50 protein-coding genes (1 of these 50 running past the window's edge) are annotated in these 57,671 nt (G+C 31.6%); 29 read left to right on the top strand and 21 right to left on the bottom strand.

The annotated features are described in order from the left end of the window. Both ftsH and rsfS read right to left on the bottom strand, forming a co-directional pair. Positions 1–1,423 carry the 5' portion of an ATP-dependent zinc metalloprotease FtsH gene (gene ftsH, locus B3J26_RS07165; RefSeq protein ID WP_291073977.1) on the bottom strand. Its footprint begins 590 nt before the window's first position, so 1,423 of the gene's 2,013 nt are visible here — the first part of the coding sequence; the start codon lies at positions 1,421–1,423; its stop codon lies beyond the left edge, outside the window. Positions 1,424–1,446: 23 nt separating this feature from the next. Further along, positions 1,447–1,815 carry a ribosome silencing factor gene (gene rsfS, locus B3J26_RS07160; protein WP_038331822.1) on the bottom strand — a complete coding sequence of 123 codons (369 nt, stop codon included), beginning with the start codon at positions 1,813–1,815 and terminating at the stop codon, positions 1,447–1,449. Between the two features lie 93 nt (positions 1,816–1,908). On the opposite strand from rsfS, the gene B3J26_RS07155 reads away from it, so the two are divergent. The 4 genes from B3J26_RS07155 to B3J26_RS07140 are packed head-to-tail and all read left to right on the top strand — an operon-like array spanning position 1,909 to position 4,037. Continuing rightward, positions 1,909–2,622, top strand: coding sequence for a biotin--[acetyl-CoA-carboxylase] ligase (locus B3J26_RS07155; RefSeq protein ID WP_291073976.1), 714 nt, complete (start codon positions 1,909–1,911; stop codon positions 2,620–2,622). Between the two features lie 27 nt (positions 2,623–2,649). Next, positions 2,650–3,165 (top strand): isopentenyl-diphosphate Delta-isomerase, encoded by a 516-nt coding sequence (gene idi, locus B3J26_RS07150; RefSeq protein ID WP_115001587.1) that lies wholly within the window; start codon positions 2,650–2,652, stop codon positions 3,163–3,165. Between the two features lie 12 nt (positions 3,166–3,177). Then, entirely contained in the window at positions 3,178–3,588 is a 411-nt protein-coding gene (locus B3J26_RS07145) for a 6-pyruvoyl trahydropterin synthase family protein (RefSeq protein WP_125350508.1), read from the top strand. After that, positions 3,585–4,037 (top strand): peroxiredoxin, encoded by a 453-nt coding sequence (locus B3J26_RS07140; protein WP_291073975.1) that lies wholly within the window; start codon positions 3,585–3,587, stop codon positions 4,035–4,037. The genes B3J26_RS07145 and B3J26_RS07140 overlap by 4 nt, the downstream gene beginning before the upstream one ends. On the opposite strand, the gene B3J26_RS07135 is transcribed toward B3J26_RS07140, so the two are convergent. Further along, positions 4,034–4,216, bottom strand: coding sequence for a hypothetical protein (locus tag B3J26_RS07135; RefSeq protein ID WP_221854185.1), 183 nt, complete (start codon positions 4,214–4,216; stop codon positions 4,034–4,036). The two genes, B3J26_RS07140 and B3J26_RS07135, sit on opposite strands and share 4 nt — an antisense overlap. Positions 4,217–4,291: 75 nt before the next feature. Continuing rightward, positions 4,292–4,966 carry a YiiX/YebB-like N1pC/P60 family cysteine hydrolase gene (locus tag B3J26_RS07130; RefSeq protein ID WP_291073973.1) on the bottom strand — a complete coding sequence of 225 codons (675 nt, stop codon included), beginning with the start codon at positions 4,964–4,966 and terminating at the stop codon, positions 4,292–4,294. Between the two features lie 43 nt (positions 4,967–5,009). On the opposite strand from B3J26_RS07130, the gene B3J26_RS07125 reads away from it, so the two are divergent. Together B3J26_RS07125 and gcvT are read left to right on the top strand one after the other, a co-directional pair. After that, positions 5,010–5,372 (top strand): hypothetical protein, encoded by a 363-nt coding sequence (locus B3J26_RS07125; protein ID WP_219033679.1) that lies wholly within the window; start codon positions 5,010–5,012, stop codon positions 5,370–5,372. Between the two features lie 78 nt (positions 5,373–5,450). Then, positions 5,451–6,527 (top strand): glycine cleavage system aminomethyltransferase GcvT, encoded by a 1,077-nt coding sequence (gene gcvT, locus B3J26_RS07120; protein WP_125348617.1) that lies wholly within the window; start codon positions 5,451–5,453, stop codon positions 6,525–6,527. Positions 6,528–6,812: 285 nt separating this feature from the next. Here gcvT and B3J26_RS07115 read toward each other — a convergent pair whose 3' ends face one another. From B3J26_RS07115 to B3J26_RS07080, 8 genes are all read right to left on the bottom strand, one after another. Continuing rightward, a complete protein-coding gene (locus B3J26_RS07115; protein WP_286511418.1) occupies positions 6,813–7,313 on the bottom strand; it encodes a DinB family protein in 501 nt (166 codons plus the stop codon). Between the two features lie 89 nt (positions 7,314–7,402). After that, a complete protein-coding gene (locus B3J26_RS07110; RefSeq protein WP_257467985.1) occupies positions 7,403–7,843 on the bottom strand; it encodes a hypothetical protein in 441 nt (146 codons plus the stop codon). Further along, positions 7,824–9,632, bottom strand: coding sequence for an excinuclease ABC subunit UvrC (gene uvrC, locus B3J26_RS07105; RefSeq protein ID WP_291047110.1), 1,809 nt, complete (start codon positions 9,630–9,632; stop codon positions 7,824–7,826). The genes B3J26_RS07110 and uvrC overlap by 20 nt, the downstream gene beginning before the upstream one ends. Next, entirely contained in the window at positions 9,632–12,742 is a 3,111-nt protein-coding gene (locus B3J26_RS07100; RefSeq protein WP_291073972.1) for a UvrD-helicase domain-containing protein, read from the bottom strand. The genes uvrC and B3J26_RS07100 overlap by 1 nt, the downstream gene beginning before the upstream one ends. 180 nt (positions 12,743–12,922) lie before the next feature. Next, positions 12,923–14,566 (bottom strand): M56 family metallopeptidase, encoded by a 1,644-nt coding sequence (locus tag B3J26_RS07095; RefSeq protein ID WP_291073970.1) that lies wholly within the window; start codon positions 14,564–14,566, stop codon positions 12,923–12,925. Positions 14,567–14,650: 84 nt separating this feature from the next. After that, the gene (locus B3J26_RS07090; RefSeq protein WP_038331851.1) at positions 14,651–15,028 is read right to left on the bottom strand and encodes a BlaI/MecI/CopY family transcriptional regulator; all 378 of its coding nucleotides are present in this window, start codon (positions 15,026–15,028) and stop codon (positions 14,651–14,653) included. 134 nt (positions 15,029–15,162) lie between these two features. After that, positions 15,163–15,780, bottom strand: a complete 618-nt coding sequence (locus B3J26_RS07085) for a porin family protein (RefSeq protein WP_291073969.1) — start codon at positions 15,778–15,780, stop codon at positions 15,163–15,165. A gap of 152 nt (positions 15,781–15,932) precedes the next feature. Beyond that, positions 15,933–17,183: a 3-deoxy-D-manno-octulosonic acid transferase gene (locus tag B3J26_RS07080; RefSeq protein WP_291073967.1), complete on the bottom strand. Its 1,251-nt coding sequence runs from the start codon at positions 17,181–17,183 to the stop codon at positions 15,933–15,935. A 100-nt stretch (positions 17,184–17,283) separates the two neighbouring features. Between B3J26_RS07080 and B3J26_RS07075 the strand changes: the two genes are divergently transcribed. The 3 genes from B3J26_RS07075 to B3J26_RS07065 all read left to right on the top strand — a co-directional run bounded on the left by B3J26_RS07075 (position 17,284) and on the right by B3J26_RS07065 (position 19,917). Continuing rightward, entirely contained in the window at positions 17,284–18,399 is a 1,116-nt protein-coding gene (locus B3J26_RS07075; RefSeq protein WP_291066872.1) for a DegT/DnrJ/EryC1/StrS family aminotransferase, read from the top strand. Between the two features lie 96 nt (positions 18,400–18,495). After that, positions 18,496–19,509 (top strand): UDP-glucose 4-epimerase GalE, encoded by a 1,014-nt coding sequence (galE, locus tag B3J26_RS07070; RefSeq protein ID WP_291073965.1) that lies wholly within the window; start codon positions 18,496–18,498, stop codon positions 19,507–19,509. Positions 19,510–19,512: 3 nt separating this feature from the next. Then, positions 19,513–19,917, top strand: coding sequence for an NUDIX hydrolase (locus B3J26_RS07065; protein ID WP_221854189.1), 405 nt, complete (start codon positions 19,513–19,515; stop codon positions 19,915–19,917). A 54-nt stretch (positions 19,918–19,971) separates the two neighbouring features. On the opposite strand, the gene B3J26_RS07060 is transcribed toward B3J26_RS07065, so the two are convergent. Then, a complete protein-coding gene (locus B3J26_RS07060) occupies positions 19,972–20,424 on the bottom strand; it encodes a copper resistance protein NlpE (protein ID WP_115001559.1) in 453 nt (150 codons plus the stop codon). A gap of 85 nt (positions 20,425–20,509) precedes the next feature. On the opposite strand from B3J26_RS07060, the gene B3J26_RS07055 reads away from it, so the two are divergent. The 6 genes from B3J26_RS07055 (at position 20,510) to B3J26_RS07030 (ending at position 26,176) form a co-directional block, all read left to right on the top strand. Next, complete coding sequence (locus B3J26_RS07055) at positions 20,510–21,016, top strand: methylated-DNA--[protein]-cysteine S-methyltransferase (protein ID WP_115001557.1); 507 nt, start codon at positions 20,510–20,512, stop codon at positions 21,014–21,016. A 39-nt stretch (positions 21,017–21,055) separates the two neighbouring features. Further along, entirely contained in the window at positions 21,056–21,925 is an 870-nt protein-coding gene (gene lipA / locus B3J26_RS07050) for a lipoyl synthase (protein ID WP_280050982.1), read from the top strand. A gap of 79 nt (positions 21,926–22,004) precedes the next feature. Next, positions 22,005–22,763 carry a GLPGLI family protein gene (locus B3J26_RS07045; protein ID WP_291073962.1) on the top strand — a complete coding sequence of 253 codons (759 nt, stop codon included), beginning with the start codon at positions 22,005–22,007 and terminating at the stop codon, positions 22,761–22,763. A gap of 120 nt (positions 22,764–22,883) precedes the next feature. Then, a complete protein-coding gene (locus B3J26_RS07040) occupies positions 22,884–23,528 on the top strand; it encodes a GLPGLI family protein (RefSeq protein ID WP_291073960.1) in 645 nt (214 codons plus the stop codon). 55 nt (positions 23,529–23,583) lie between these two features. Then, positions 23,584–24,843: a CinA family nicotinamide mononucleotide deamidase-related protein gene (locus B3J26_RS07035; protein ID WP_291073958.1), complete on the top strand. Its 1,260-nt coding sequence runs from the start codon at positions 23,584–23,586 to the stop codon at positions 24,841–24,843. Positions 24,844–25,015: 172 nt separating this feature from the next. Continuing rightward, positions 25,016–26,176, top strand: a complete 1,161-nt coding sequence (locus tag B3J26_RS07030; protein WP_125348645.1) for a dicarboxylate/amino acid:cation symporter — start codon at positions 25,016–25,018, stop codon at positions 26,174–26,176. Positions 26,177–26,236: 60 nt separating this feature from the next. On the opposite strand, the gene B3J26_RS07025 is transcribed toward B3J26_RS07030, so the two are convergent. The 3 genes from B3J26_RS07025 to B3J26_RS07015 all read right to left on the bottom strand — a co-directional run bounded on the left by B3J26_RS07025 (position 26,237) and on the right by B3J26_RS07015 (position 29,620). Further along, positions 26,237–27,472: a DEAD/DEAH box helicase gene (locus B3J26_RS07025; RefSeq protein WP_291073956.1), complete on the bottom strand. Its 1,236-nt coding sequence runs from the start codon at positions 27,470–27,472 to the stop codon at positions 26,237–26,239. A gap of 76 nt (positions 27,473–27,548) precedes the next feature. Further along, entirely contained in the window at positions 27,549–28,640 is a 1,092-nt protein-coding gene (locus tag B3J26_RS07020) for an RluA family pseudouridine synthase (protein WP_038331881.1), read from the bottom strand. Between the two features lie 11 nt (positions 28,641–28,651). After that, on the bottom strand, positions 28,652–29,620 hold the full coding sequence (locus B3J26_RS07015) for a PASTA domain-containing protein (protein ID WP_280036867.1): 969 nt from the start codon (positions 29,618–29,620) through the stop codon (positions 28,652–28,654). Between the two features lie 91 nt (positions 29,621–29,711). Between B3J26_RS07015 and B3J26_RS07010 the strand changes: the two genes are divergently transcribed. From B3J26_RS07010 to B3J26_RS07000, 3 genes are all read left to right on the top strand, one after another. Further along, positions 29,712–30,701 carry a D-alanine--D-alanine ligase gene (locus tag B3J26_RS07010; RefSeq protein ID WP_115001541.1) on the top strand — a complete coding sequence of 330 codons (990 nt, stop codon included), beginning with the start codon at positions 29,712–29,714 and terminating at the stop codon, positions 30,699–30,701. Beyond that, on the top strand, positions 30,689–31,150 hold the full coding sequence (coaD, locus tag B3J26_RS07005; RefSeq protein WP_115001540.1) for a pantetheine-phosphate adenylyltransferase: 462 nt from the start codon (positions 30,689–30,691) through the stop codon (positions 31,148–31,150). Before B3J26_RS07010 ends, coaD begins: the two co-directional genes overlap by 13 nt. 108 nt (positions 31,151–31,258) lie before the next feature. Beyond that, on the top strand, positions 31,259–33,457 hold the full coding sequence (locus B3J26_RS07000; RefSeq protein WP_291073953.1) for a M12 family metallo-peptidase: 2,199 nt from the start codon (positions 31,259–31,261) through the stop codon (positions 33,455–33,457). Between the two features lie 55 nt (positions 33,458–33,512). Here B3J26_RS07000 and B3J26_RS06995 read toward each other — a convergent pair whose 3' ends face one another. Then, complete coding sequence (locus B3J26_RS06995) at positions 33,513–34,109, bottom strand: ribonuclease HII (RefSeq protein WP_038331892.1); 597 nt, start codon at positions 34,107–34,109, stop codon at positions 33,513–33,515. Positions 34,110–34,211: 102 nt separating this feature from the next. Between B3J26_RS06995 and B3J26_RS06990 the strand changes: the two genes are divergently transcribed. From B3J26_RS06990 to B3J26_RS06980, 3 genes are all read left to right on the top strand, one after another. Then, on the top strand, positions 34,212–37,394 hold the full coding sequence (locus B3J26_RS06990) for a SusC/RagA family TonB-linked outer membrane protein (RefSeq protein ID WP_291073951.1): 3,183 nt from the start codon (positions 34,212–34,214) through the stop codon (positions 37,392–37,394). A 15-nt stretch (positions 37,395–37,409) separates the two neighbouring features. After that, positions 37,410–39,008, top strand: a complete 1,599-nt coding sequence (locus B3J26_RS06985) for a SusD/RagB family nutrient-binding outer membrane lipoprotein (protein ID WP_291073949.1) — start codon at positions 37,410–37,412, stop codon at positions 39,006–39,008. Between the two features lie 96 nt (positions 39,009–39,104). Further along, positions 39,105–40,490 (top strand): T9SS type B sorting domain-containing protein, encoded by a 1,386-nt coding sequence (locus tag B3J26_RS06980; protein ID WP_291073947.1) that lies wholly within the window; start codon positions 39,105–39,107, stop codon positions 40,488–40,490. 43 nt (positions 40,491–40,533) lie between these two features. Here B3J26_RS06980 and guaB read toward each other — a convergent pair whose 3' ends face one another. After that, on the bottom strand, positions 40,534–41,994 hold the full coding sequence (gene guaB / locus B3J26_RS06975) for an IMP dehydrogenase (RefSeq protein ID WP_286474114.1): 1,461 nt from the start codon (positions 41,992–41,994) through the stop codon (positions 40,534–40,536). 251 nt (positions 41,995–42,245) lie between these two features. Between guaB and B3J26_RS06970 the strand changes: the two genes are divergently transcribed. From B3J26_RS06970 to B3J26_RS06960, 3 genes are all read left to right on the top strand, one after another. Beyond that, the gene (locus B3J26_RS06970) at positions 42,246–45,830 is read left to right on the top strand and encodes a DUF2723 domain-containing protein (RefSeq protein ID WP_291073945.1); all 3,585 of its coding nucleotides are present in this window, start codon (positions 42,246–42,248) and stop codon (positions 45,828–45,830) included. Between the two features lie 189 nt (positions 45,831–46,019). Next, on the top strand, positions 46,020–46,529 hold the full coding sequence (locus B3J26_RS06965) for a hypothetical protein (protein ID WP_180905034.1): 510 nt from the start codon (positions 46,020–46,022) through the stop codon (positions 46,527–46,529). A 204-nt stretch (positions 46,530–46,733) separates the two neighbouring features. Further along, complete coding sequence (locus B3J26_RS06960; protein WP_291073943.1) at positions 46,734–47,396, top strand: porin family protein; 663 nt, start codon at positions 46,734–46,736, stop codon at positions 47,394–47,396. A 76-nt stretch (positions 47,397–47,472) separates the two neighbouring features. Here the strand turns inward: B3J26_RS06960 and B3J26_RS06955 are convergent, their stop codons facing one another. Genes B3J26_RS06955 through B3J26_RS06945 form a run of 3 tightly spaced genes read right to left on the bottom strand, consistent with a single transcriptional unit; the run spans position 47,473 to position 50,918 of the window. Beyond that, positions 47,473–48,684: an FtsX-like permease family protein gene (locus B3J26_RS06955; protein ID WP_291073941.1), complete on the bottom strand. Its 1,212-nt coding sequence runs from the start codon at positions 48,682–48,684 to the stop codon at positions 47,473–47,475. Continuing rightward, on the bottom strand, positions 48,668–49,309 hold the full coding sequence (locus tag B3J26_RS06950; RefSeq protein ID WP_291047101.1) for an ATP-binding cassette domain-containing protein: 642 nt from the start codon (positions 49,307–49,309) through the stop codon (positions 48,668–48,670). The genes B3J26_RS06955 and B3J26_RS06950 overlap by 17 nt, the downstream gene beginning before the upstream one ends. Then, complete coding sequence (locus tag B3J26_RS06945) at positions 49,299–50,918, bottom strand: DUF4836 family protein (RefSeq protein WP_291073939.1); 1,620 nt, start codon at positions 50,916–50,918, stop codon at positions 49,299–49,301. Before B3J26_RS06945 ends, B3J26_RS06950 begins: the two co-directional genes overlap by 11 nt. Positions 50,919–51,131: 213 nt before the next feature. Here B3J26_RS06945 and ileS point away from each other — a divergent pair, with 213 nt between their 5' ends. From ileS to B3J26_RS06920, 5 genes are all read left to right on the top strand, one after another. Continuing rightward, complete coding sequence (gene ileS / locus B3J26_RS06940) at positions 51,132–54,539, top strand: isoleucine--tRNA ligase (protein ID WP_291073937.1); 3,408 nt, start codon at positions 51,132–51,134, stop codon at positions 54,537–54,539. A gap of 4 nt (positions 54,540–54,543) precedes the next feature. Beyond that, entirely contained in the window at positions 54,544–54,930 is a 387-nt protein-coding gene (locus tag B3J26_RS06935) for a TraR/DksA family transcriptional regulator (protein WP_038331914.1), read from the top strand. Positions 54,931–54,939: 9 nt separating this feature from the next. Beyond that, positions 54,940–55,584, top strand: a complete 645-nt coding sequence (locus tag B3J26_RS06930) for a lipoprotein signal peptidase (RefSeq protein WP_038331916.1) — start codon at positions 54,940–54,942, stop codon at positions 55,582–55,584. A gap of 70 nt (positions 55,585–55,654) precedes the next feature. After that, a complete protein-coding gene (locus tag B3J26_RS06925) occupies positions 55,655–55,996 on the top strand; it encodes a hypothetical protein (RefSeq protein WP_280063321.1) in 342 nt (113 codons plus the stop codon). A 438-nt stretch (positions 55,997–56,434) separates the two neighbouring features. Beyond that, positions 56,435–57,671: hypothetical protein (locus B3J26_RS06920; protein ID WP_291073934.1), on the top strand; the 1,237-nt coding region annotated here is incomplete at its 3' end.

The raw sequence follows: 57,671 nt of genomic DNA, 5'->3' as shown, positions 1-57,671 counted from the left end.
GTTCTGTTAACCAACCAATTGTAGCGTGACCAGCTTCGTGATAAGCGATACGTTTTTTCTCAGAAGGTTTAATCACTTTACTTTTCTTCTCTAATCCACCAATAATACGGTCAACAGCATCTAAAAAGTCTTGTTTTTCTACGACTTCTTTGTTTTTACGAGCAGCAACTAAAGCGGCTTCATTACAAACATTGAAAATATCTGCACCAGAGAAACCTGGCGTTTGTTTTGCTAAAAATTCGATTTCAACATCTTCACCTAATTTTAATGGACGTAAGTGAACGGCGAAGATTTCTTTACGTTCGTTTAATTCAGGTAAATCAACATGAATAATACGGTCAAAACGACCTGGACGCATCAATGCTTTATCCAATACATCAGCACGGTTCGTTGCAGCAATCACAATTACGTTAGATTCTGTTCCGAAACCATCCATTTCTGTTAATAATTGGTTTAATGTATTTTCGCGTTCATCATTAGAACCTGTAAAGTTTGATTTTCCACGTGCGCGACCAATGGCATCAATCTCATCAATAAAGATAATTGAAGGAGATTTTTCTTTTGCATTTTTGAATAAGTCACGTACACGAGATGCACCAACCCCCACAAACATTTCTACGAAATCTGATCCTGATAATGAGAAGAAAGGAACTTTTGCTTCTCCAGCAACAGCTTTTGCTAATAAGGTTTTACCTGTACCTGGAGGTCCTACTAATAAGGCTCCTTTTGGGATACGTCCACCTAATTTTGTAAATTTTTCTGGATGTTTCAAGAATTCAACGATTTCTTCGATTTCTTCTTTTGCACCTTCTAAACCTGCAACATCTTTGAAAGTTGTTTTGATATGATCATCACCTTCAAATAATTTCGCTTTCGATTTTCCGACAGAGAAAATTCCTCCGCCACCTCCAGCAGATCCGCCTCCGCCCATTCGTCTGAATAGTAAGAAGTAGATTAATCCGAAGAAAATCAATGAAATGAAAAGATTCATAAACAAACTTCCAAAACCATTTGAAATTTGTGTGTTAAGAACAGCCGTTTTATTTGGACTCTTTTCTACGTTAGCATAAAAATCTTTTTCAAAATTTCCAGCATCAGCAACATTGAAAATAAAGTTTGGAGCACCTGTAGCAAAAGGATTTAAAGTCTCGTTTGATTTTTTAAACTTTTTAAATTCTTCAGTATTGAGAGCTGCGTCCGTTAAATATACACTTACACGTCCTGATTCTTTTTCTAGATTGGCTTCTTTTACGTAACCTTTTTCTACATAAGAAAGGAAAGTCGTACGGTCTATATTTTTAGTAGTTCCGCCGGCACCTCCAATGTTATCAGAAAATAATAGAAAGGCAATCAGCAATAATCCAATAATGGCATATATCCATGTAGGATTAAACCCCGAAGGTTTAAAATTATTTTTTTTCAATTTTTTTTTGGTTTCAGTTATGATTAATATTCCATTTCGATACGCGTCTCTACGGCATCACCCCAAAGACTTTCGATATCGTAATATTCTCTGTATTCTTTTTGGAAAATATGGACAATAACATTAGTGTAGTCCAACAAAACCCATTGATTATTTTGCGTTCCTTCTACATGAAAAGGTCTTTCTGACATTTCTGTTTTTACAGTTCTTTCAATCGAACCTGCTAAAGCACTAACTTGTGTATTCGAGTTTCCGGTACAAATAACGAAGTATTGACAAAATGCATTTTCAATTTCGCGTAAATCTAGAATTGTAATTTCTTCTCCTTTAACATTTGTAATTCCGTCAACAATGCTATCTAGCAAGTCTTTTGTATATTGAGTATCTATCATCTTTTATTTTGTAATTCGCAAATTTAGTGAATCCTTATTAAAGTTTAAACTTTTTAAAATAACTTTAACCACTCTATAAAAATAGTAAAAAAAATGTATTTAATTAGTTTTGATTCTTTGCCTAATACGAATGAGTTCTTGGTGGATTTGTCCAAAAAAGATGCCAATAGTTGGACTGTCATACATGCTAAAAATCAAACAAAAGGAAAAGGTTACGCAGGAAATGAGTGGAAAGTTGTCGCTGGAGAAAATTTAACCTTTAGTTTTTTGCTGAAAACGGATTATAGTTTTCAAGAATTAATTTATTTTAATGAATGGATTTCGAATGTTATTTGTCTATTTTTAAAACAATTTCATCCAAAATCTAACGTAAAATGGCCAAATGATATCATTTTAAATGATAAAAAGGTTTGTGGAATTTTAATCGAAAATCATCGTTCCAATGGAATAATGAATTCTGTAATTGGAATAGGAATTAATGTCAATCAAGCTGATTTTAATCACTTACCAAAAGCAACATCTATTTATAAAGTAACTGACAAAGAATATGACATCGAGGAAATTTTGGCAGATTTAATGCATTATTTCGAAAATGAATATCCAATTTTAGAACAGAAAAATTTCGAACAAATTCATCAAACTTATTTAGATAATCTTTTTAGAAAAGATGAAATCTCACAATTTAAATTAGATGGAGTAGAAGTGGACGGAATTATTAGAGATGTAAATGAAGCGGGAAATTTACTGATCGAAATCAATCAAGCATTGCGAGAATTTAAGCACAAAGAAATCGAACTTCTTTTTTAATCCTACATAAATGGTTATTTTTGTTTTATGGAAGAATTTGTAGTTTTAGTTGATCAGGACGATCAAAAATTAGGATTGATGGAGAAGCAGCAGGCTCATGTAGCTGGTTTGTTGCATCGTGCATTTTCTGTTTTTGTATTCAATTCCAAAGGAGAATTGATGATTCAGCAACGAGCTGCGAGCAAATACCATTCGCCAACGTTGTGGACGAATACATGTTGTAGTCATCCGCGCGATAACGAAACATACGAGCAAGCGGCGCACAGACGTTTGGAAGAGGAAATGGGATTTGATTGTGAATTAGAATATAAATTTAATTTCATCTACAAAGCACATTTAGAAAATGATTTGATTGAGCATGAATTAGACCATGTTTTTATCGGAACATTTGATGACGAACCAAAGCTAAATCCTGATGAAGTGATGGCTTATCGTTGGGTAGAATTGGATGATTTGAAAAAAGATATGGAAAAAAATCCTCAGAATTATACAGCTTGGTTCAAAATAATTTTTGAACATTACGTTTCGTATATCGAAGAATAAAAATTTATACAGATGAAAGTTACTGTCAACAGAAAAGCACATTTTAATGCTGCGCACCGATTGTTTAACAAGAATTGGAGCGACGAACAAAATTTTGAAGTTTTCGGAAAATGTTCTTATCCAAACTATCACGGGCATAATTACGAAATTATTGTGGCGGTGAAAGGCGAAGTTGATCCAGAAACTGGTTTTGTGATGAATTTGGACGAATTACGAAAAATTATTGCGATTGAAGTTGAAGATTATTTGGATCATAAAAATCTGAATGTTGATATTGAAGAATTTAAAACTATCAATCCAACTGCCGAAAATATTGTGATTTTGATTTGGAATAAAATTAGAGCAAAATTAGCGACCGATTTAGAATTGAAAGTAACCTTATACGAAACTCCACGTAATTTTGTAGAATACGCAGGCGAATGAAATTAGGCGATCACATTCCAACCTTTTCGTTGGAGGATAACAAAGGAAATTGGTTTAATTCGGACGAATTTTTATTCAAAAAATATTTTGTTTTATTCTTTTATCCGATGGATTTTACGCCAATGTGTACAAAAGAAGTATGTCAATTTCGTGATGTAAATGCAGATTTCAATGCTTTAGACGCTGTGATTGTCGGAATAAATGGACAATCAACTTCTTCTCACGAGAAGTTTTATACAAAACATCAATTAAACTTTCCGTTGCTTTCTGATAAAGGAGCAAAGTTGTCGAAGTTGTTGGGAATCAAAAAGAAATTTGGCTTAATCACACCGCGAGAAACTTTTGTATTCAATAAACAAGGAAAATTAATTAAACACATTGTTTCAAATGTAGCCGAAACGCACATTGAAGAAGCAATGCAAGCAATAAAAAAAGACCAAGGAAATTAGTTTTCTTGGTCTTTTTGTTTGTATAATAATTTTCTTATGACAACTCGATAAATAAAAAAGATAACCGTTCCAATTGCCGAATAAACCAACATTGTTTGCACATCGCTTTTATCGAACAAATATTTTAGTCCAAATAACACGAAAAAGAAAATGATACTATAAATGATATTTTGTTTCATGTGGTAAAAGTAGGAATTAATTTATTTGTTATAAAGATTCTATGAATCATTCTGAATTTGTTTCAGAGTTTCATTTTAAAACTTCACCTCACCAACCTTAATTAATTTCTTAGAAGTTGCCAATTGATTTGGATTTGTTCCTGGTTCGTCTTGCGGAACTTCTTTTCCTTTTTTACGATAGAAATCTATCCAAAAATCATCAATAATTCCAGTTTCTTTGTTTTTGAAATTCATCGGAATCAGCTCAAAAACTTTATCATTACGAAAAGCTCTTTCCACAAAATCTGAACAATATAATTCGTCATCATTCAAAATGTATAACCAATTATAAGGTTTTCCGAGCATTGTTTTAGCTTTTTCAATTGCATGAGGAATTGTATATTGATATTCATTTTTGAGACGATAAATGACAATTTTATTATTCTTTTCGGTTTGAGAAATGTAAAAATGATGAATTTCCTCTCGTTGCGATCCGCCCATTGGAGCAGCATGTAGAACAAAAATAGAATCATCAGTTTTTTCGATTAAACCAACATGATCAAAATTGGTTTCGTCATTTATTTTTGTCACTCTATTTATCGCGCCCGAAAGTTCTTCTGTTTGCGCACCAACAAAAATCAAATCTCCATTTTGGATATTTTGTAATGAAATTGAATGTTTTTCTTTTAATATTTTTGCTTTTGTACAACTATTCATTGTCAATGTAAATAGAAGTAAAAAGATAGGAAATAAAACGAATATTTTTTTCATTCGGAATGAATTATTACTTTTAATCTACGAATTAACCAAAAAGATGGATTTTAAAAAAATTTTGACCATATCAATTGTCGTTTTATTGATTTTAGTTGGTGCTGCAATTATTATTGGAAGCAACAAAGATCGACGCGTTTTCTTTATTGAGAGCTTTAATAAACCAATTGAAAATGTTATTAATTCTCGTTTGGATACAGATTATTCGTACGAAATTGTAAAAGTAAAAGGTAAAACAAACGATACCATTTTGATTATTCCTTGCGAAGGTTGTCAACCATTGAAATTATCAGGAAAAATAAACGAAAAGTTTATGAACAAATTTGGTAAAGGAAAATCGGTTATGCGTTTCGAGCCGTATAAAGCGACGGAAGGGAATTTAAAAATTATTCATAAAATTAGATAATCTTCTATTAAAGAAATTTTCCTAACAATTAATTCCTTATTTTTGGGAGAATTATAAACTTATCAAAGCAAACAAACAATGAAAGTAACTGCATTAAACCAAAAGCACAAAGATTTAGGTGCGAAAATGGTTCCTTTTGCTGGATATGAAATGCCAGTGCAATACGCAGGTGTTAACCAAGAACACTTTGCTGTTCGAGAAAAAGTTGGTGTTTTTGACGTTTCTCACATGGGACAATTTTTTGTAAAAGGAGAAAAAGCAACAGACTTATTACAACACTTATTGACGAATGATGTAACGAAAGTTGCCATTGGTCAAGCTCAATATAATGCAATGCCAAACGAAAAAGGAGGAATTGTAGATGATTTAATCATTTATAAAATTTCTGATGATGAATGGATGGCAGTTGTAAATGCATCTAATATCGATAAAGATTGGGAATGGATGAACAAACACAATACGTTTGGTGCAGAGTTAACAAATAAATCTGATGAGATGTCTTTGTTAGCAATTCAAGGTCCAAAAGCAATTGAAGCAATGCAGTCGTTGACAGATGTTAATTTAGCTGAAATTCCGTTTTATCATTTCGCAATTGGTACGTTTGCAGGTATGGAAAATGTGATTATTTCTGCAACTGGTTACACTGGTTCAGGAGGTTTCGAGATTTATTTCGCGAATGAGCAAGCAAACGAAATGTGGGACAAAGTAATGGAAGCTGGAAAATCTTTCGATATTGAGCCTTGCGGTTTAGCTTCTCGTGACACATTGCGTTTAGAGAAAGGATACTGCTTATACGGAAATGATATCAATGATGATACAACTCCATTAGAAGCTGGTCTTGGTTGGGTAACGAAATTGGACACAAATTTTATTTCATCTGATATTTTAAAAGCTCAAAAAGAAGCTGGAGTTGAGAAGAAATTAGTTGGTTTCAAAATGATCGAAAGAGGAATTCCTCGCCACGATTATAAAGTTGTAGATGACAACGAGAATACAATCGGTATTGTAACTTCAGGAACGCAATCTCCAATGTTGAAACAAGGAATTGGTTTAGCATATGTTCATACAGATTTTGCTAAAGTTGGAACAACAATCAGAATTCAGATTCGTGATAAAAATGTATTAGCAGAAGTTGTAAAAACTCCTTTTGTTTAAAACAATATAAAGTCAATATACAAAAAAGCTTTCGAGAATTTCGAAAGCTTTTTTTATGAATTCATATTAATTGATACTTTTATAGATGTCTTTTTTAGATAAAATTAATAAAATAGATTATTAACTACGAATATTATAAAATTGTTAATATTTCTTAAAAAAAACATAACTTAGATTTGCTTAAATATGATATATGTTATATTTTTGAGATAACAATATTACTGATCAGTAATACAATTAACACTAATTATGATTTTAAGACCTCTTATTTAAGAGGTCTTTTTTTTATTGAAACTTTTGAGAATCAGCACTTGGTCCATAACTCGAAGGTAAATCTATTCCCAATAAACGATAAAATACCCCTAATTGAGCACGATGATGCGTGATTTGATTTAATGCATGACGAATTGCTTCATATTTTGTAAAATCTGCGAAGACTGTATCACCAGCAACAATTTTCCAATTATTATTCAATTCTTCATCCGTTGCGTTTTTCAAGGCATTCTCACCCGCTTCATAATCTTCGTCTAATTTCTTTTGTAAATCTTGCACAGAAGTAAAACTTGTCGGTTTATAATCTCCTGTAGCAAAATCTAATTTATCTGTAGTTAATATTAATGCTGGCCACGCAAATATTTCGACGATATGATTCGTCAACATTGTAATGTCCATACTTTTTTCGTGAGGTTTGTATGTCGTTTTATCCTCAGGAAATCTTGCAATAAATTCTTTGGTAATTTTATACTCGTTTTGCAATTCTTTTGCTAATAATTCTACTATTTTCATGTTGTTTTGATTTGTAGTTAAAAGGTACAAATTTTTGAAATAATTCATAAAAAAAACTGCTTTACTAAATTGTAAAGCAGTTTATATTTTTAAATATCGTCTGTGTATAAATCAATAATTGGACGAGGTTTTTTTCGCTTGATTTGAGTCAGCCAATAGACAAAAATTCCTATTCCATTTCCAAAAATAATAATCGTAATCCAGACCAAGCGATCATCACTTTTTATCAAATTTGGATTCTTTAAAGCGTGTACAATAAAGTATACAAAAGAAATCACGCCAGTGAAAAAACTCATCAATACCAAGAAGATAAAAATGATAAGATTTCCTAATAACGCACTCAATAACGATTTAGAACTTCCTAAATGTCCTAGCTGCGCATCGAGCGTGCTAAACATCGAATAAAAAATTCCAAAATAACTTAACAAGCCAAGTATAAATAAAGTGATAGGAACAATTGCCAAAGTAGCTTGTAACTTTGGATTGTTCAAAAGAGACGTTAAATCTCTGTCAATTAGTAGATTTTTCATCATTCGAAAAATAATCTTTTATTTTTTTTGCTTTAGATTTTCCTATACAATCGGTTAATTCTAACAAAGATGCATTTTTTATTCGTTCGACCGATTTAAATTTTGTTAATAATTCTTTAATTGTTTGCGGACCGACACCTTCTATTTCTTCTAAAACCGAATTATAAGCGTTTTTACTTCGTCGATTTCGGTGACGCGTAATTCCAAATCGATGCGATTCATCTCGCACATGTTGAAGCACTTTCAAGGTTTCAGAATTTTTGTCCAAATATAACGGATAAGGATCATCTGGATAATAAATTTCTTCCAAACGCTTTGCAATTCCAATCACGGAAACTTTTCCGCGTAACCCTAAACGATCAATCGATTTTAGAGCAGAACTTAATTGCCCTTTTCCACCATCAATCAAAATTAATTGAGGCAAAGATTCTCCTTCAGCCAAAACTCTTGAATATCGTCTTTCAATCACTTCTTCCATTGTTGCAAAATCATTAGGTCCTTCAACCGTTTTGACATTGAAAATGCGATAATCTTTCTTACTTGGTTTTCCATTTTTGAACACTACACAAGCCGAAACTGGATTCGTTCCTTGAATGTTAGAGTTATCAAAACCTTCGATATGTCGAGGTTCTACAGGCAAACGCAAATCAACTTTCATCTGATTCATGATACGATTTGTATGACGATCAGGATCGACGATTTTAGTTTGTTTGAGCTGTTCTAAACGATAAATCCGTGTGTTTTTTAACGATAAATCGACAATATGTTTTTTATCGCCAATTTTTGGAACTGTAATTTTTCTGAACGGAATTTCTAAACTCAATTCGAACGGGACATAAATTTCTTTCGAAGTTAAATTAAATCGATCTGAAAAATCAATAATTGCACGTTCCAATAAATCTTCGTCTGTTTCATCCAATTTCTTTTTCCATTCTTCTGTATGCGACTGTATAATTGCACCGTGATAAATTTTCATGAAATTGACATAGGCATATTCTTCGTCCGACGTAATCGAAAAAACATCAACATTGGTAATCGTAGGCGAAACAATTGTAGAACGAGATTGATAATTCTGCAACGCTTCAATTTTTTCTTTAATCATTTGCGCTTTTTCAAACTTCAAATCCGATGCATATTTTGTCATTTGATTGACCAAATATTGTTTTGCTTCATTAAATTCTCCTTTGATAATATTACGAATTGCCGAAATTTGCTCGTTGTATTCTTCTTCGGTTTGATAAGCTTCACAAGGTCCAAGACAATTACCAATATGATATTCCAAACAAACTTTAAATTTGTGATTTTCAATATTTTTCTCGCTCAAATCATACGAACATGTTCTTAGTTGATACAATTCTTTGATCAAACCTAACAAAACTTTCATCGCTTTTCCGTTAGAATATGGTCCAAAATATTCCGAACCATCTTTGATTACATTGCGAGTCGAAAAAATTCGTGGAAATCGTTCATTTTTGATGCAAATCCAAGGATAGGTTTTGTCATCTCTTAACAGGATATTATATCGTGGTTGATGCTCTTTAATCAAATTATTTTCCAACAACAACGCGTCATATTCAGAATTTACGTTGATTGTTTCGATGTTATCAATATTACTCACCAAAACACGCAAACGTTTCGAATCGTGTTGTTTATTGAAATACGAATTCACGCGACGTTTCAAGTTTTTCGCTTTACCAATGTATAACAAATCTCCTCTTTTGTTATAATACTGATAAACACCAGGCGTTTCGGGTAAACTCGCTAATTTTAACTTTACATTTTCATTCATCAAAATACCTCTACAACATTTATTTTTTGCTGCTCATCATCAATATAAATCAAGATTTTAGTCTGAATATTATAACCTAAATTTCTAAAAAAATCGGCATATCTATTCACTTGAAAATGATGATCTAAATCGGGTTGACCAGTTTTATAATCGATAATCGAACAATTATTTTCTGCATCAATTACCACACGATCAGCTCTGAAAATTTGTCCATTTTCATCAATAAAATCGCGTTCATTCAAAACCGTTAAACCTTCAGCAAAATATGGAACTAATTTAGCATCTTGTAATAAATTTTGCAAGGTTTTTTGCAGATGTTCTACATTTTCGACTGAAATTGTACCACGTTGTTTTTCACTTTCAATGATTTTTGGCAAATCATTTTGTGTGACAATTTGTGATAAAATGTTATGAACTGTATTTCCAAATTCGGTGAATTTCAACTTTTCTTGTGCTTTTTCCGAATTCGTATTAATCACTAAACGCGTATTCCAATCCGAAGAATAAATTTTTAACTCAGCTGAAGAATTTTCTATGATTTTTGGAGTTGAAATTCGTTCAGGAGAACCTTTTAAAATAACTTCATCCTCTGAAAAACCTTTACTGAAAACAAATTCGTGTAAATAATTTGCAATATTTTTAGATTTCGAAGACTCTTTTGGTTTTAGTGCAATCATATACAATTGCTCTTTTGCGCGCGTTGTTGCAACATAAAGCGTATTAATTTCATCCAATTGAACCAAATTTTCTTCTTCATCAATCTTCGATTTTATCACTTCATTTTTGATTGATTTCAATTCATTATTAATTCCAACATAAAATGTTTCAAACGGATTTTCCTCATCTTTTTGTAATGGAATCCAAATTTTAGAATTCTTACTTTGCCAATCTAAAAACGGCAAAATCACAACTGGAAATTCCAATCCTTTTGATTTGTGAATCGTCATAATCTGAATCGCATCGACACCTTTTGGCGTTTTGATACTCGCTTTATCTTTGATTGTCGACCAAAACTCAAGAAATGAATTCAGATCAGATTCATTTTTTGATGAATATTCTAAAATAACATCCAAAAAACTTAAAATATAAGCGGGCGAACGTTCTTGTAAATGTAAAGTTCGAATCGCTTTTTCTGTAAAATCATACAACGAAAGGTTTTGATCTTGAATAAAATCTAAATCAATTCCAAGTGATTTGGTTAATTTTAAAAACTTTGGCAAATCACCTTTTAATGCTTTTTCGACAGTAATTGTTAAATCATTCGTTTTGAATAATTCTAATTCATAAGCCACCATCAAAAAACGAATTTTCGATTGTTCATCTTGTGGATTTGAGGTGATTTTGAATAAATATTCAATCAATTGAATTTCGAAAGAATTCTTTAACAACAAAGCTTCATTAGAAATCACAATCAAATTATTTTCGGTCAAATATTTCGCTAACAAAATCCCTTGCGCATTACTACGAACCAAAATCGCAATATCATTTAATGAGAAACCATTTGCTCGACAATCTTCAATTGTTTTTAAAACTAATTCTAAATTTTGTTCTTTAAATAAATCTTTCGAACGACCTTCTTGTTCAATGAAATTTATTTTGACAAAACCATCTTTTTGATGATTAGTCAATTGTTTATTTCCGATTTCGTACAAATATTGAAAACTCGGCAAATTGAGTTGTGGCACGATAAACGAATACAATTCATTGTTAAATTGAATAATATTTTCGTGGCTACGCCAGTTTTTTTCTAACTCTTCAACTTTAATATTTTCTTCCTCTTTTCGATCAATTAAATCAATCATTTGCGCAGGATTTCCACCTCGCCAACGATAAATAGACTGTTTTGCATCACCAACCAACATAATTGTGTCAGATTGCGCGCGTGCATTTTCGACCAACGGATTCAGATTATTCCATTGTAAGGTCGATGTATCCTGAAATTCATCAATAAAATAATGATTGTAGCGCGAACCAATTCGTTCGTAAATAAAATTGGCAGGTTGTTGTTGCAGATTTTTACTGATAATGGTGTTGAATTCATTAATCAACAAAACATTCGAATCTTTTTTGATCGAATCCAATGATTTTTCAACCTCATTAATCAACGAAATCGAGGATATATTTTTTTGAATTGAGGTTAATAAAAGTAAGTGATCGTTAATGTTCGCAGCTTTTTCGAACAAATCTTTCACTTGAGGAAAAATAGATTCAGCAATTGCATCTTTCACTTTCGAAAGATAACCTTCTTCCAAAATATCTTTTGTATTCGCATCGGTTGGTAAAATCAAACCAAAACCATCAAAGTTTTTTAATTTCTGGAAAAAAGCAGCAATTCCACGACTTTTTCCTGGTAATTCATTAACCGAAATTCCGTTATTTGCAAGTAATTCGAAAAACTCATTTCCAATTGTAATCAAGCCATCTTTCAAAGTTTTTATATCATCAAAAATAACTTTTCGATAACGAATAAATTCGTCTAACGAAATGTTTTTTAATTTTTCTAAATCTTGTAAATGGCGATCATTAGAAATGTCCGAAGTGTCTGAAGAAAGCGTTTTTCGAATATCCCACGATTTATTTTCGTCCATATTATCCAACGCAATTTTGATCATTGTTTGCGTTAGTTTTTCGTCTTCCCCAATTTTTGAATACAACAAATCAACGGATTCATTAATGATTTCATTTGTATTCATTTCGACATCAAAATTCATTGATAAACCCAAATCTTGCGTAAAAGATTTCATCAATCGAAGATTAAATTTATCAATCGTAGAAATCGAAAATTTAGAATAATTATGAAGAATTGCAATCAGAATATTGTATGCTTTTGTCTTAATGATTTCAGGCTTCAAATTCAGTTCCGAAGCTAATTCGAGAATATAATGATCTTCTTTTGGATTAGGATTTTTGGCAATTTCTTCTAAATTTTCGATGATACGTTCCTTCATTTCACCCGCCGCTTTATTCGTAAACGTAATAGCTAAAATGTGTTCGAAATGATAATCGCTTTCATTCGTCAATAACAACGAAAGAAATTCCTTTACCAAAGTGTAAGTTTTACCTGCTCCAGCGGAAGCATTGTAAATTTTGAAATCGCCTGCTTGTAACAAATTCTGAATTTTTAGGAAAGTTAAACAATCTTCTCAAAAATAGAAAATCAGAATGCCAAAACATGACGTACTAAAAAAGGAAACCCAAACGAGTTTCCTTTTTTTGAATATGTTATATATACTATGAAATTTTGATTATTTCTTAATTTCTTTTTTTAGCTGTTTTTGCCTTTTCTCAATCTATTTTAGCATTTTCTTAGTGTTTTTTTCTTGTAATTCAAGTTCTTTCTTTTTTTCTTCAAGATGTTTACTCATTTCTTTAGGATCTTCAGAATAGAATGTTTTTACAGTAAATGAACCTAATTTTTGTATTTCGGGATTTTTAGTATCAGTTTTTATAGCTGTAATATCATAACCTCTTGCTTGTGCTTCTTTTAATTGTTTTTCTATTTCCGCTTTATCAACTCCTTTATTTTTTGAAAAACTTAGACTATAACCATTATCAATTTCTTTTGATTTTAATTGATTTTCTAAATAAACCTTATCAATTTCAGAACTAATAATTTTATGCTCAACACCATTTTTATCTGTATAAATAGAATAACCATTTTTCAACGTAATATTATTTTTTAATGTTGGCATTTTAGCTGTTTTTACTTTTTTATCAATATTCGGAATGTCTTTTTCTGAATTAAAAATTTTGATGATACTTGAATCTTTTTTGATAATTTCTATCAAACCTTCATTACTTTTTACAAAAACTTTTTCTATTTCTTTGGGATCAATTTTTTGCAAAACTTTTCCATCCGTTCCGTATAAAATCGTCGGAACCAACTCTTTTTTCAAGACAATATCTTTTATTTTGATAGAATCATTCAGAATGATATCTCCTGCGTCATTCAAGATAATTTTGTTTTGCGGATTACTTTTCAGAATCGTTTTTAGCTCATCTTTGGTAATCACTTTTTCTATTGGTGTAGCCGTTTTGACTTGATCTGTTTTGAGAAGCGAATCTCTTAAAGTAGTTGCTTGTCCAAGAAGAATTTCGGCCTGCGATTGAACAGGTTTTTCCAAAACTTGTTCTACTTTTTGAGCTTTTTTCTCAACTTCTTGTGCGAAAGATTTTTGAGAAAATAATACAAATGCACTCAATATAAAAGGTAATGATGCAAACGAAAGAATCTTTACTTTTCGTTTCGATGTATTTTTTGTCATCATAAGTAGGCGTTTTTTAGTTAGAATAAAATTGAAATTACTCGCCATCATAGATGGATTTTGCGTTGCAATACAATCTAAAATTTGATGTTGATAAGTTTTTAAATCTGAGTTTCTTTTCAAAACATATTCATCTGCCAAAAACTCGTGATTTAGTTTGATTGATTTTTTATAGAAATAAATAAACGGATTGAACCAAAAAAGAATTTGAAAAATCTCTATCAACAAAATGTCCAAACTATGTTTCTGAATACAATGCGCTTTTTCGTGATCAATTAAGTTTTGATGCAAACTTTTCAGTTGCTTTTTCGGAATAAAAATATATTTCCAAAAACTATACGGCTGATTCGAATCTAAATCAAGAATATACGTAATTTCTTGATCTTTGATTTTTTCTTCCGTCTTAATTTTGAACATTAATTCGTACAAATTGTAGATAAATCTTACAAGAAAAATTACACCAACCAAAATGTAAATAACATTCAAAATATCACCAAAATTGATTCCTCTTTCTTGTTGCAACAATTCAGGATTTTGCATCAGAAAAGCCAATAATTCGGGCGAAATATTTGTTTCTGTCGCTGTGATAGGCAAATCAATTTTGTACAAAGGCGCGATTAACGAAAATATCAACGAAAACAACAGATAAAATCGATTGATTTTATACATGCTTTCACGTTCCAAAAAAAGTTTATAAAAGGAATATAAAAATCCGGAACAAAGAATAAATTTTATAAAAAACGCAACCATAGATTATTTCTTTTTACGGTCTATTTCATTATCGATAATGTCACGTAATTTTTCTAATTCTTCGACCGACATATTGTTCGATTTTGCAAAAAATGAAGCAAATTGTGTTGCCGAATTATTAAAGAAGTTGGAAATCATTCCTTTTACTTCTTTCGAAAAATAATCATCTTTTTTCACCAAAGCATAGTATCGACGCGAGTTTCCCATTTGTTCGTAATCGATATAACCTTTGTCGTGCATCCTTTTTAATAAGGTAGAAATTGTAGTATTCGCAGGTTTTGGATCGTCATAAGAATCGATAATATCTTTCGCAAAAACTTGTTTTCCACTCCAAATAACTTCCATCACTTCCTCTTCTCTTCTTGATAATTTAACTTTCATATCTACAACTGTATTTTGATTACTACAAATATAGAATTTAATTTGACATAGCAAATTTATTTTGCAATTATTTAACGATAAAGCACAAAAAAAAGGAGCAAAAGCTCCTTTCAATATTTTTGATTTGAAATGAATTACATTTCAGCTAATTTATACGCTACACCAACGCTAAAGTAAGTATTTGTCAATTTAAAGTTATTATCAATTCCTGTTGGATAATAATCATTAATGTTTGATAATCCTTTTGTAAAACGAGCATTAATTTCTAATTCATCAGTAATTTTGTATGCAGCTCCGAAGTTTAAACCAAAATCAAATGTTTTGAAATTGTCTGTAGCTTTTATTTTAGTATCTGTTTTTCCTTCTTCAGTTTTCATTTTAGCAGAAACTAAAAATCCTAATTGTGGACCAAATTCAACATTTAATCCATCCATAATTTCATAACGTCCCATTAAAGGAATATTAATATTATGCGTAATTAATTTAGCTTTTGAGTTATCATTTGTTTTCAATCCAGCTCCTTGCTTAGAATACAATAACTCTGGTTGAAAACTAATTTGATCCGTTATTTTATAGTTTGCATAACCTCCCACATAAAAATCAGTTCTGAATTTAGTTTGATTTTCATATAATTGTCTTGAATCACCAGATAAAGTCGGGAAGTTAAGACCACCTTTTACTCCTAAATCAATTTGCGCGTTTGCTGCACTTAATCCACCGAAAAGTGCTATTCCTAAAATAAGTTTCTTCATTTTTTTATTACTTAAGTCTGAGTTATATATTTAATTCAAAAGTAAAGTTTTATTCATACAAAAGATTGATTTACATCTTTAAAAATCAATAATGCTTTTTTGACTCACAATTTCTATGCCTTTTTTGTTAAAAATTGATAAAATTTTAAGATTTACAAAATATCATCTAAATATTCTAAAATAATTTTAGTTGCATTTGGCGAATTCTGAACAAAATCTCCAGCTTTTTTTCCACTTTCTTTTCGGAAATTTTCATCGTTCATCAAACAATTCATAATTGTATCAAATTCATTTTGATTAGCAATAGAAAATCCTCCTCCAATTTCTATTAAATCCACAGCTTCCTGAAATTTCTTGTACTTTGGACCAAAAACTACAGGATTTCCAAATGTCACGGCTTCCAAAGTATTATGAATTCCAGCGCCAAAGCCTCCACCAATATAGGTAATATCTGCATAAGAATAAACTTTTGATAAAATACCAATTGTATTGAGAATAAATATTTTCGAATCGATTAACTCTTGCTTGGATGTTTTTTCTAAATCAGAAAATTTAACAGCTTTTTGGTTGATTTTATTCAGAAAAGAATTGATTTCAGCATCATTCAAATTATGTGGTGCAAAAACAATTTTCCAATCATTATTTAATTTTTGATTGATTAAATTCACAAATAATTCTTCATCTTTTGGCCAAGAACTTCCAACCACAATTAATTTCGAATTTTGTTTAAAATCATTCATAAAATCCAATTGATTATCTTGATGAATGATCTGTTTGACACGATCAGATCGGGTATCGCCCGCAATTGTATTTTGAGTGATTTGAATAGAATCTAATAAATCTTTTGACTTTTGATTTTGAACAAAGAAATGATTGATTAAACTTAATTTTTTCGCAAACCAATTTTTTCCATTTTTCTTGAAAAAGTTTTGACTTTCTCTAAAAATAGACGAAACTACAATTGTCGGAATGTTTTGCTGATGTAATTCGGTAATCAAATTGAACCAATATTCGTATTTCACCAAAATCAAAATTTCTGGATGAAGTACTTTTATCAACTTTTCTGCATTCGATTTTGTATCCAAAGGCAAATAAAAAATAACATCTGCACCTTGATAATTCTTTCTAATTTCATAACCAGAAGGCGAGAAAAATGAAACAGCAATTTTATGTGTTGGATAGTTTTCTTTCAATGCTTCGATAACAGGTCGACCTTGCTCAAACTCGCCTAAAGATGAACAATGTACCCACAAAACTTTATCGGTTTCTGAAATTTTAGAAGCTATTTTTTCTTCCCAATTTTTTCTTCCATCTACCCAAAGTTTTGCTTTTTCGTTAAAATTCGAAGCCAATTTTAGCGCCATTCCGTACGCCTTAATTGATGTGTTATAAAATCCTTGCACAATGTTGCAAAGTTAAAAATTTAGAATGAGCTTTTTTTGTACATTTGTTGTAATAATAACGACTTTTTAAAGTTGTAGATTTTGAAAGATTCATTAAGTTATGAAAAAAATACAAATGGTTGACTTACAAAGTCAATATCAAAAAATAAAAGGAGACGTTGATGCAGCAATTTTGAATGTTTTGGATTCGGCTGCTTTTATTAATGGACCAGAAGTAAAACAATTCGAAACTGAATTGCAAGATTACTTAAATGTAAAACACGTAATTCCTTGTGGAAACGGAACTGATGCGTTGCAAATTGCTTTGATGGCGCTAGGTTTAGAGCCAGGTGACGAGGTGATTACGGCAGATTTTACATTTGCTGCAACAGTAGAAGTTGTTGATTTATTGAAATTAAATTCAATTTTAGTTGACGTTGATTATGATACTTTTACAATTGATACAGAAAAATTGAAAGCGGCAATTACGCCAAAAACTAAAGCAATTATTCCAGTTCATTTATTTGGTCAATGTGCGAATATGGACGAGATTATGGCAATTGCAAAAGAACATAATTTATATGTTGTAGAAGATACTGCGCAAGCTATTGGAGCGGATTACAAAGGTCGAAAAGCTGGAACAATTGGTCATATTGGTTGTACATCTTTCTTCCCTTCAAAAAACTTAGGTTGTTATGGTGATGGTGGAGCAATTTTTACAAATGATGATGATATTGCGCATCGTTTACGTGGAATTGTAAATCACGGAATGTACAAACGTTACTACCACGATGAAGTTGGTGTTAACTCTCGTTTAGATTCTGTTCAAGCAGCAGTTTTACGTCGTAAATTACCTTTCTTAAATGATTATAACGCTGCTCGTAACAAAGCTGCGGCTTATTATACAGAAGCTTTTAAAGATATTGATGCATTATTAACGCCAGTAAAAGGAGCAGATACAACTCACGTATTCCATCAATATACGTTACGTGTAACAAATGGTAAACGTAATGAATTACAAGCTTTCTTGACTGAAAAAGAAATTCCTGCGATGATTTATTATCCTGTTCCATTACGCAAACAAAAAGCGTATGATAACGGACATTATAATGATGCAGATTTCCCAAATACAAACAAATTGGTAGAAGAAGTAATGTCTTTACCAATGCACACAGAGTTAGATGAGGAGCAATTGGCTTACATAACTTCTGCTGTTCGCGAATTTTTTGGAAAATAATTTATCCTAAAAATAATACGAAAAAGCTTCTGATTAGTTTCAGAAGCTTTTTTATTTTCCTAAATTTGATTTCACTATAAAAACTAAATATTAAAAATGAGTAAAATATTAGTAACTGGAGGTTTGGGTTACATTGGTTCGCACACAGTTGTAGCTTTACAAAATGCAGGTTATGAAGTTGTGATTATAGACGACTTATCGAACACAGAAATTAGCGTGTTGGATAAAATTACTTCTATTACTAGAACAAAACCAACTTATTTCGAGATTGATTTAAAAGATCAAGAAAAAGTAAACGAATTTTTCAAAACAAATAAAATAGATGGAATTATCAACTTCGCAGCGCATAAAGCAGTTGGAGAATCTGTTGAAAAACCGTTGATGTATTATCGAAATAATCTTTTAGGTTTAATTAATCTTTTGGATGCAATGAAAGATTTTGATGCTAATAATATTATTTTCAGTTCGTCTTGTACAGTTTACGGACAAGCGGATAAAATGCCTATTGATGAGCAAACTCCACTGAAAAAACCTGAATCTCCTTATGGAAAAACGAAACAAATGGGAGAGGAAATTTTAGAAGATTTCTCAGCAGCCTTTGATAAAAATGTGATTTGTTTACGTTATTTCAATCCAGTAGGTGCGCATCCAACTGCTAAAATTGGAGAATTACCAAAAGGAATTCCAAATAATCTAATTCCTTATGTTACACAAACTGCAGCTGGAATCAGAGAAGCGTTATCGGTTTGGGGAGATGATTATCCAACGCGTGACGGAACGGCAATTCGTGATTATATTGATGTAAATGATTTGGCTGATGCACACGTAAAAGCAGTAACTCGTTTAATCGAAAATAAAAATAAAGCAAAGCTAGAATTCTTTAATCTTGGAACGGGAACAGGATCTACGGTTTTAGAAGTTGTTCACGCATTTGAAGATGCCAATGATTTGAAATTGAAATACGAAATCAAAGAGCGTCGCGCAGGAGATATTATCGAAGCTTATGCAAATAACTCTTTAGCAGAAAAAGAATTAGGGTGGAAACCTGAAACAAAATTATCAGAAAGTATGCGTACTGCCTGGGAATGGCAAAAAAGTTTAGAAAAATAAAAGATGATTCAATTACCAACAGCGGGTTTATTAGTTATTAAAAATAATAAACTGCTTTTGACATTTAGCAAAAATAAAAAAGCGTGGTATTTACCAGGTGGAAAAATTGATAAAGGTGAAAATTCTGAAACAGCTTTGGTAAGAGAAATAAAAGAAGAATTGAGTTTGGATTTGGTAAGAGAAGAGCTCAATTTTTATTGTCATATTACAGCTGAAGCATATGGAGAACAGGATCTTTTGATGGAACAAGATTGTTTTTTGTACGATTTGAACGAAGAAATAAAACCAACAAATGAAATTGAAGCTTACAACTATTTTACTTTTGAAGAATATTTACAAGAAGAAATTCAAGTAATTGGTGTAATTAAAGTTTTTGAAAAATTAACAAAAGATCATTTATTGAACTAAAATAATTTCAAAAATAGAAGGCAATCCGTAATCGAGATTGCCTTTTATTTTTTATTATTTAGTCTTTTTCAAGATGTATTTATCTTTCAAATTTCCTGTAATTTCTTTTCCTTGTTGATCCAAAACTTTCAATCTATTTTCTTCAACTTTCAACACTAATGGACTTACATTCGAATTTAAATGTAAAACATTGCCAGAAGCATCCCATTTATAAAATCCTTCGTCTTGGTAAACCGTTTCTTTTCCTAAATATTCTTGTTCAATAAAAAAGTTACCATCTTTTTTCAATTCAACAATATATTTTATTCCCTCGCAATCGGCGCAAGGTAAAGTTCCTTCATATTTTCCAGCCCAATCCAACGAATTCATAGAATTGTGTTCTTTTTTTACAGCTTCTGTAATTTCTTTAGAAGAATCTGTATTTTTTTGTTCTTGTTGAACACCTTTTGATTGGCAAGAGAATATAATGAAAGATGCGAAAATACTCGCGAAAATAGATTTTTTCATAAATTAATTTTATGATATTTTTAACAACAAATTTGATACCAAATTACGACTATATTTTTCTAACTTTCAACTAAAATTTTATAAAATGTTTCGCTCAAAAAAAATACAAACACCTCTTGGAGAAATGCTTGCAATAAAGTCGGAAAAAGGACTTTGTATGTTAGAGTTTTTTGATGGAAAATCGACCGAAAAACAACTCAAAGAAATAGAAAACTTAGGTGAAATTTTAGAAAAAGATGATGAAATTTTGAATCGTTTAGAAACTGAATTGAACAATTATTTTAAAGGAAATTTAAAAGAATTTACCATTCCACTTGATTTGATTGGAACTGATTTCCAGAAAAAAGTTTGGAACGAATTAATTAAAATTCCATTTGGAGAAACAAGATCATACAAAGATCAATCGATAGCCGTTGGAGATTTATTAGCGATACGAGCAGTTGCAAATGCGAACGGGAAAAACAAAATTGCAATCGTAGTACCTTGTCATCGCGTAATTGGCTCAGATGGTTCGTTAACTGGGTATGCAGGCGGAAAGAAACGCAAACAATTTTTGTTAGAATTAGAATCGAAACAATTGAATCTGTTTTAGAAAAAATAATTGTAAATTAGCCAATCAGAAAAGTAATGTATGAGTGTTGAGCTATTACCAGATGGAAGAGTAAAAAAGCCTGAATGGTTACGTGTAAAATTGCCTACGGGGAAAAAACATCGCGAATTAAGAGGTTTAGTAGATAAATATAAATTGAACACCATTTGCCAAAGTGGAAGCTGTCCTAATATGGGCGAATGTTGGGGTGAAGGAACTGCAACATTTATGATTTTGGGAAATGTGTGTACGCGTTCATGCGGTTTTTGTGGTGTAAAAACTGGTCGTCCAGAGCAAGTGGATTGGGCAGAACCAGAAAAAGTAGCGCGTTCTATCAAATTAATGCAAATAAAACATGCGGTTTTAACTTCTGTTGACCGTGATGATTTAAAAGATATGGGATCGATTATTTGGGCAGAAACAATACATGCTGTTCGTAGAATTAGCCCAGGAACAACGATGGAAACATTGATTCCAGATTTTCAAGGAATTGAAAAACACATCGATCGTATTGTAGAAGCTGCACCAGAAGTGCTTTCTCATAATATGGAAACGGTTCGTCGTTTAACACGAGAAGTTCGTATTCAGGCAAAATATGATCGTTCGTTAGAAGTTCTACGTTATGCAAAAGAAGCAGGTCAACGTCGTACAAAGACTGGAATCATGCTTGGTTTAGGTGAGTTTGAAGACGAAGTTTTTGAAACAATTCAGGAAGTTGCTGATGCAAATGTAGATGTTATTACAATTGGTCAATATTTACAACCAACGAAAAAACATTTACCTTTGAAAGAGTTTATCACACCAGAACAATTCAAGAAATATGAAGATTTTGCACGTGGATTAGGATTCCGTCATGTAGAATCTGGACCCTTGGTTCGTTCTTCTTATCACGCAGAGAAACATATTTTATAAATAGATTTATTATCATATTTTAAAGAGACACAAGTTATTGTGTCTCTTTTTTGTTATATTTAAATCTTAATCACTAAATATGAAGAAACTAATCGCACTAATCATTTTAATTTCAAGCTATACAAATGCTCAATTTTATGAGGTAGAATATGAGACTCAGATTAAAGTAAAATACAATGAAAAAGGTTTAGATTTTTATAAAGAGATTTCTGATCCTGAAGTAAGAAAACAAAATATTGATCAGAATGAAAATCCTCCTGCTTTAGATTTTAAATTTATTTTCAATAATGATGAAGCAAATGTAATTGAATTACCAAAAGTTCAGAATGGGCAAGGACAGATTGTTTTTATCAAGAAAAGTGCACCATATATGTATTTTGGAACAACTTATTTCAATCATGCAAAACAAGAAACGTTGATGCAACAAGATGTTTATGGAAAAAAATATATTGTTTACGATAAAATAAATAATCTTGATTGGAAATTATCAAATGAAACAAAAAATATTCTCGGATATAAAGTACAAAAAGCAACAGCAAATTTTAATGACAGAATATTTGTAGCTTGGTTTGTTCCAGAAATGAAAACAGATTTGATGCTTATTAATTTCAAAAGTCCAGGGGGTTTAGTCCTTGATCTTGAAATTTTTTATGAAGATGAAATGGGGAAATATTTTGTAGTTTATAAAGCAAATTCCATCAAAGAAAAAACTAAATTCAAATTTATTGTTCCGACAAAAGGAAATAGAATTTCGAGCGATGAATTAGAGATAATTTGGGAAGATCTTGATAAAAAAAGAAATGAAGCTAATAATCAAGGAATAGAAAAAAAGGACTAATATGAAAAAAATAATCGCACTAATTATTCTGATTTCTAGTATTGCAAATGCTCAATTTTATGAAATTGAATACGCGAGGTACAACCTCAAATTCATTTTACGGATAAAGCTTTAGAAAATTTGAAACAATATTATCCAGATCAAAAACAACGTGAAGAATTTTTAGAATCTGCGAAAAAAATTCCTAAACAATTTTATAGTTTCAAATACAATGAAACCAAAAGCCAAACTTCTTATATTTTGAGAGTTGATAATACTCAAGAACCTTCACAAATGTCGATGGGAATTCGACCAGATATTGGGAGTAATCCGATATTTAGTTATAAAGAGAATTTATATTACTACGAAACGGATATGTTTACAGGTAATAAAATGGTGATATATGATTCTTTGCAAAAAGTGAATTTTGTAGAAACTAGAAAAACTAAAAATATATTGGGTTTTGGTGTAAAAGAAGCGATAACGAAATACAAAAACTATGATTTAATTGCTTGGTATGCGCCTCAAATTTCGTATGAATATTCGCCAGATAAATATTATGGTACAAAAGGTTTGATTTTAGAATTGCATTATAAATACACGAAAGATGATGTAGAAGTGATGATTTCATGGAATGCGACAAAGAAAAAAGAATTAAAAAAAGCACCAATTTTTACAATAAATAATAAGTTACAAAAGGTATCCTATTCAGAATTTATGAGAATGATTGAAGAGGATAATCAAAAACAGTGCGAATTACATAATCAAGGTGTAGATAGAAAATAAAATCATATAAATAATGAAATCAAACTTGCTTAACTTTAAGCAAGTTTTTTTGTGTATGAAAATTAAAGCGACATTACTCACAATTGGTGACGAGATATTAATTGGTCAAATTGTGGATACAAATTCGGCATTTATCGCCAAACAATTGAATAAGATTGGGATTGAAGTGGAAGAAATTATTTCTGTTCAAGACGAAATGAGTCATATTATTGAAGCTTTCGAACGAGGAATTTCTAAATCAGATATTGTAATTGTAACAGGAGGTTTAGGACCTACAAAAGATGATAAAACTAAAGCAGCTTTGTGTCAATTTTTGAATTGTGAACTAGTTAAAGAGCCTAAAGTTTTAGAAAATATTGTTCAATTATTTGTTGCCAGAGGTTACTCAAAAGAGTTGAATAATCTTAATCAAGATCAAGCGTTAATTCCAAAAAAGTCTATATTTATTCAGAACAAATATGGAACAGCGCCATGTCTTTGGACAGAAATTGAGAATAAAATTATCATCAATTTACCAGGTGTTCCTTTTGAAATGAAAGGATTAATTCGTGACGAAATTATTCCAAAATTACAAGACCAATTTCAATCAGAAACTATTGTTCATCATGATATTTTGGTGAGTGGAATTCCAGAAAGTGATTTAGCAATTTTGTTAGAAGAATGGGAAAATAATTTGCCCGAATTTATTCATTTGGCGTATTTACCGAATCGAACATCGATTGATTTACGATTTTCTGCATTTGGAACGAATAAAGAATTTTTACAAAATGAAATTCAGCATCAAATCAATCAATTCAAATTAATTGCAGGAGAATTTCTAGTTTCTGAAAATTCAGGAAATGCGCAGCAAATTTTGGGTGATATTTTAAAAGAAAAAGGATTGACAATTTCGACTGCCGAAAGTTGTACTGGAGGAAATATAGCAAGTTTGATCACGTCTGTTTCGGGAAGTTCTACTTATTATTTTGGAACAATTGTTTCGTACGACACTTCTGTAAAAGTAAATTTGCTAAATGTGAATCAATCTGACATTGATGAATTTACAGTAGTTTCGGAACAGATTGCTGAACAAATGGCAAAAGGTGTTCGAAATCAATTAAAAACGGATATTAGTATTTCTACAACTGGTGTCGCTGGTCCAAACAAAGGCGAAGATGGAAAAGAAGTTGGAACGGTTTGGATTTCTGTTACAAATGGTCATTCAACATTGAATAAAAAATATTTTTATCCCTATTTAGATCGAGAAGAATTCATTAAAATTGTTTCCAATAATGCGCTGAATTTAGCAATTCAGTTTGTGAGAGAGGAGTGTTAAAATAATGACTCTTGGGCAAACCAGAGTGATATGAAAAGATTATAAATAGAAATCAGAGTGATAGTGTATTTTTTAATGTCATATAATTTAGTGAAAAAATTTAAATATTTCCTAAAATATATTTAGTCTATTAAATTAATAGAGTTTATATTTGTCGCAAATTTTGTGTCAAATGTTAAAAAAGATTGCGAGCAATACATTATTTCGATTGCTTTTGGGTGTGATTGCCGGTTTGGTTTTAGGAAATTATCTGAACGAAAATACAATTCAAGTTGTTTTATCCTTAAAATATTTTACAGGGCAATTAATTTTCTTTTTGGTTCCGTTAATTGTGATTGGTTTTATCGTTTCTTCAATTACGAAATTAAGCGAAGGCTCTGCTAAAATAGTAGGTTTTTCATTATTAATTGCATATTTATCTTCAATAGGAGCGGGGTTATTTTCGATGATTGCAGGTTATCAAATCATTCCAAATTTATCTATTCCAACTTCAGTGGATTCGTTGCGAGAAGTTCCAAAAATTTTATTTCAATTAGATATTCCGCCAATTTTTTCGGTGATGACAGCGTTGGTTATTTCGTTGATGCTAGGAATGGGAATTTTGATTACAAAAGCGAAGGAATTAGAAAATATTTTTGATCAATTTAAAGACATTGTAATTCTTTTGGTAAATAAAGTTTTGATTCCAATTTTACCTTTTTTCATTGCTGCAAATTTTGCAATTTTGAGTTATGAAGGTTCTATTGAAAAACAATTACCAGTTTTCTTGAAAGTAATTTTAATCGTTATTATTGGTCATTTTATTTGGATGACATTAATGTATACAATCGCAGGGTTTTATCATAAAACAAATCCATTCAAACTACTAAAACATTATCCTCCTGTCTATTTAACGGCTGTTGGAACAATGTCTTCTGCTGCATCTTTGGGTATTGCTGTGAAAGCAGTTGACGATAGTAAAGTAATCAAACCAACGATTGCTAATTTTACGATTCCATTTTTCTCGAATACACATTTATGTGGTTCGGTTTTGACAGAAGTTTTCTTTGTAATGACGGTTTCGCAAGTATTGTATGGTCATATTCCTGATTTAGGAACAATGGTAACTTTTGTTTTGCTTTTAGGCGTTTTTGCAGTTGGTGCACCAGGAGTTCCAGGTGGAACAGTTGTCGCTTCGTTAGGATTAATTTCAAATGTTTTAGGGTTTGATGAAGCTGGAGTAGCTTTGATCTTGACTATTTTCGCATTGCAGGATAGTTTTGGAACGGCGTGTAATATTACAACTGATGGCGCATTGAGCATGATTGTAGATAAATATGCTGAAGAGAAATAATTTTAACTCAACTATGAAAATATAAAAAAATCACTTCGTCTCGAAGTGATTTTTTTTGCTTTATTTTCTTCTTCCTCGATGAGGATTCTTTGGTTTCGTATCTTTTTTGGGTTTAAAACCTGTATTATTTTTCTTGAAATTATTATTGTTACTATTTGCGTCAGGTAATTTATAAAACTCTTTTGGTGTTTTAATCACCGTCACATAATTACCAATCAATTTCTCAATATTTGCCAAATCACCTCTTTCGTCAGCAGCACATAAAGAAATCGCTTTTCCTTCTCGTCCTGCACGACCAGTACGTCCAATTCGATGTACATAGGTTTCAGGAACATTCGGTAATTCGTAATTAATCACATAAGGTAATTGATCAATATCGATTCCACGAGCAGCAATATCAGTGGCAATTAAAACTTTTAATTTTTCTTCTTTGAAATCATTCAAAGCACGTTGTCTTGCATTTTGAGATTTATCACCATGAATTGCAGAAGCTGGAATTCCTGCTTTTTCCAAATGTCTTACCAAACGATTTGCGCCGTGTTTTGTACGTGTAAAAATCAAAGTACGATCTTCTGGATGTTCGTTTAAAATGCTGACCAAAAGTTTTACTTTCATGTCTTTGTCTACATGATAAACAAATTGCTCAACCGTTTCGGCAGTCGAAGAAACAGGTGTTACGCTAACTTCTTTTGGACGACGAAGAACTGAATGAGAAAATTTTCGAATGTTTTTTGGCATTGTTGCCGAAAAGAAAAGTGATTGTCTTTCTTTTGGAATGATTTCTAAAATCTTTTTGATTTCATGAACAAATCCCATGTCCAACATACGATCGGCTTCATCTAAAACAAAAATCTCTATTTGATTAATTTTTAAATGTCCTTGTCCAATCAAATCTAACAAACGACCAGGCGTTGCAATTAAAATATCAACACCATTTTTGATAGCACCGATTTGTGGATTTTGATTAACACCTCCAAAAATAGCCAAATGTTTCAATGGTAAATTTTTACCATATAATTTAAAACTTTCGTTGATTTGAATGGCTAATTCACGCGTGGGTGTTAAAATTAATGTTCTAATTTTTCTTCCTTTACTCGGAGAATTTGTTAAGTTTTGTAGAATAGGAATCGCAAAAGATGCCGTTTTTCCTGTTCCTGTTTGCGCGCAACCAATAATATCATTCCCTTCTAAAACTAAAGGAATAGATTGCTCTTGAATTTCGGTTGGTTCTGTATATCCAGCCTCTTCAATTGCTTTTAAAATTGGTTCAATTATATTTAATTCTGAAAAATTCATTGATTAAAATCGTGTAAGTTTTTATATAGAAATAGATAAGCACTTCCGTCGAAGTGCTTTATAATTAAAAATAAATCTATTCCATTTCTTTTGCGTTGCGATCAATTTTTTCATCAGGTTCTGTTGCATGAACAGAGTTTACTGAATAATTTCTCCAACGTTCTAAAATATCTATCATATCAGCAGGCATCGGAGATTCAAAATACATACGTTCTCCTGTTGTAGGATGATCAAATCCTAATGTGCGTGCGTGTAAAGCTTGGCGTGGACAAGCTGCGAAACAATTGTCAACAAACTGTTTGTATTTGTTGAATGTTGTTCCTTTCAAAATGCGATCTCCACCATAACGAGCATCATTGAATAATGGATGTCCCAAATGTTTGAAATGCGCACGAATTTGATGTGTACGACCTGTTTCTAATTTACATTCGACCAATGTAACGTAAGAAAAATTCTCCATTACTTTATAATGTGTCACCGCATGTTTACCTTGATCTCCGTCAGGAAAAACAGCCATTTGCATACGATCTTTTAAGTGTCGACCAATATGTCCTGTAATTGTTCCTTCTTGTTCTGCCAAAACTCCCCAAACCAAAGCATTGTACAAACGGTCTGTTGTGTGAGCTGCAAATTGTTCTGCTAAACTTGTCATCGCAACTTCTGTTTTCGCAATAACCAAAAGTCCGCTTGTGTCTTTATCTATACGATGTACCAAACCAGGACGCTCCATTTGATCTGACATTGATGGTAAATTATCAAAATGAAACTTTAAGGCATTTACCAAAGTTCCTGTGTAATTTCCATGTCCAGGATGCACAACCATTCCAGGTTCTTTATCAATTACGACAACTTGATCGTCTTCGTAAATAATTTTGATCGGAATATCTTCTGCTATAACTTCATTCTCACGTGGAGGAGTTTCTAACATAATCTGAATAAAATCTCCAGGCTTTACTTTGTAATTTGATTTTACAGATTCATTGTTCACTAAAATGTTTCCGTTATCGGCTGCTTGTTGAATTTTATTTCTTGTTGCGTTCTCAATTCTAACCATTAAGAACTTATCTATACGCAATAACGATTGACCTTTGTCAACCGTTATTGAAAAATGCTCGTATAGTTTATTGTTGTCTTCCTCTTGTAAGAAATCTTCTAAATCTTCTGTCATTTATTCTCTTTCTATTCTATAATAACCTCTTCCGGAGCTTTAGGCGCTTCTGTAGGCTTTGGCTGCTCTGTTGTCGGATTATTTTGTTGTTGCTGTTGTTGCATATCTTTGATTTGCTGTTCAGCTTTTTGTGTTATAATATCTCTATATTGAGAACCGCTAATTGTATCTTCGCCAAAGTTTTTGTACTGAACATCCAATTCTTTTAACTGCGTTCTAATTTTATCGCGAGGTTCTGTTGATAACCAAATATCAATTGGTTGACCTTGATCGTAAGTATCCGTAGCAAATGGGAATTGATAAACAACTCTTGCGTTGATTGTATCATGAGAAGCTCCAATAAATTTGATTTGACCAATCTCGAAGAAATTATCTTTGATTGATTTTTTAGCTTCTGTCAATGTTAAATTAACCAAATTAGGCATTCTAACACCAGATAACATTCCGCGTCCTAATACCAAATCAACTGTCGCAAAACGAGGTAATTGTTCGCCTGCTTTTACAATTTTTCCGTTGTATAATATTTTAAGAACTGCATCTTTTGCTAAATCTGGTTCGTAAATTATTTTTCCAATTTTAAGACCAGAAATTTCTAATTGTGTAAAGGCTAAACGTTTTGATTTTCCAACTAAATCTGGTAATTCAACTGGACGATATGTTTTCGGATTTGACTTAATAAAGATACGACGACCTTCTTTTACACGCGATTCTGCTGCAGGATAAAAATCCATAATAGCAAAAGGTTTCGTATTTGGATCAAAACGAGAACTATCTACTTCATATGTCAAACCAAGTTCTTCTAACTTAGCTGTAGCATCAGTAATATTCATTTTAGATAAATCCGGAACTTCAACAAATTCATTGTGATTTGTATACGAATCTAACCAAATGTTAAAAATAAAATGGTAAAGCCCAAATGATAGCGCTATTACAATAGCTACATTCAGCAAAACTTGAATGATTGATTTTACTCCTTTCATTGAAATGATAAATTGTCGCACAAATATAGTTTAAAAATAATATTTATGATTGATGTCAAAGTTCTATATTTGAATAAATTTTAAATTAAACATGTTAAGAGTAGCAGTTGTAGCAGGTGGATATACGGATGAAAGCGTGATTTCGTTGAAAAGTTGCGAGTTAATTTACTCAAGTCTAAATCCAGAAAAGTACGACAGAACAAGGGTTCGAATCTTAAAAGAAGGTTGGTTTGCCGAAATTGAAGGCGAAAAATATCCAATCAATAAAGGTGATTTTTCATTTGAAAAAAATGGAGAAAAAATTACGTTTGATGTCGTTTTTAATACAATTCATGGTACGCCAGGCGAAGATGGTTATTTGCAAGCGTATTTTGAAATGATTGGTTTACCATACAATGGATGCCCTTTTTATCAATCTGCCTTAACATTTAATAAAAAAGATTGTATCGCAGTATTGAGTAAATATGGAATTCCACACGCGAAATCAATTTATCTTAATCAAGGAGATCAATATTCTGCAAAAGAAATTATCGATCAAGTTGGTTTACCTTGTTTTGTGAAACCAAATCGTTCAGGATCAAGTTTAGGAATTTCAAAAGTTCATAAAGAAGATGAATTTGAAGCTGCAATGCAAAAAGCTTTTCTTGAAGATAAAGAAGTTTTGATCGAATCTTTCTTAGATGGAACTGAGATATCGGTCGGAGTTTTAAATTACAAAGGAGAAACAATGGTGTTGGGAATTACAGAAATTGTTTCGCACACAGAATTTTTTGATTATGATGCAAAATATAATGGTTTGTCTGACGAAATTACACCAGCTCGTTTAACACCAGAAGTTGAAGCAAGAGTAAGAGAAATTGCGGCTAAAGCATATAAATGTATTAATATGTCTGGTTTTTCGCGTTCAGAATATATTATTGTAAACGGAGAGCCGCATTTTATTGAAATGAATACGTTGCCAGGTTTTTCTCCTGCAAGTATTTTTCCTCAGCAAGCTGCTCATGCAGGAATTGCTTTGGAAGATTTGATGGATAGTGAAATAGAATTTGCTTTAAATAGACCTTCAGCATGGATAGAATAGCCGTATTTCCTGGATCTTTTGATCCAATTACTTTAGGACATTTAGATATTATAGAGCGTGCAGTTCCTTTATTTGACAAGATTATTGTTGCTATTGGAACAAATTCATCGAAGAATTATATGTTCTCTTTGGAGCAAAGAATTAAGTTTATTGAAGATTCTGTTGCGAAATTCGAAAATGTAGAAGTGATGGCTTATAAAGGTCTGACTGTAGATTTTTGTGATGAGGTAAATGCACAATTTATTTTACGTGGACTTCGTAATCCAGCTGATTTCGAATTTGAGAAAGCGATTGCGCATACAAACCGAGCAATTACAAATCATAATATCGAAACAATCTTTTTATTAACATCTTCTGGTAAAGCTTACATCAGTTCAAGCATTGTTCGTGATGTCATGCGAAACGGAGGGAAATATGAGATATTAGTTCCAGATGTTGTGAGGATTTAAGAAGATTTTTTCTATTAAATATTGAGAGAGTAGATAATTTATCTACTCTTTTTTTGTGCTATAAAATTTGAAAAGCAATATATTTACAACAATTAACACAAAATAAATATGAAGAAATTAATTTTACTATTAATTGCGTTCGTATTTAGTACGCTTACTTTTGGTCAAGAAAGGCCGATTGCTAAAAAAGTAGAGCAAGCTAAATTAACGAGTCGTAGTTTCAAATCGTATGATGTATTCAGCGATGTAATTCAACAAAAAGGGAATCAATTTGCAGACTTTGCAAAAGGAGTTTCTGTTTTTAATTTAGAAAAAGCAGAATTAACTAAATTATATCAATCAAAACCAACTTCTTTAACATTAGATGTTCCGTTTGAAGGGCGTCAAATTAGTTTAGAATTAGTAAAGAATGATGCATTGTTTACGGATAATTTTAAAGCAGTCGATCAAAATAATAAATTAATTAATTACAAACCAGGATTGTATTATCAAGGAATTATCCAAGGCGATAAAACGTCTGTTGTTGCAATTTCTATTTTCGAAGATCAAGTGATTGGTGTTGCTTCATCTACTGCTCTAGGAGATGTGGTTATTGGTAAATTACAAAATTCTGAAGAATATGTAACGTATTCTTCATATAATGTAGAAGCAAAAAGTAACGTAAAGTGTGCTGTAGATCAATTAGAAGAAAATAAAAATTATAAACCTAATTATGATCCAAAAATCTTAAAAAAGACAACGAATGAAATGACTGAAAAATGTGTTCGTGTTTATTATGAGATTGCATATGCTCCATATAAGCAAAATGGTTTAGATGAAACAAAAACACTGAATTGGTTAACAGCTATTCATAATAATATTGCGACACTTTATACAAATGATTACATCAGAACTTCTTTATCTAAAGTGATGATTTGGAAAGAGCAAGATCCATATACGGGTAATTATAGTGCTCAGTTAAACAAATTTAGAACAACAAGAACAGAATTTGATGGAGATTTAGCGCATTTGGTTAATTATCCATCTACAACTTCTGTTGCTTATCTAAATTCAATGTGTAATAATGAATATCATTTTGCTTATTCAGGAATTAACATGACTTATAATAATGTGCCTGTTTATTCTTGGACAATTATGGCGATGACACATGAAATGGGGCACGCATTAGGTTCGCCTCATACACATGCATGTTCATGGAATGGAGATAATACTGCAATAGATGGTTGTGCTCCAACTTATGATCCTAGTTTAGCAGAAGGAACTTGTCCTACAGGACCAATACCTTACGCTGATAAAGGTACAATTATGAGTTATTGTCATTTAGTAGGTGGAGTAGGTATTAACTTTTCTAATGGTTTCGGAGAACAACCAGGGAATTTAATTCGTGCTACTGTTGATGGTAAAATTTGTTTAAGTACAGATTGTAGTATGACTTGTCCACAAACGATAAAATCTGTAACAGGTTCTCTTGAAGGACAAAATATTACATATACGTTAAATGATGATGTAGGAACTGTTTGGATTTATAAGTTTCAGAAAATTGGTGATACAGAAGCTCAATGGAAAGAAACGACATCAAAAATATTAAAGTTTGAAAATTTAGATCGAAATGCATACTACAGAATTGAAGTAGCAAATAAATGTACAGCAACATCTAATTCTTCTTCTGTAACATCAATTATTGAAATTCCTGGAGATTATTGTAATGGAGATATTTATTATGATTCTGGTGGAGCAAATGGAAACTACTCGCCTAATGAGAATTTTATAAAAGTATTTAAACCTCTTGTTGCGGGCGAAAAAGTGTCAATCACTTTTACAGAGTTTGATGTAGAACCTGCTGATGAAAATGGAGTTTATGATTATATGAATGTATATAATGGAACATCTAGTAATGCTTCAAAATTATTTGAAAATGGAAAAGAATTAAACGGAAATAAAATTCCTGGACCATTCGTTTCTACAGATGACTCTGGAGCAATTACTATTCGTTTTAGATCAGATGGTGGATTAGAGTTAAAAGGATGGGCAGCACAAATTAATTGTAATTCTTTAGGATTAGAAGATTTGAATAAAGTTGAGTTTAATATTTACCCTAATCCTACTGCTGATTTTGTCACACTGTCAAGCAAAGAAAAAATTGTTAGCTATCAAGTTTTTGATATGTCAGGTAGATTGTTGGCAGAAACAAATAAGATAGATAAAAAAGAATCAAAAATAGATTTATCTAAATATCCAAAAGGAGTATATTTATTAAATATAAAAACAGATAAAAAATCTTATTCACAAAAAGTGACTAAGAAATAAACTGTACTAATTTTTTTAAGTTTTAAGAGGTTGTTAATTTATTAACAACCTCTTTTTATAAATCTAAACTTAATTGATCTGGTAATAACTTAAATGTCATCCTATGATAAGGAGTAGCTCCAAATTCTTTTATTGCTAATCGATGAGCTTTTGTCGGGTAACCTTTGTTTTTTTTCCAATCGTACATTGGAAATTCTTCGTGGATTTTTTCCATATATTCATCACGATACGTTTTTGCTAAAATAGATGCTGCCGCAATATTCATATATTTTGAATCACCTTTTATAATACATTCGTGTGGGACATCATGGTATTTATTAAAACGATTTCCATCAACAACAATCAAATCTTTCGGACAATCTAATTGATCAATAGCTCGATGCATAGCCAAAAAACTAGCGTTTAAGATATTTATTTCGTCAATTTCATTCGGCCAAACAATTCCAATTGCCCAATATTTAGCATTTTCTTCTATAAATGTTCTCAACGAATTTCTTTTCTTTTCAGATAATTGTTTTGAATCATTAATAATATCATTTTCAAAATCTCTTCCTAAAATAACTGCTGCTGCTACAACAGGACCGCTCAAACAACCCCTTCCTGCTTCATCACAACCTATTTCATATTCGTGATTTGATAAAACTTTATACAATTTTTTATTTTTTTAACAAAGTTATCAAAATTTAGCATAAAAAAGTTTTGTAAATGTTAGAGAAATCTTAACTTTATGAAAGTTTTAAAAATGTTTTAACAGATGAGGAGAAATTTAAAAAACTTGTTTGTATTAGGAGGTCTTCTTTTAGGAACTTCTTTATATGCGCAAGAAAAGACTGTTACAGGAACTGTAACAGACTCTGATGGACTTCCAGTAGCTGATGCTGTTGTAAAAACAACATCAGGAAAAGAAGCTTACACTGACGAAAATGGGGTGTTTAGTATTGAAGCTAAACAAGGAGATTTAGTAACAGTAGAAGCAATGGGATTACCAACTCAAACTTTTTCAGTTGGTGCTGGTTCAGAATATAAAGTAACTCTTAAAGCTTCTGATACAGTAGAGTTAGAAGGGGCTGTAGTAACCGCATTAGGTATTACACGTGAAAAAAAATCATTAGGATATGCTTCACAAGAAGTTAAAGGAGATGTGATTTCTGCTGCAAGAGGGAGCAACCCTTTAAATTCCTTATCAGGAAATGTTGCAGGTTTGTCAATCTCTAACAACTCTGGTAACTTAGGAGGGTCTACTCGTATTGTTCTTAGAGGATTACGTTCTATTACTGGAGAGAATAGACCATTGATAGTTATCGATGGTATACCAATGAGTAACAACAACGTTAATGGTTCTGGTGCTTCAAGTGGTAGAGGAGGTCGCGATTATGGAGATGGGGCTTTTGATATGAACCCTGATGATGTTGAATCAATCAACGTATTGAAAGGTGGTCCAGCATCTGCTTTATATGGGTCTCGTGGTGCTAATGGTGTAATTATGATTACGACTAAAAAAGGTAAAAAAGGTCGTGATGAAATAACTATTAACACGGGGGTTTCATTTGATCAAGTAGCAATTAGTCCTAAGCTTCAAAAATCTTATGGAGGTGGATCTAAGGATACGTTTAGTACAATTACAGTAGATGGAAAACAATACAATATTGTAGAGTATCAAATGGATGAATCTTGGGGACCAAAATACAATGGTCAAATGGTATTACATTGGAATGCCTTTAACCCAGAAGATCCAACAAATTATATGGTTGCCAGAGAATGGAAATCACCGAAACATGATGTAGATTCTTTCTATAATACAGGAATTACATATACTAATTCGGCAGCATTCTCTAAATCTTATGAGAATACAAATGCTAAATTGGCAATATCAAATGTAAATCAATCAGGTATTATTCCTAATTCATCATTAAAAAGAACAACTCTTAATTTAGGAATTGATAACAAATTTAATGATAAATTCCAAGTTTCTGGAGATATGAATTATGTAAGAACTGATGGATTTAATCGTCCAGAGTTTGGTTATGGAGATAATTCTGTTATTCAAAAATTCTATCAATGGGGACAGCGTTCATTAGATTTTGCAGCACTTAAAAACTATAAAAATAGTAAAGGGGAGCAATTGTCTTGGAATAGAACTGCATGGAATAATCCTACACCGTTATATTCTGATAACCCATATTGGATTATTAATGAAAATACTTCTGATGATAGACGTGATCGTTTTTATGGGAACGTAAAATTGAGATACGATATCTTACCAGGCTTATATGCGACAGGTGCTATTTATGGAGATCATTATAACTTACAAATTCAAGAAAGAGTTGCAATTGGATCTCAAGCTACTTCAGGATATACTTTATATACTCGCCAATTCACGGAAATGAACTATGAAGGGCGTTTGAATTATGAAAAGAAATGGACTGACTTTAGTGTTAATGCTTTTGCAGGGGTTAATAGACGTCATGAGACAAGATCTAATGTAAATGCAGCTACTTCAGGAGGATTAGTTGTTCCAAATTTATATTCGTTGTCTAACTCAATGGCATCACCAACTGTATCTAATTATAGATCTAAGAAAAGAGTAAATTCTGTATTTGCAGGTGCTTCTTTTGGATTCTATGATATATTCTATTTAGATGTAACAGCTCGTAATGACTGGTCATCTACTTTACCAGAAGAAAATAACTCTTATTTTTATCCTTCAGTATCTGGAGCGTTTGTTTTCTCAAACTTGATTAAACAAGATTGGTTAACATTTGGTAAAATTCGTGGAGGTTGGTCTCGTGTAGCAAATGATACAGATCCTTTCAATTTAATTGATACATATGCTAATTCTACGTTTACAGGAACTACAAATTTAGGAGATCCTTATTATTTATTACCATTAGCTAAAGCAAATAAAAATTTGAAACCTGAGATGGTAGATTCTTGGGAGGTTGGTTTAGAAATGCAATTCTTTAAAAATCGTTTCGGATTTGATGTTACTTATTATCAACAAAAAACAAACGACTTAATTGTACAAAATACAACTCCTGCTGAAACTGGGTTTACTGCTAAATGGTATAATGCTGGGGTAATGGAAAATAAAGGTATTGAAGCAATGGTGAAAATTACACCAATTCAAACTGAAGAATTTTCTTGGGATTTTGCATGGAACTTTGCAAAAAATGATAACAAAATTGTAGAATTATACGGAGACTTACAATCTATTACATTAGCTCAAGCACCATTTAAGGCTGGGGTTTATGCAATGTTAGGTTCTAAATATGGTCAAATCCGTGGAACTGACTTTATTTATGATGATCAAGGTAATAAAGTAGTTGGGTCTAACGGTTTGTACTTATCTTCTGGCGTTAAGAATTTAGGTTCTGTTTTACCTGATTATAACATGGGATTCCGTAACACATTTACTTACAAAGGTGTTTCTTTATCTGCGTTAGTAGATGTTCAAAAAGGAGGTAAATACTTTGCTTTAACAAATATGTGGGGTATGTACTCTGGTATGTTAGAAGAAACGGCAGCAAATGGAGTACGTGAAAACGGGGTAGTTTCTCAAGGTGTTACAGGTTCAGTAAAATCTAATGGAGATGGAACTTATACAGTGACAAATACAGCAGAAAATACAAAAGTTGTTGATGCATCTTCATATTATGGAAATTATAATTCAGGACCAACATCTCAAAACGTATTTGATTCTGATTACATCAAATTACGTGAAGTAACTTTATCGTATACTTTCCCTAAAAAATGGGCTGGGCCATTTTCTAATGTAGTTGTATCTGCATTTGGAAGAAACTTAGCTACATGGGGGTTAGATAATAAGAATTTTGATCCAGAAATTGCTACAGGAGGTTCAGGAAATGTACAAGGATTAGAAGGAGGGTCTTTACCTTCAACAAGATCTTTTGGTATGAACCTTAAATTACAATTTTAATTTATAAAAAGAGTTATGAAAAAGAATATCGGAAAATATTTATTAATGGCTACTTTATTAGGTTCTACTACAATGTTCACTTCTTGTGATAACGGATTAGCAGAGCTTAATGAAAATCCGAATAGCCCAGAAATTGTACCTACATATACTATTTTTAATGGAGCTACAAGATACTTAATGGCAACATCAAGAGATGGTTGGTGGTCTGCACGTATGTCAATGCCTTGGATGCAGTATACAGCACAAATTAACTATACTGAAGAAGATAAGTATCAATATCGTGATACTCAAACATCAGGAGGTTGGAATGCTTTATATAGATCTGCATCTAACTTTAAAGATATTATTGATAAATGTACAAATCCAGCGACTGCAGCTCAAATGGGACAGTATGGTGATTTAGATAATCAAATTGCTATCTCAAGAATAATGTTAGCATATACATTTGATCAATTAGTGTCAAGTTTTGGTGATGTACCATATTGGTCTCACGGGAATAAAAATGCAGATTTCCAAGCTTTACAAATTGATGATTACGCAGCACCTAAATATGTTTCTCAGCAAGTTATTTATGAAGACTTGTTAAAAGAATTAAAAGAGGCATCAGAGCAATTGGATGTTACTGGTTCTGGTTTTTCTAGTGGGGATAATATCTATGGAGGAGATGTTGCTAAATGGAAAAAATTTGCAAACTCTTTACGTTTAAGAATTGCTAATCGTGTAAAAGCTAAATTGCCTTCAGCAAATGCTCATATTACAGATGCAATTGCAAAAGGAGTATTTACATCAAATGATGATAATGCAGCTCAAAACTTTGGTAGTTCTGCTGCAGAAGGATCTCCATTTTGGGCAACTTTCTTTACAGGAAGTATGCGTACAGATTTTGCGACGAATAAACAGTTTATTAACTTGTTAAAAGGTCAATCAACAAAAAACTTTGGAGTGGATCCTCGTTTACAAGCTTATGCAGCTCCAACAGGTCTTAAAAAATCACAAGTATATCCAGCTTCTTATCAAGATTCTGATGATTTAACGAAATATCAAGGGATGCCTTATGGTTTACCAAGTGCTATGTTGTCATCTAATAATGATACTTCAACACTATCATTTGCATCAAAATACATAATGACTCCAACTTATGGTGAAGTCTTAATGGAGTATGCTGAAGTTGAGTTTATCTTATCAGAAATTAATGGATGGGATGCAACTCATTATAAAACAGGAGTACAAGCTTCTATGGATAAATGGGGTGTAGATGCATCAAAAGCAGCAGCATATGTGTCTGCGTTACCAGTAGCTAACCAAGAGAATGTTATTACTCAGAAGTATTTAGCATTATATATGCAAGGTGCTGAAGCGTGGAATGAATACCGAAGAACTGGTTTTCCAAATGGAGGGATCTTGTTGTTACCTGGGCAAAGTGCTAAAGATAACAATGGAGCAACTTATACATTTACACCTTTAATGTCTGGAAATGTTGTAGCAAAAGACTTACCAGCACGCGTACGTTATCCAATAACACAACCATCGTTAAATGGAGCTAATTATAAAGAAGCTTCATCTCGATTAAGTAATGGTGATGAAATTGATTCTAAATTATTTTTTGCTAAATAATAGTATCACATTTTTCTTAATACTTTACAGCTACTTCTACTGAAGTAGCTGTTTTTTTATGAAAAAAAATCGTAATTTCACTAGAAGATAATGTTTATGAAAGGTATAAGGTTTGTTTTTTTTATAAGTTGTTTTAATATACTATGTACTGTTTTAGGTCAATCGACTATAAGAAAGGTAGAAATTAATAAATGTTTAGGTTATAATTTTAATAATGATTTAATCATAGAAACACCTACAGATCTAGATGAAATTCAAGCGGAATTTTATAGACAAAACCCAACTTTAGATCCTACAAAATATACACACAACGGGAGTGTTTATAAAAATTCTAATTTTACAATAGAATATCCTAGAGTGAAAAGGATTTTTACAATAGATGATGGAGATAAAGAAAGGAAGATATTTTATTTTAAATTTATAGAGAATACGTTACATAATCCGATAGAGACTTTTCCAGTTCAAGTCATTTACAATAGGAATAGAACCCCACCTGGATTAAACGGCGAATCTATTTTTGGTTGTATAGAAGCAAATTATGAAAAGTATGATTTAACCAAAATTTCTTTAATTGAAGCATTTATAAATGTACCTACAGATGAACGAATTTTAGTATTTAGTCTTTATAAAACTCAACTGGATATGAATTTGGATCAGAATATAATTCCAGAATCTGAGTGGAGGAATTATATCGTTAATCCAGATTATGAGCATAAAATTTATTTAAAAATATCGTTTAGTGACGCTTCAAAGAAGTGTGTATCGTATTCAATAATAAATTTAAAATTAAAAGATTATTCCACTCAAATGGATAAAACTGAATTTGAGTTTTGTGGAACTCCTTTTGTGGTTAATGGTCCAGATAATCAATCTAATTACGAATGGTATTTTAATGGAGATTTAAAATCAACTAAAAAAGAAGTGAAAGTTGATGCCTTGGGAGAGTGGATTGTCTATTTTGATAATGATTTGGGTTGTAAATCAAGTCTCAAAATTAATGTGATTCCGGAGAAAGAAAGATCGCGTATAGAAAAAGTAACTGCAACTTCTAATAGTATTACGATAATTCCTTTTCCAAATGCTAATATTGATAGTTATTCTTTAGATGGCATTACTTTTCAGAATAGTGGTACATTTTTCAATCAAACAGCAGATTTAATTAGTATTTGGTATAAAACTAAATTAGGTTGTGTTTTTGGACCTACACCTTTTGATATTGCAAACGGCTTCAATTTTTTATCACCAAATGGTGATGGAATTAATGACACTTGGAGTTTGAGAAATAAAGATTTTTATAAAAATGCTAAAATTCAGATTTTTGATAGATATGGTAAAATAGTTGCGAATGGAATCGTAAATGATATTTTGCCTTGGAACGGTAAACATAATAATTTTGTATTGCCAACAGGGACTTATTGGTTTATAATAAAAGATGATAAAGAGACACTTAAAACAGGATATATCGTTTTAAAAACAAAATAGTAAGCCAATTAGCTTGCTATTTTGTTTAATATATTGATAATTCTTAATTCGAATAATTAGGAGCCTCTTTTGTAATGACAACATCATGTGGGTGAGATTCGTGTAAACCAGCACCTGTAATTTTAACGAATTTACCGTTTTCAATTAAATCTTGAATTGTTGGAGTTCCGCAATATCCCATTCCAGCACGTAATCCACCACATAATTGGTAAACAACTTCTGCAATAGAACCTTTGTGAGGAACACGACCTTCGATTCCTTCTGGAACTAATTTTTTCGCATCAGCTTGGAAATAACGATCTTTAGAACCGCGTTTCATTGCAGCTAAAGAACCCATTCCTTGATATGCTTTGAATTTACGACCTTGGAAAATAATTTCTTCTCCTGGCGCTTCATCTGTTCCAGCAAATAAACTTCCTAACATCACCAAGTTTGCACCAGCAGCAACTGCTTTTACAATATCACCTGATAATTTGATTCCACCATCTCCAATAATCGAAACGTTTCTTGTTTTAGCATAAGAATGTACATCATGAATAGCAGAAAGCTGAGGTACACCAACACCAGCTACAACACGAGTTGTACAGATAGACCCTGGTCCAACACCAACTTTTAAAGCATTTGCTCCAGCATCAATCAAAGCTTTTGCAGCTTCTGCAGTTACAATATTTCCTCCAACAATATCTAATTCTGGGAAAGCATTTCTAACTTCAGCAACTTTACTAATAACTCCAGCTGAATGTCCGTGAGCTGAATCTAACGCTACGATATCAACACCTTTGTTTACTAAAGCTTGAACACGTTCTAATGTATCAGCACCAACTCCAACACCTGCTCCAACACGTAAGCGACCTTTTGTATCTTTACATGCGTTAGGGAATTCTGTTAAGTTGTCAATATCTTTAATGGTGATTAATCCAATTAATTTATTGTTTTCGTCAACAATTGGTAATTTTTCGATACGGTAACGAGAAAGAATTTCTTTTGCTTTCTTAAGGTCAGTATCAATATCAGAAGTTACAATATTTTCTTTTGTCATCACATCTTCTACTAATTGATCGAAGTTTTCTTGGTAACGAATATCACGATTTGTAATAATTCCAACCAATGTTCTATCTTCCTCAACAACTGGTAAACCAGAGATTTTGTATTTCTCCATTAAGTTTACGGCGTCTTGCAGTTTGTGATGACGAGATAAAGTAATTGGATCAGAAATCATTCCGTTTTCCGAACGTTTTACCATATCAATTTCATTCGCTTGTTCTTCGATTGACATATTTTTGTGAACGAAAGATAAACCTCCTTCACGCGCTAATGCAATCGCTAATCTTGCTTCGGATACAGTATCCATCGCAGCAGAAACTATCGGAATGTTAAGGGTGATATTGTCTGTGAATCTTGTTTGTAGAGATACTTGGTTCGGTAATATCTCTGAGTAGGCAGGCACTAATAACACATCGTCAAAAGTGAAGCCCGTTTGTAGAATTTTGTCTGTTAAAGGCATTGCTTTTTGCATTGCAAATTTAGATGAAAAAAGTTTAGAATCAAAACTATTTGAGAAAATGTATCTTTATTTTGAAGGATTTGATGTTTTGCTAATATGTAAATGAATCGATTAGAAACTTTAAAATTAATTTAAAAATATGCGATAAATCTATATTGTTTAGATGAGATTCTAATCAGAATTTAATCATTTCAATCCTAAGCTATATCAATTTTTTATCTTATTTTCGCAAGATAGTTTATTAAAACAAAATGGATATAAATTTCAAAAAGTGGAACAACATCTTGGGTGTTGCGATGTTCTTGATAGCGACAATATTGTATTTGGCGTCGATGGAGCGTTACCTGAGTTTGTGGGATTGTGGTGAGTACATTGTATCATCAGCAAAATTGGGAGTTACGCATGCGCCAGGAGCAGCTTTGTTCCAAATAATGGGAGCAGTTTGGTCTGGTTTAGCTTTTGGTGACGGAAGCAAATATGCCATATTAATCAACAGTACATCTGCCTTATATAGCGCAGGAACAATTATGTTTTTGTTTTGGACAATTACATATTTTGCTCGAAAAATGTTTGCAAAAACACAAGATCCTATGAATGTCGATGCGATTGAACTAAATGCTTCTCAAAAAATTATAACATTAGGAAGTGGATTAGTTGGAGCTGCAATTTTTATGTTTAGCGACACATTCTGGTTTTCTGCGGTAGAAGGAGAAGTTTATGCAATGGCATCTTTCTTCACAGCGTTATTATTTTGGCTGATTACAAGATGGGATCAAGTCGCTGATACACCTAGAGGAAACAAATGGTTGGTAATTATTTCGTTGGTGATTGGTTTATCGGTTGGTGTTCACTTAATGGCAATGTTAGCAATTCCAGCAGTTTGTTTTGTATACTATGCTCGAAAATATAGATTTACAATCAAAAGTTTCTTAATCGCAAATGTTATTACATTGATTATTTTAGCTTTTGTATTCAAAATAATATTCCCAGTTGTAATGACATTCTTTGGTAGAACAGAGATTTATGTAGTCAATAATTTGGGGATGCCTTTCAATTCTGGGACAATTATCGCCGCTATTATTTTAATCGCAGTTTTCTATTTTGCAATTAAATTAACGCAGAAATATGGTTCAGCTTTATTGAATACAATTTCGTGGTGTGTGATTTTTATGTTGATAGGTTTCTCATGTTGGTTAGTTATTCCGATTCGTGCCAATGCAAATCCTCATATGAATTTGAATGATCCTGATACAGCTTTGGGTGTTTTAGATTATTTTAATCGTGAACAATATGGTTCTTGGCCTGTGATGTACGGACCAGTTTTTACGGCTCATATTGCAAGTGACGGAATCAAGCGTGATACTAACGGAGCACCAGAAAGTACAGTTCGTAGTTCTGAATATATTAAAGATAAACGTACAGGAAAATATTTGAAAGTTTCAGATCGTTTAGATTATACATACGAAGATAAATATGTAAAGTTTTTCCCTAAAATGTTCAGTCCAGACCCAGGTGTGATGGAGAATTATGCGGCAGTTTATGCTTTTCCAAAATTCTCTTTGAATGCACAATATGCTGGTGATAAAGAAGCGCAACAAATGTACGCGCAATTGGTTGAGAAACGTCAAAACAGACAATTAAAAGTTGCAGAACTTAAGAAATATGGTGAGATTTTAGATATCGAACCACCTACATTTGGTGAACAATTTAATTACTTTATTGATTACCAAATCAACTATATGTTTATTCGTTACTTTATGTGGAATTTCTCTGGTCGTCAAAATGATTTAGAAGGTAATTTCGAGATTACAAAAGGTAACTGGATTTCAGGAATTCCATTTATTGATAATCCACGTTTAGGTGATCAATCAAAATTACCAGATGAATATAGAAATGATGGAACGAATGTATATTTCATGTTACCATTATTCTTAGGTTTAATCGGATTATTTACACAATTAAACAGAAATTTTGTCAACTGGTGGTCATTGTTGTCATTGTTTATTTTAACAAGTGTCGGAATCATCTTTTACACATCTGTAAAACCTTTCGAGCCTCGTGAACGTGATTATGCATTGGTAAGTTGTTTTTATGCATTTGCGATTTGGGCAGGATTGGGTGTACAAGGAGTTTATTTATTACTTCAGAAATTGATGAAGCAAGAATTGAAACCATCTTTAGCAATTGGAACGACAGTTATTTTAGCTGGTATTCCAATTTTAATGGGAGCTCAAAACTGGGATGATCACGATCGTTCAGAGCGTTCTGTAGCTTATTCTTTAGCTTACAATTATCTGAATCCGCTCGATAAAAACGCTATTCTTTTTGTCTATGGAGACAATGATACTTATCCACTTTGGGGATTACAAGAAACCGAAAATTTCCGTGATGATGTAAAAATTGCGAATTTAACGTTGGCTGCTTCTCCATGGAATTTAGAACAATTGTTACGTAGAACGTACAATGCAGCGCCTCTTCCAAGTGATTTGAAACCGAAAGATTATCAATCTGGAACTAACGATCAAATTTTTGTTGTTGGAGGTTCTATAAAAAATATTTTTGATCAAATAAATGGTTTCATCAAACCAGGATCTAATCAAACATTAGAAACGTTAAGTCAAATGCCAATCGAGCAAGTTGGTCAATATTTATCTGATCCTGAAATTGATCCAAACCAAGTGATGTCAGTTTATAAAAGTTTAAAACCTTTGCAAAAATATATCACAACAGATAGTATGACTGCTAAAGAAGCGATGGATTTTATTTTAGATAATAAATCACCAGAGAAACAAGCTTTAGCAGATTATTTTGGTTATCCAATTGGTGGAGCAAATTATTTACCTGTTTCTAAAATTGTTGTTCCTGTAAATAAAGCAAATGCGCTAAAATATGGAATTGTAAGTGCAAAAGATGCAGATAAAATGGTTGATTCAATCACAATTAATATCAAAGCGTCAAGTTTATTCAAAAACAATTTGTTGTTGTTGTCAATGATGGCAAAATACAATTGGGATCGTCCTATTTACTTTAGTGGAGGAGGAATTTCTGATCCAGAAAATACATTCTACATGAATGATTATTTATTGAATGCTGGAATGAGTTATAAATTAGTTCCGATTTATACGCCTTTTGGTAAAGGAGGAATTATTGGTGCTTCTGATAATGACATGTTATTAAGAACATTCAATTCATACAAATGGTCTGGATATAATAATCCTGATGCGTCATTTAGTTTGACAGAGCGTAACTATACATCTTCTTATAGAAATACTGCAGTTCGTTTGGCGGATGATTTATTGAATGCTGGACGCAAAAAAGAAGCGATTGCAGTTTTAGATAAAGTGATGTTAGAAATTCCAGCTTTGGCGAAATATGATATTGGTTATGGAGTAAGTAGAATTGCTGGAATTTATTTGAAAGCTGGTGAGGATAAAAAAGCGCAAGAATTGTTTGCACACGTTCGTAAAGAAGCGAATGCAAAAATTGCTTTCTTCGAATCGTTGCCTTCAGGGAAAGGATATTCAATTGGTTCTGATTTAGCCGCGGCTAAAAATGATTTGATGATGTCAATCTACAATGAAGCTTCCGCTTTAGGAGAAAGAGGTGACAAAGAAAAAGCATTGAAAGTTTTCGAATCTGCTTATAATCCTGTTTTAAAGAAATTCGAAACCTTATATAAAGAAGTTGTTGCGGATGGAAAAGTTGATGCATCTGATCAAGCAAAAATCATGAATCAGTTTAATTATTTAGACGAAATGATTGGTGTAGCAGCAGAAATTGATACCAATTATGCGAAACAACAACAGAATATTTTATACAAAATGGTCGGACAATAAGTCAAATCAATAAAAACAGAAAAGCTCCAAAATTATTTTGGAGCTTTTTTTGTATAATAAAGTTTTGAATATTAAGTAATTGTTAATTTTAGTATGTTTTATCATTATTGATTTTTAGAGTTTGGCACACAAATTGAAATTATACAAATAAGTTTAACAAAATTGTAAATATTTTAAAACATTATAAAAATGAAAAAAGTATTATTAACAGCTGCTTTAGCAGTAGCAGGTATGGTAGGAGTTTCAGCACAAACGTCAGGAGTAGAAGGTACAGTACACGTGGGTATTCCAGTAGGTAATGCATCAGATGTTTCTTCTTTTAACCTTGGAGTAGACTTAGCTTACTTACATCCTATTGCAAATAATTTCAAATTAGGAGCGAAAGTCGGGTATGACCATTTTATTGCTAAAAGTGATTTTAAAGATTTAGGAGGAGAAGATTTTGGGTTTATTCCATTAGCAGCAACTGCAAAATACGAATTCAGTAACAATTTATTTATTGGTGGAGATTTAGGTTATGCAATTGCTACGAAAAGTGATATGGACGGAGGTTTATTCTGGCAACCAAAATTTGGTTATTCAGGAGCTAACTTTGATGTATATGCTGGATATAAAGGAATTGCTACAAGTAATAACTATGGATTTGATAAAAAGTTTAATGCAGATGCAGTTTCTTTAGGATTTGCTTATAAATTCTAATAACAATAACAACTTATAATTGATACAAGCTACATCGAAAGATGTAGCTTTTTCATTTTAATTCAATTCTTTAAATGTTAAATATTTGAATTAAAACCATTGTTAATCATTGTTTTAAGATTGTTAAAGTATGGTTTTAACATTATTTGGCACAGCACTTGAAATTATGAATGCATCATAATTAGAACTATAAAATTTAAAAAGATGAAAAAATTATTTTTTATTGCTGCTGCAATGTTAGGAGTTGTTAGTTTGAGCGCACAAGAAAAAACAACATCTGCACAATTTGGTATTAAATCAAGTGCAAATATGTCTTCATTTAACGGAAAAGACGTGAACAATAATGATTATAAGGTTGGTTTTGGAGCTGGTTTGTATGGACATTTTCCAATTACAGAACAGTTTGCAGTTCAGCCAGAGGTAAATTTTACAAGAATGGGAGGAAAGTACAAAGATGAAGTAATGGAAGTAGGAAATACAACTGTAAAAAGTAAAAACAAAACGACTTTAGATTATATTCAAGTTCCAATCATGTTCAAATACTATCCTGCTGCATCTCGTTTTAATATAGAGGCTGGTCCACAATTTGGATTTAATCTGTATGCGAGCAACAAACAATCTACAAGTACATATGCGAATAATACCGTTTACACAACAGAACAAAAGTTTGATGTAAAAGATGATGTAAAAAACTTTGACTTTGGTGTTAACTTCGGTTTGGGATATAATGTAACAGACAATATCAATGTTGGAGCGAGATACTATATGGGATTAACTAAAATAGGAGATAATAAAAACAACAACAATGTAGAAGTTGGAGATGTAAAAAATCATTCGTTTTCTGTAGGAGTTGGATATTCGTTCTAATCGAGAATATTTAAGTTTAAATAAAAAGGATTCTGAAAAACTCAGAATCCTTTTTATGTTTTTATAAAATTTAGCATTAATCTTTCAACGCAATTTTTTTGATGGAATGTGTCAAAATTATTCTATTAATCATGAATAAAATGATCACGATAATTAATCCAAAACCGATGACTTCCCAAACGTGAGAACTTTCTGTTGCCATAAATTTTCCGACTTTTTCTTTGATGATATTCAAGATGAAATAAACCAATGGAATCGAAATAAGATAACTGATCAACATAAATATAATCGAAAATTTCAGATACGGACGAGCTAGTTGATTGATGTTGTAACCAATCAAAAATAAATCTTTCGTTTTTTGTTTATTCTTTTCAATCATTAATTGAAAATTAATAATCATCAACCAAATTGCTGCAAAAACAATGATTAAACCAATAAATAAAACCAACGAAAAAGCTAATTTTAGATAATATGTCAATTCATTATTTTTCAATTCATCTTTGTTGATATCATAATTTTGTTGCTCAAAATAAGTCGAAGCATTTTCATCTCCTCGAGATTTTGTTTCAACAACAATTCGTGAAGGTTCTGTATTTTTTTGAGGCGCATACGTTTGATTTGCCCACTCCAAAAAGTTTTCGGGAACTAAAATGGTATTAATTTTAGTCGTAAAATCGACAATTCTTGCTTGATATACTTTCTGATTTTCTCCTTTTCCTAAAATCAATTGAAAAGGAATTTTAGTAAATAATCCTTCCGAAACTTGTGGTAAACCTTGACTTGTTGCAAAACCAAAATTGTATAAATTCAAATAACTTTTCGGAATAATAATCGGAATAAAATCTTGTCCTTCTTTCCATTTCCAATCAGATTCTTTTACATCAATAAAGTCTTCTGGAACAGATTCAAAAAATAAATCAGTCGAAAAACCACGAATTCCAGCAACTCCACCAACTTGTAATTTCACAGGAAATTGACTGCTTTTGAATGTTCCGACTTTTGCTACAAAATTTTGCGATTTCAAATCGTTAATTTCATTTTCACTAAAACTTGGTTTTTCTCCAGTCAACGTTTGTAAAGACGATATTTTTTTGTTTAAGACCACATAATTTGCTTTCCAAACTGAACTATCTTCTCCAAAATTTTTGGCATAATCCAAATAAATTGTTCCAGCCAAAATCAAGATGAAAAATCCGATAATAGAGAAAAAACAAAAGGTTGTAATTCGCAAGAAACTTAGGTTTTTACGAACCAATTTTTCAATTAAATTTTTAGAGTTGAATGACATTTGAAAGGCGTTTATCGTGAATTTCGTGTAAGCTTGTAAAGATGATTCCAGCGTTATTTTTTGCAGCTTCTTTGGTAACTAAATCAGTCAAAAGTTGTTGATTCACTTCATCTAAATGACTAAAAGGTTCGTCCAAAAGTAGAAAATCAAATGGTTGACAAAGTGCGCGAATCACAGCAATTCGTTGACGTTGACCATAAGAAAGATGAATCGCTTTTTGATGTAAATGACTTTTTAAACCAACTTTTTCAATCCATTCAATAATTTGATTTTCGGATTGATGATGTGTTAATACATTTTTTAATTGGATATTTTCCATCAAAGTTAATTCTTCAAACAAATGCAAACCTTGAAAAACATACGCAATTTTTTCGCGTCTAATTTTTGTCCAATCATTCAAAGAATAATTCTTAATATTTTGTCCATCAAACAAAACTTCTCCGTCATAATCTTTTCTATCACCGTACAAAATATTAATCAACGTCGATTTTCCAACACCAGAATGTGCAACGATTTGATAAATATTTCCGCTTGAAAAAGTGTATGTATTTTTCCAAATTTCAGATTGTTCGAACCCAAATTCTTTCAAAGGATGCGGAACAAGTTGACTGATTTTAATTTCCATTTTGTTGTGCAGCTTGATTGAAAAATAGTGAATAAGCTTGGTCCAAAAGTAAGAAAATCACTTCCAAACTATTTTTATCCGTCTTTTTCATATGTATTTTTCCTGTTTTTGTGTATTCATTCGAAACGCGGTAATCGATGTGATCAAAATAAGATAAAACCGTTTGCATTTCTTTCGTGTTTCCGAACGGAATTTGTTGATAAATATATTTTTGAACTTCTTTTGGATATTGATCAAAATTTAGATTCACGTAACCAAACATTGGATTTGAAGCGTTTGTAGCGTATCCTGTTGTGACAAAATTTGAAGAACTTACCATTTTGTTCAAATATTGATTCATAATCGATTGATTATTTGTGATGTACATCAAATTGTTTTTGTATGTCATATAAATCTTCATATTTGTCGAAATTGGTAACATGTAATAAGGTCCAATTTTCTGAATATTTTCTTGATGAGATTTAATAAATTCGTTGAAGAAAAGATCGTTTTTCATTTTTCCTCCCAAAACAAATTGAGGATAAACAACTTGCTTGATAAAAGCTTCTTTCTTCCCAAAAAAGTCATTTGGATTAAATGCTTTTCCGATCTCAAAATCATATACACTAAACAAAGCTTCGCCTTCAAAACTTTGTTCTAATTTGTTCAAATCAATTTCATATTGTTCTAAAAAAGTAGTTAAGAAATTTTGATTTTCGAACACATAACGCGTGTTGGCAGGATAAATTCCAAGTCCAATGTTCATGTAACTTTGCGCAGGAAAATACTTGAAAAAATCAGTATTGATTTTTGATTTCCACATCGGATGTTTTTGTAATTTAACTTTTGTAATCGCATCTGGATGAAATTTCTGTGTAAAACTAATTCCGTCCGAAGTAAATGAAATAAAATTGACCCAAGAACTTTTTGTGAAATCAAGGTTTTTCTTTTCAGAACTTTCATGTTTCGAGAAGTTTTTCAAGAAATTTCCAGTGTACCAAATGTTGATATCCTGCGAGTTTTTAACAAAATCTCCAAAGCTGTTATTTTCTTTCGCAAGTGAATGTTTGTCGTTGATAATTTTCGCGAAATAATCTTGAATCGCTTTTTCTCCAACACCAAATTCAGAAACAATCAATAAAAATTGAGATTTGTTCCAAGCCATAAACGGTTTATTGAATCCAGAAATTGTTGTAAAACCATCTTTCTTTTCAAACGAAATATCTTTTTTGTATAAACCTTTGTAAATGGTTGATAAATGTTTTTCAAATTGATCTTTGTCACGCATATTTGTAATCAACGCAACCATATTTTTTTCATTAATTTTTTGTCCAAAAATGTAAATAGGGCTGATAATATCTATGCCTGCTGAAGTCGGATTGTTTTTGATATCATTTAATAATTGATCAAAAGTTGGATCTTGATTTTTAAGTTCGCCTTCGGCTAATTGATAAATTTTATATTGTTCTAATTTCTGAAAATTACCTTTTTCTGCAATTGATTTTGGATTTATCAACGCAACAAATTCTACATCTGTAGGAATCAAAACCGTATAATCTTCGTTTTTGGAACAACTTGCAAAAAGCAAAATTAGAAATAGAATTGAGTAATATTTGAAGCCTTTTTTCATCGAAAAAATATCTTTAAAAATTGTTGTTAATTATTTGTTTAATCCTGAATTAAATCTGAAATCATCTGATTTTTATTCAAGAATTGTTAAATCTATAATATTGGTATAAATTTAAGCAATTATTAATATGATTTTCGTTTCTATAACAATAAAAATATGTAAAAATTTCTTATATTCGCACTCCTTGATTTAGAAGAAATAAGAAAGAATTCGATGGCAAAAAAGTTTAGAGAATATAAGCACTTAGACTTGGTACAAGTCTCAAAAGAAACGTTAGAAGAATGGAAACAAAATAATGTTTTCGAAAAAAGTATTTCTACGCGTGATGGAAATCCATCTTTTGTGTTCTATGAAGGTCCTCCTTCTGCAAACGGAAAGCCAGGGATTCACCACGTTTTAGCACGTTCTATCAAAGATATATTTTGTCGTTACCAAACCTTGAAAGGAAAACAAGTTTTTCGTAAAGCGGGTTGGGATACGCATGGTTTACCAGTAGAATTGGGAACTGAGAAAGAATTAGGAATTACCAAAGAAGATATTGGAACTAAAATTTCAATTGAAGAATATAACGAAGCGTGTAAACGTACAGTAATGCGTTACACAGATTTGTGGAATGATTTGACTGAAAAAATGGGTTATTGGGTGGATATGGAAGATCCATATATCACGTATAAACCAAAATATATGGAGTCTGTTTGGTGGTTGTTGAAACAAATTTATAACAAAGATTTGTTGTACAAAGGTTATACAATTCAACCATATTCTCCGAAAGCTGGTACAGGTTTATCTTCACACGAGTTAAATCAACCAGGAACTTATCAAGATGTTACAGATACAACGATTGTTGCTCAATTTAAAGTAAAGAAAGATTCGACAGATTTATTTAATGATTTTGATGGAGATGTGTATTTCTTAGCTTGGACAACAACACCTTGGACGTTGCCATCAAATACAGCGTTAACAGTTGGTCCAACTATCGATTATGTTGTAGTTGAAACATTCAATCAATATACATTCGAGCCAATTCGCGTAATTTTAGGAAAACCATTGGTTTCTAAGCAATTTGGAAAACCATATTTCTTAGCAGAAACAGAAGAAGATTTCAAAGTTTATGCGGCAGGAAATAAGACAATTCCTTACAAAATTGTTGGAGAATACAAAGGTGCTGATTTAGTTGGAACTCGTTATGAGCAATTATTACCTTGGGCGTTGCCTTACGAAAATGCAGAGAATGCTTTCCAAGTAATTCCTGGAGACTTCGTAACAACAGAAGATGGTACAGGTATCGTACACACTGCGCCTACTTTTGGTGCTGATGATGCGCGCGTTGCAAAAGATGCTGGTGTTCCTCCAATGTTGGTATTAGATACGCATGGAAATCCTGTTCCTTTGGTCGATTTACAAGGTCGTTTTGTGGCTGATTTACCAGAAGGTTACGGAGGTAAATATGTGAAAAATGAATATTACGATGATGGAACTGCTCCTGAAAAATCGGTTGATGTCGAAATCGCGATTTTATTGAAAGAGCAAAACAAAGCTTTCAAAGTAGAGAAATATAAACACAGTTATCCACATTGTTGGAGAACAGACAAACCGATTTTATATTATCCATTAGATTCTTGGTTTATCAAGGTAACGGATGTAAAAGACCGTATGGTTGAATTGAATAAAGAAATCAATTGGAAACCAAAAGCGACTGGTGAAGGACGTTTCGGAAATTGGTTAGAAAATGCGAACGACTGGAACTTATCTCGTTCTCGTTATTGGGGAATTCCATTGCCAATTTGGAGAACAGAAGAAGGTGACGAAGTAACTGTAATTGGTTCTGTTGAAGAATTAGTTGCTGAAATTGAAAAATCAATTGCGGCAGGCGTAATGACTTCTAATCCTTTCCAAAATTTCGAAGTTGGAAATATGACAGAAGAAAATTATGATTTGATCGACTTACACAAAAATGTAGTAGATGAAATTACATTAGTTTCTGCATCTGGAAAACCGATGAAACGCGAAGCGGATTTGATTGACGTTTGGTTTGATTCTGGAGCAATGCCTTATGCGCAAGTTCACTATCCATTCGAAAATAAAGAATTGATTGATAATGGAACAATGTATCCAGCTGATTTTATTGCAGAAGGTGTCGATCAAACACGTGGTTGGTTCTATACATTACACGCAATTGGAACATTAGTTTTTGATTCGAAAGCATATAAAAATGTAATGTCAAACGGATTGGTATTAGACAAAAATGGTCAAAAAATGTCAAAACGTTTGGGGAATGCTGTCGATCCATTCGATACATTGGCAACTTATGGTCCTGATGCAACACGTTGGTACATGATTGCGAATGCGCAACCTTGGGAAAACTTAAAATTTGATATTGCTGGAGTGGACGAAGTTCGTCGTAAATTCTTCGGAACATTATATAATACCTATTCATTCTTCGCATTATACGCGAATGTGGACGGATTTACATTTGAAGAAGAAGAAATTCCTGTAAATGAAAGAGCTGAATTAGATCAATGGATTATTTCTGAATTGAATACATTAACGAAAAAAGTTGATGCCTTTTTAACAGATTATGAACCAACAAAAGCGGCTCGTGCTATTCAAGAATTTGTGATAGATAATTTATCAAACTGGCACGTTCGTCTATCAAGAAGACGTTTCTGGAGAGGTGATTATTCGAAAGATAAAATTGCAGCTTACCAAACATTGTACAAAGTTTTAGAAACTGTTTCTATTTTAGGTTCGCCAATCGCACCATTCTTCATGGATCGTTTGTACAAAGATTTGAATGCAGCTACAGGTAAAAATCCTGCAGAATCTGTGCATTTAGCAGATTTCCCCGTTGCAGACGAATCATTGATTAAAACCGAATTAGAAGAACAAACGCATTTAGCACAAACGGCGACAAGTATGATTTTATCACTTCGTAAATTGAGTGATAACAAAGTACGTCAACCATTACAAAAAGTAATGATTCCTGTATTGAATGATACGATGAAAGCTAATTTGGAAGCTGTATCAGAATTATTGAAACAAGAAGTTAACGTTAAAGAAATTCAACTTTTAACAAACGAAGAAGCATCAAGTCTTTTAGTGAAATCTATTAAACCTAATTTCAAGACTTTAGGTCCGAAATATGGAAAAGAAATGAAGGCTATTTCGGCTGCTACAGCAGAATTGACGAATGAAGAAATTGTTAAATTAGAGCAATCAGGTAAAATAGATTTGTTAATTGACAACAAAACATTAACTTTAGATTTAGAAGATTTTGAAATCGCTACAAAAGACATCCCAGGATGGACTGTAGCTTCTAATTCTACATTGACTGTAGCACTTGATTTACAATTGACTGAAGAGTTAATTAATGAAGGTGTTGCACGTGAATTGGTAAATAGAATTCAGAATCTACGTAAAGAAACCGGACTAGAAGTAACCGACAAAATTATACTTAACTTAAAAAATGATGAATCAATCGTAAATGCAGTCGAGCAAAACAAAGATTACATTTGTTCTGAGACATTAGCCGAAGATCTTGTTTTACAGGATCAAGTTGCAAATGGGGCAGAGGTTGAAATTAATGGATTGATGACGCAAATTGCGATTACAAAACTGTAAGCGTATGGCAACAACAGATGAAAAAGTAAGGTACTCTGATGCAGAGTTGGAAGAATTTAGAGCAATAATTCAAGACAAATTAGATCAAGCGATAAAAGATTACGAATTATTGAAAGAAGCTTACACGAACGATAGTAACAATGGTACTGACGATACGTCTCCAACGTTCAAGGCGTTTGAAGAAGGTTCTGAAACCATGTCGAAAGAACAAAATGCACAATTAGCAGCACGACAAGATAAATTTATCCGTGATTTGAAAAATGCATTGTTACGTATTTCGAACAAAACATACGGTATTTGCCGTGTAACAGGAAAATTAATTAATAAAGATCGTTTGAAATTAGTTCCGCATGCAACATTAAGCATCGAAGCTAAAAATATGCAACGTTAATCAAGTATTTTGAAAAAAGTAGTACTCATTACCATTTTGGTTTTAATCATTGACCAAATTTCAAAATTTTACGTAAAAACACACTTTTTTTTAGGTGAAGACGTAGATGTTTTGGGTTGGTTTAAAATAGCATTTGTAGAAAATCCTGGAATGGCATATGGAATGCATTTCGGAGGAGAAACAGGAAAAATAGTTTTATCACTTTTACGAATAGCTTTAATCGGAATGATTATCTACTATATTAATGCATGGTCGAAAAAACTAAATAATAACTTCTTTATCATTCCGATTGCGCTTGTTTTGGCAGGTGCAATAGGGAATGTATTGGACGGAATTTTTTATGGAGTTATTTTCGATAAAGGAACTACTTACAATGAAATGTTTCAGGATTGGGTAGGATATCAAGGTGTTGCACAAGCAAACTTTGCTGGTTATTCTGGTTGGTTTACAGGCTGTGTCGTAGATATGCTTTATTTCCCAATTGTGGAGTTCGATTGGCCTTCTTGGATTCCAATTATAGGCGGACAACATTATAAGTTCTTTCAGCCTGTATTTAATATCGCAGATTCGGCTATTTTTATTGGAGGACTTACTTTGTTCCTTTTCCGTAAAAAAGCCTTTACAACCGAAAATGGTGTAAGATTAAGATTTTAAAAAGATAATCCCTTAGTTCTAAAACTGAGGGATTTTTTATTATATTTATTTGAACAAGAATTGTTTTTTTATGAATAGTTGGTTTAATCTTTTAACTAAAAGTTGTGACAAGAATGATTTGTCTAAATATGTCACGATTTATCATATTAAAAGTTGTTCTTATGATAAGAGTTTTACAGGTAAAAGTATTTCTTTAGACGATATAATTTCAATTTTTAATAAAGGTTCTATAGATATACAAAATGATACTTTGGAAATATATATTGCAATAAAGGAAGATGATATAAGTGATTTAATCGTAATATATAATCCTTTCGAATTATTTGAGAATTCCTATATCTACAAAACAATTCCTAATATTAATGAAGAACTGAAGAATCAGTTTATTACTAATTCAGAACAGATTAAATAATAAAATTAAACTTTTTCCTTATCGAGATCCCAGTTTATTTAAAAAATATCCTTTTCAAGGTTTGAAACCTTGAAAAGGATAACTTCTACTATAATTACAAACAACCTTGTTCATTGAAAAATTATTCAAAATAAAACTCCTTTCAAGAAATTGAAAGGAGTTCTTTGTTGTGGTCCCTAATGAGTTTGAATTACTACTTCTATGTTTTAAATTATCTGCATAATTTTTTTTTTAATCGAATTTATTCTGAAATCCTAATTTTTTAAATGTTTAAATGAAGTAAAATAAATTACGTTATCTTATATTAGCTAATGAATTTTAGATGATTACGTTTTTTTTGTAATCAAATCTGATGATTTTCTATAAACTTTTTTATTCAATTAGTTTAAGCAGAATTAATCATTCAATACATATAAAAAATTCATATAAAATGATTTTATGATGAAATTATTATTTTTATTATCGGTATTTACACCGACTTTTCTTTTAGCTCAACTTCCGGATATGATTAGTAAGTCTAAGATTATTGTGAATAAAAAAATCGAAGCTAACAAGGTACAGGTCTTTTTAATTTATATTAATGATTATTCAACTTCTTCATGCGTGCTTTCTGAAGAAGAAGAACTTCGTCGAAATTTTGATTCATCTGATTTTACAATTTCCAATATTTGTGTGAACAGTGATTTAGAATTTCCTAAAGAAACAATTAAGTTGAGATCTCAAAAACAAGGAATTATTTTTTGGAGTGGAAATGTGAATGAAAAACCGATTGTAAAAGAGGGAAATCTTCAAAATGCGACTGAATTTGTTGCAAAACAATTAGGGGTACAAAAAGAATCTACGTATGTTTCAAATACAAAAAAATGGAAAGCAGAAATAGATGAGCTTACCAAAACCAACATTCCTACAAAAGTTTCTAAAGAAGTAAATGGGGCTATCATAAATACTTTGGTCTATGATAATCTTAGGGCTGATAAAACAATTTCTTTAAATAGGATATTTTCAGAAGCAGATTTTTCTAAGTTGAAAACTATAGAAATGACTTTTTTAGATAATGAAAATCAAAAAATAAATTTAAATAAAATTACTTTTGACGAAAAAGGATTTCCTACAATGATTAAAAAACGTAATTCGGATGATCTCATTATTTTAACATTTGATAATCAATTACTAAAATCTACTTTAGAAAATGAGCAGTTGACTATCTATACTCACAAAGAGAATCAAGTAATGGGGTTGATTCAACAAAAAGATTTCAAAAAACTATTAGTTTACCGTCTAGAAAATCAAAATTTGTTAGAAGACGTTTATTGGATTAATACTGATCTTGATAAAGAAAAAAATAATTATTATGATCAAAAAAAGATGGTAAATAATTGTATTGTTAGTTATAGCAAAGATTATACAAGTAGTGAATGTGAAACCGCTCCAGGTATATTTCCTTATGAGAGTAATAAGGAGATACAGTCAAGTAATAGTACATTGAAATTAAACATAAAAATTGAAGATATTGGTAATGGAGTATTAGAGGTATTTAAATCAATTGCTAATAAAGATTTCGAAAAAGTAGGGGAGATTCAATTAAATGAGAGAAAATTAATAAAAAGTTATACAATACTTTCTAATGGAAAATCAGTAAAAGTAGATTATAATGGATCAGTATCAAAAGTTGGGG

Source organism: Empedobacter sp. UBA5987 (assembly GCF_002429865.1).
Taxonomy (GTDB): Bacteria; Bacteroidota; Bacteroidia; order Flavobacteriales; family Weeksellaceae; genus Empedobacter; species Empedobacter falsenii_B.
Note: the sequence above shows the minus strand (reverse complement) of the source record. Positions and strands in the feature narration are given on the sequence as shown.

Coding starts and splice junctions, on each gene's coding strand:
- rsfS (WP_038331822.1), bottom strand. CDS start 1,815: ATGATAGATACTCAATATACAAAAGACTTGCTAGATAGCATTGTTGAC.
- B3J26_RS07090 (WP_038331851.1), bottom strand. CDS start 15,028: ATGAAAGTTAAATTATCAAGAAGAGAAGAGGAAGTGATGGAAGTTATT.
- B3J26_RS07145 (WP_125350508.1), top strand. CDS start 3,178: ATGAAAGTTACTGTCAACAGAAAAGCACATTTTAATGCTGCGCACCGA.
- B3J26_RS06955 (WP_291073941.1), bottom strand. CDS start 48,684: ATGTCATTCAACTCTAAAAATTTAATTGAAAAATTGGTTCGTAAAAAC.
- B3J26_RS06935 (WP_038331914.1), top strand. CDS start 54,544: ATGGCAACAACAGATGAAAAAGTAAGGTACTCTGATGCAGAGTTGGAA.
- B3J26_RS06990 (WP_291073951.1), top strand. CDS start 34,212: ATGAGGAGAAATTTAAAAAACTTGTTTGTATTAGGAGGTCTTCTTTTA.
- coaD (WP_115001540.1), top strand. CDS start 30,689: ATGGATAGAATAGCCGTATTTCCTGGATCTTTTGATCCAATTACTTTA.
- B3J26_RS07125 (WP_219033679.1), top strand. CDS start 5,010: ATGGATTTTAAAAAAATTTTGACCATATCAATTGTCGTTTTATTGATT.
- B3J26_RS06970 (WP_291073945.1), top strand. CDS start 42,246: ATGGATATAAATTTCAAAAAGTGGAACAACATCTTGGGTGTTGCGATG.
- galE (WP_291073965.1), top strand. CDS start 18,496: ATGAGTAAAATATTAGTAACTGGAGGTTTGGGTTACATTGGTTCGCAC.
- B3J26_RS07155 (WP_291073976.1), top strand. CDS start 1,909: ATGTATTTAATTAGTTTTGATTCTTTGCCTAATACGAATGAGTTCTTG.
- B3J26_RS06925 (WP_280063321.1), top strand. CDS start 55,655: ATGAATAGTTGGTTTAATCTTTTAACTAAAAGTTGTGACAAGAATGAT.
- B3J26_RS07110 (WP_257467985.1), bottom strand. CDS start 7,843: ATGAAAAATCTACTAATTGACAGAGATTTAACGTCTCTTTTGAACAAT.
- B3J26_RS07015 (WP_280036867.1), bottom strand. CDS start 29,620: ATGAAAGGAGTAAAATCAATCATTCAAGTTTTGCTGAATGTAGCTATT.
- B3J26_RS06980 (WP_291073947.1), top strand. CDS start 39,105: ATGAAAGGTATAAGGTTTGTTTTTTTTATAAGTTGTTTTAATATACTA.
- B3J26_RS07085 (WP_291073969.1), bottom strand. CDS start 15,780: ATGAAGAAACTTATTTTAGGAATAGCACTTTTCGGTGGATTAAGTGCA.
- B3J26_RS07045 (WP_291073962.1), top strand. CDS start 22,005: ATGAAGAAACTAATCGCACTAATCATTTTAATTTCAAGCTATACAAAT.
- ileS (WP_291073937.1), top strand. CDS start 51,132: ATGGCAAAAAAGTTTAGAGAATATAAGCACTTAGACTTGGTACAAGTC.
- lipA (WP_280050982.1), top strand. CDS start 21,056: ATGAGTGTTGAGCTATTACCAGATGGAAGAGTAAAAAAGCCTGAATGG.
- B3J26_RS07035 (WP_291073958.1), top strand. CDS start 23,584: ATGAAAATTAAAGCGACATTACTCACAATTGGTGACGAGATATTAATT.
- B3J26_RS07075 (WP_291066872.1), top strand. CDS start 17,284: ATGAAAAAAATACAAATGGTTGACTTACAAAGTCAATATCAAAAAATA.
- guaB (WP_286474114.1), bottom strand. CDS start 41,994: ATGCCTTTAACAGACAAAATTCTACAAACGGGCTTCACTTTTGACGAT.
- B3J26_RS07030 (WP_125348645.1), top strand. CDS start 25,016: ATGTTAAAAAAGATTGCGAGCAATACATTATTTCGATTGCTTTTGGGT.
- gcvT (WP_125348617.1), top strand. CDS start 5,451: ATGAAAGTAACTGCATTAAACCAAAAGCACAAAGATTTAGGTGCGAAA.
- B3J26_RS07140 (WP_291073975.1), top strand. CDS start 3,585: ATGAAATTAGGCGATCACATTCCAACCTTTTCGTTGGAGGATAACAAA.
- B3J26_RS07135 (WP_221854185.1), bottom strand. CDS start 4,216: ATGAAACAAAATATCATTTATAGTATCATTTTCTTTTTCGTGTTATTT.
- B3J26_RS06965 (WP_180905034.1), top strand. CDS start 46,020: ATGAAAAAAGTATTATTAACAGCTGCTTTAGCAGTAGCAGGTATGGTA.
- B3J26_RS07060 (WP_115001559.1), bottom strand. CDS start 20,424: ATGAAAAAATCTATTTTCGCGAGTATTTTCGCATCTTTCATTATATTC.
- B3J26_RS07115 (WP_286511418.1), bottom strand. CDS start 7,313: ATGAAAATAGTAGAATTATTAGCAAAAGAATTGCAAAACGAGTATAAA.
- B3J26_RS06950 (WP_291047101.1), bottom strand. CDS start 49,309: ATGGAAATTAAAATCAGTCAACTTGTTCCGCATCCTTTGAAAGAATTT.
- B3J26_RS07055 (WP_115001557.1), top strand. CDS start 20,510: ATGTTTCGCTCAAAAAAAATACAAACACCTCTTGGAGAAATGCTTGCA.
- B3J26_RS07095 (WP_291073970.1), bottom strand. CDS start 14,566: ATGTATAAAATCAATCGATTTTATCTGTTGTTTTCGTTGATATTTTCG.
- B3J26_RS07020 (WP_038331881.1), bottom strand. CDS start 28,640: ATGACAGAAGATTTAGAAGATTTCTTACAAGAGGAAGACAACAATAAA.
- B3J26_RS07010 (WP_115001541.1), top strand. CDS start 29,712: ATGTTAAGAGTAGCAGTTGTAGCAGGTGGATATACGGATGAAAGCGTG.
- B3J26_RS06985 (WP_291073949.1), top strand. CDS start 37,410: ATGAAAAAGAATATCGGAAAATATTTATTAATGGCTACTTTATTAGGT.
- uvrC (WP_291047110.1), bottom strand. CDS start 9,632: ATGAATGAAAATGTAAAGTTAAAATTAGCGAGTTTACCCGAAACGCCT.
- B3J26_RS07065 (WP_221854189.1), top strand. CDS start 19,513: ATGATTCAATTACCAACAGCGGGTTTATTAGTTATTAAAAATAATAAA.
- idi (WP_115001587.1), top strand. CDS start 2,650: ATGGAAGAATTTGTAGTTTTAGTTGATCAGGACGATCAAAAATTAGGA.
- B3J26_RS06960 (WP_291073943.1), top strand. CDS start 46,734: ATGAAAAAATTATTTTTTATTGCTGCTGCAATGTTAGGAGTTGTTAGT.
- B3J26_RS07000 (WP_291073953.1), top strand. CDS start 31,259: ATGAAGAAATTAATTTTACTATTAATTGCGTTCGTATTTAGTACGCTT.
- B3J26_RS07025 (WP_291073956.1), bottom strand. CDS start 27,472: ATGAATTTTTCAGAATTAAATATAATTGAACCAATTTTAAAAGCAATT.
- B3J26_RS06945 (WP_291073939.1), bottom strand. CDS start 50,918: ATGAAAAAAGGCTTCAAATATTACTCAATTCTATTTCTAATTTTGCTT.
- B3J26_RS07130 (WP_291073973.1), bottom strand. CDS start 4,966: ATGAAAAAAATATTCGTTTTATTTCCTATCTTTTTACTTCTATTTACA.